The organism is Cohaesibacter celericrescens (genome assembly GCF_002866925.1).
In the GTDB taxonomy this organism is placed as follows: domain Bacteria; phylum Pseudomonadota; class Alphaproteobacteria; order Rhizobiales; family Cohaesibacteraceae; genus Cohaesibacter; species Cohaesibacter celericrescens.
In genome coordinates this window covers 1-57,671 of sequence record NZ_PKUQ01000015.1, presented here as the reverse complement: position 1 = coordinate 57,671, position 57,671 = coordinate 1, and the positions used below count along the sequence as shown (strand labels likewise).

46 protein-coding genes and 1 tRNA gene (1 of these 47 running past the window's edge) are annotated in these 57,671 nt (G+C 50.9%); 15 read left to right on the top strand and 32 right to left on the bottom strand.

Annotated elements, in window-relative coordinates; genetic code table 11:
- The 4 genes from uxuA to C0081_RS07885 form a co-directional block, all read right to left on the bottom strand.
- Positions 1 to 212: the start of a mannonate dehydratase gene (uxuA, locus tag C0081_RS07900; RefSeq protein WP_101533289.1), read on the bottom strand. 946 nt of this gene lie to the left of the window's left edge; 212 of the gene's 1,158 nt are visible here — the first part of the coding sequence; the start codon lies at positions 210 to 212; its stop codon lies off the left edge, out of view.
- Positions 213 to 332: 120 nt separating this feature from the next.
- Entirely contained in the window at positions 333 to 1,088 is a 756-nt protein-coding gene (locus tag C0081_RS07895; protein WP_101533273.1) for an FCD domain-containing protein, read from the bottom strand.
- Between the two features lie 43 nt (positions 1,089 to 1,131).
- Positions 1,132 to 2,943, bottom strand: a complete 1,812-nt coding sequence (locus C0081_RS07890; RefSeq protein ID WP_101533272.1) for a glycoside hydrolase family 2 protein — start codon at positions 2,941 to 2,943, stop codon at positions 1,132 to 1,134.
- Positions 2,944 to 3,108: 165 nt separating this feature from the next.
- A complete protein-coding gene (locus C0081_RS07885) occupies positions 3,109 to 4,092 on the bottom strand; it encodes a TRAP transporter substrate-binding protein (protein ID WP_101533271.1) in 984 nt (327 codons plus the stop codon).
- A 512-nt stretch (positions 4,093 to 4,604) separates the two neighbouring features.
- Between C0081_RS07885 and C0081_RS07880 the strand changes: the two genes are divergently transcribed.
- The 7 genes from C0081_RS07880 to C0081_RS07850 all read left to right on the top strand — a co-directional run bounded on the left by C0081_RS07880 (position 4,605) and on the right by C0081_RS07850 (position 14,157).
- Complete coding sequence (locus C0081_RS07880) at positions 4,605 to 5,156, top strand: TRAP transporter small permease (protein WP_101533270.1); 552 nt, start codon at positions 4,605 to 4,607, stop codon at positions 5,154 to 5,156.
- A gap of 23 nt (positions 5,157 to 5,179) precedes the next feature.
- Positions 5,180 to 6,490 (top strand): TRAP transporter large permease, encoded by a 1,311-nt coding sequence (locus tag C0081_RS07875; protein WP_101533269.1) that lies wholly within the window; start codon positions 5,180 to 5,182, stop codon positions 6,488 to 6,490.
- A 115-nt stretch (positions 6,491 to 6,605) separates the two neighbouring features.
- Positions 6,606 to 8,990, top strand: coding sequence for a glycoside hydrolase family 31 protein (locus C0081_RS07870; RefSeq protein WP_101533268.1), 2,385 nt, complete (start codon positions 6,606 to 6,608; stop codon positions 8,988 to 8,990).
- Between the two features lie 14 nt (positions 8,991 to 9,004).
- On the top strand, positions 9,005 to 10,477 hold the full coding sequence (locus tag C0081_RS07865; protein WP_210200440.1) for a mannitol dehydrogenase family protein: 1,473 nt from the start codon (positions 9,005 to 9,007) through the stop codon (positions 10,475 to 10,477).
- A gap of 83 nt (positions 10,478 to 10,560) precedes the next feature.
- Positions 10,561 to 11,979 carry a glucuronate isomerase gene (uxaC, locus tag C0081_RS07860; protein ID WP_101533267.1) on the top strand — a complete coding sequence of 473 codons (1,419 nt, stop codon included), beginning with the start codon at positions 10,561 to 10,563 and terminating at the stop codon, positions 11,977 to 11,979.
- Positions 11,980 to 12,259: 280 nt separating this feature from the next.
- Positions 12,260 to 12,889: a bifunctional 4-hydroxy-2-oxoglutarate aldolase/2-dehydro-3-deoxy-phosphogluconate aldolase gene (gene eda, locus C0081_RS07855; protein WP_101533266.1), complete on the top strand. Its 630-nt coding sequence runs from the start codon at positions 12,260 to 12,262 to the stop codon at positions 12,887 to 12,889.
- Between the two features lie 185 nt (positions 12,890 to 13,074).
- Positions 13,075 to 14,157 carry a hypothetical protein gene (locus C0081_RS07850; RefSeq protein WP_101533265.1) on the top strand — a complete coding sequence of 361 codons (1,083 nt, stop codon included), beginning with the start codon at positions 13,075 to 13,077 and terminating at the stop codon, positions 14,155 to 14,157.
- Between the two features lie 70 nt (positions 14,158 to 14,227).
- On the opposite strand, the gene C0081_RS07845 is transcribed toward C0081_RS07850, so the two are convergent.
- From C0081_RS07845 to C0081_RS07820, 6 genes are all read right to left on the bottom strand, one after another.
- Complete coding sequence (locus tag C0081_RS07845) at positions 14,228 to 15,112, bottom strand: lysophospholipid acyltransferase family protein (RefSeq protein ID WP_101533264.1); 885 nt, start codon at positions 15,110 to 15,112, stop codon at positions 14,228 to 14,230.
- A 212-nt stretch (positions 15,113 to 15,324) separates the two neighbouring features.
- On the bottom strand, positions 15,325 to 16,668 hold the full coding sequence (locus tag C0081_RS07840) for a sodium-dependent transporter (protein WP_180966804.1): 1,344 nt from the start codon (positions 16,666 to 16,668) through the stop codon (positions 15,325 to 15,327).
- Between the two features lie 454 nt (positions 16,669 to 17,122).
- A complete protein-coding gene (locus C0081_RS07835; RefSeq protein ID WP_425349455.1) occupies positions 17,123 to 18,931 on the bottom strand; it encodes a TRAP transporter permease in 1,809 nt (602 codons plus the stop codon).
- A 78-nt stretch (positions 18,932 to 19,009) separates the two neighbouring features.
- Positions 19,010 to 19,963: a TAXI family TRAP transporter solute-binding subunit gene (locus C0081_RS07830; protein WP_101533263.1), complete on the bottom strand. Its 954-nt coding sequence runs from the start codon at positions 19,961 to 19,963 to the stop codon at positions 19,010 to 19,012.
- A 130-nt stretch (positions 19,964 to 20,093) separates the two neighbouring features.
- Complete coding sequence (locus C0081_RS07825; protein WP_210200439.1) at positions 20,094 to 21,308, bottom strand: MFS transporter; 1,215 nt, start codon at positions 21,306 to 21,308, stop codon at positions 20,094 to 20,096.
- A complete protein-coding gene (locus C0081_RS07820) occupies positions 21,301 to 22,065 on the bottom strand; it encodes a DeoR/GlpR family DNA-binding transcription regulator (RefSeq protein WP_101533262.1) in 765 nt (254 codons plus the stop codon). Before C0081_RS07820 ends, C0081_RS07825 begins: the two co-directional genes overlap by 8 nt.
- A 297-nt stretch (positions 22,066 to 22,362) precedes the next feature.
- Here C0081_RS07820 and C0081_RS07810 point away from each other — a divergent pair, with 297 nt between their 5' ends.
- From C0081_RS07810 to C0081_RS07780, 6 genes are all read left to right on the top strand, one after another.
- Positions 22,363 to 23,349, top strand: coding sequence for a Gfo/Idh/MocA family protein (locus C0081_RS07810; protein WP_101533260.1), 987 nt, complete (start codon positions 22,363 to 22,365; stop codon positions 23,347 to 23,349).
- A gap of 548 nt (positions 23,350 to 23,897) precedes the next feature.
- Entirely contained in the window at positions 23,898 to 24,461 is a 564-nt protein-coding gene (gene rfbC / locus C0081_RS07800) for a dTDP-4-dehydrorhamnose 3,5-epimerase (protein WP_101533258.1), read from the top strand.
- Between the two features lie 4 nt (positions 24,462 to 24,465).
- Positions 24,466 to 25,503 (top strand): dTDP-glucose 4,6-dehydratase, encoded by a 1,038-nt coding sequence (rfbB, locus tag C0081_RS07795; protein ID WP_101533257.1) that lies wholly within the window; start codon positions 24,466 to 24,468, stop codon positions 25,501 to 25,503.
- Positions 25,503 to 26,363 carry a dTDP-4-dehydrorhamnose reductase gene (gene rfbD, locus C0081_RS07790; RefSeq protein ID WP_101533256.1) on the top strand — a complete coding sequence of 287 codons (861 nt, stop codon included), beginning with the start codon at positions 25,503 to 25,505 and terminating at the stop codon, positions 26,361 to 26,363. Before rfbB ends, rfbD begins: the two co-directional genes overlap by 1 nt.
- Positions 26,360 to 27,235: a glucose-1-phosphate thymidylyltransferase RfbA gene (gene rfbA, locus C0081_RS07785; protein ID WP_101533255.1), complete on the top strand. Its 876-nt coding sequence runs from the start codon at positions 26,360 to 26,362 to the stop codon at positions 27,233 to 27,235. The genes rfbD and rfbA overlap by 4 nt, the downstream gene beginning before the upstream one ends.
- A gap of 92 nt (positions 27,236 to 27,327) precedes the next feature.
- Positions 27,328 to 27,828 carry a DNA adenine methylase gene (locus C0081_RS07780; protein WP_210200438.1) on the top strand — a complete coding sequence of 167 codons (501 nt, stop codon included), beginning with the start codon at positions 27,328 to 27,330 and terminating at the stop codon, positions 27,826 to 27,828.
- Positions 27,829 to 27,943: 115 nt separating this feature from the next.
- Here C0081_RS07780 and C0081_RS07775 read toward each other — a convergent pair whose 3' ends face one another.
- The 3 genes from C0081_RS07775 to C0081_RS07765 form a co-directional block, all read right to left on the bottom strand.
- A complete protein-coding gene (locus C0081_RS07775) occupies positions 27,944 to 28,576 on the bottom strand; it encodes a hypothetical protein (RefSeq protein ID WP_101533254.1) in 633 nt (210 codons plus the stop codon).
- A gap of 389 nt (positions 28,577 to 28,965) precedes the next feature.
- Positions 28,966 to 30,507 carry a hypothetical protein gene (locus C0081_RS07770; protein ID WP_101533253.1) on the bottom strand — a complete coding sequence of 514 codons (1,542 nt, stop codon included), beginning with the start codon at positions 30,505 to 30,507 and terminating at the stop codon, positions 28,966 to 28,968.
- Positions 30,508 to 31,612: 1,105 nt separating this feature from the next.
- Complete coding sequence (locus C0081_RS07765) at positions 31,613 to 32,509, bottom strand: LysR family transcriptional regulator (protein WP_101533284.1); 897 nt, start codon at positions 32,507 to 32,509, stop codon at positions 31,613 to 31,615.
- 84 nt (positions 32,510 to 32,593) lie between these two features.
- On the opposite strand from C0081_RS07765, the gene C0081_RS07760 reads away from it, so the two are divergent.
- Together C0081_RS07760 and C0081_RS23385 are read left to right on the top strand one after the other, a co-directional pair.
- On the top strand, positions 32,594 to 33,775 hold the full coding sequence (locus tag C0081_RS07760; protein ID WP_101533252.1) for an MFS transporter: 1,182 nt from the start codon (positions 32,594 to 32,596) through the stop codon (positions 33,773 to 33,775).
- Positions 33,776 to 33,837: 62 nt separating this feature from the next.
- Positions 33,838 to 34,170, top strand: coding sequence for a hypothetical protein (locus C0081_RS23385; protein ID WP_210200437.1), 333 nt, complete (start codon positions 33,838 to 33,840; stop codon positions 34,168 to 34,170).
- Here C0081_RS23385 and C0081_RS07750 read toward each other — a convergent pair.
- The 19 genes from C0081_RS07750 to C0081_RS07660 form a co-directional block, all read right to left on the bottom strand.
- Positions 34,151 to 35,764 (bottom strand): L-cysteine desulfidase family protein, encoded by a 1,614-nt coding sequence (locus tag C0081_RS07750; RefSeq protein WP_210200436.1) that lies wholly within the window; start codon positions 35,762 to 35,764, stop codon positions 34,151 to 34,153. The genes C0081_RS23385 and C0081_RS07750 overlap by 20 nt on opposite strands.
- Before the next feature lie 200 nt (positions 35,765 to 35,964).
- Positions 35,965 to 36,041, bottom strand: a tRNA-Arg gene (locus tag C0081_RS07745).
- A 190-nt stretch (positions 36,042 to 36,231) separates the two neighbouring features.
- Positions 36,232 to 37,104 (bottom strand): SDR family oxidoreductase, encoded by an 873-nt coding sequence (locus tag C0081_RS07740; RefSeq protein WP_101533250.1) that lies wholly within the window; start codon positions 37,102 to 37,104, stop codon positions 36,232 to 36,234.
- Positions 37,101 to 38,270 carry a tRNA epoxyqueuosine(34) reductase QueG gene (gene queG, locus C0081_RS07735; RefSeq protein ID WP_101533283.1) on the bottom strand — a complete coding sequence of 390 codons (1,170 nt, stop codon included), beginning with the start codon at positions 38,268 to 38,270 and terminating at the stop codon, positions 37,101 to 37,103. Before queG ends, C0081_RS07740 begins: the two co-directional genes overlap by 4 nt.
- An 8-nt stretch (positions 38,271 to 38,278) precedes the next feature.
- Positions 38,279 to 38,971: a glutathione S-transferase family protein gene (locus C0081_RS07730; RefSeq protein WP_101533249.1), complete on the bottom strand. Its 693-nt coding sequence runs from the start codon at positions 38,969 to 38,971 to the stop codon at positions 38,279 to 38,281.
- Positions 38,972 to 39,287: 316 nt separating this feature from the next.
- Positions 39,288 to 40,112 carry an undecaprenyl-diphosphate phosphatase gene (locus tag C0081_RS07725; RefSeq protein ID WP_101533248.1) on the bottom strand — a complete coding sequence of 275 codons (825 nt, stop codon included), beginning with the start codon at positions 40,110 to 40,112 and terminating at the stop codon, positions 39,288 to 39,290.
- Positions 40,113 to 40,284: 172 nt separating this feature from the next.
- Positions 40,285 to 40,926, bottom strand: coding sequence for a DsbA family oxidoreductase (locus C0081_RS07720; RefSeq protein WP_101533247.1), 642 nt, complete (start codon positions 40,924 to 40,926; stop codon positions 40,285 to 40,287).
- A gap of 65 nt (positions 40,927 to 40,991) precedes the next feature.
- Positions 40,992 to 41,837, bottom strand: coding sequence for a TrmH family RNA methyltransferase (locus C0081_RS07715; RefSeq protein ID WP_101533246.1), 846 nt, complete (start codon positions 41,835 to 41,837; stop codon positions 40,992 to 40,994).
- A complete protein-coding gene (locus tag C0081_RS07710; RefSeq protein ID WP_101533245.1) occupies positions 41,830 to 43,035 on the bottom strand; it encodes a class I SAM-dependent methyltransferase in 1,206 nt (401 codons plus the stop codon). The genes C0081_RS07715 and C0081_RS07710 overlap by 8 nt, the downstream gene beginning before the upstream one ends.
- A gap of 149 nt (positions 43,036 to 43,184) precedes the next feature.
- A complete protein-coding gene (locus C0081_RS07705; RefSeq protein ID WP_101533244.1) occupies positions 43,185 to 44,861 on the bottom strand; it encodes a methyl-accepting chemotaxis protein in 1,677 nt (558 codons plus the stop codon).
- A gap of 299 nt (positions 44,862 to 45,160) precedes the next feature.
- Complete coding sequence (locus tag C0081_RS07700; protein ID WP_342587668.1) at positions 45,161 to 46,483, bottom strand: malonyl-CoA decarboxylase; 1,323 nt, start codon at positions 46,481 to 46,483, stop codon at positions 45,161 to 45,163.
- Between the two features lie 225 nt (positions 46,484 to 46,708).
- The gene (locus C0081_RS07695) at positions 46,709 to 47,722 is read right to left on the bottom strand and encodes an NAD-dependent epimerase/dehydratase family protein (RefSeq protein ID WP_101533281.1); all 1,014 of its coding nucleotides are present in this window, start codon (positions 47,720 to 47,722) and stop codon (positions 46,709 to 46,711) included.
- A gap of 54 nt (positions 47,723 to 47,776) precedes the next feature.
- Positions 47,777 to 49,198 (bottom strand): mannose-1-phosphate guanylyltransferase/mannose-6-phosphate isomerase, encoded by a 1,422-nt coding sequence (locus C0081_RS07690; RefSeq protein ID WP_101533243.1) that lies wholly within the window; start codon positions 49,196 to 49,198, stop codon positions 47,777 to 47,779.
- 48 nt (positions 49,199 to 49,246) lie between these two features.
- On the bottom strand, positions 49,247 to 49,381 hold the full coding sequence (locus C0081_RS23670) for a hypothetical protein (protein WP_280952861.1): 135 nt from the start codon (positions 49,379 to 49,381) through the stop codon (positions 49,247 to 49,249).
- A gap of 113 nt (positions 49,382 to 49,494) precedes the next feature.
- Positions 49,495 to 50,616: a GDP-mannose 4,6-dehydratase gene (gene gmd / locus C0081_RS07685; protein ID WP_101533242.1), complete on the bottom strand. Its 1,122-nt coding sequence runs from the start codon at positions 50,614 to 50,616 to the stop codon at positions 49,495 to 49,497.
- Positions 50,617 to 50,993: 377 nt separating this feature from the next.
- A complete protein-coding gene (cysN, locus tag C0081_RS07680) occupies positions 50,994 to 52,922 on the bottom strand; it encodes a sulfate adenylyltransferase subunit CysN (RefSeq protein ID WP_101533241.1) in 1,929 nt (642 codons plus the stop codon).
- On the bottom strand, positions 52,922 to 53,845 hold the full coding sequence (gene cysD / locus C0081_RS07675) for a sulfate adenylyltransferase subunit CysD (RefSeq protein WP_425349454.1): 924 nt from the start codon (positions 53,843 to 53,845) through the stop codon (positions 52,922 to 52,924). Before cysD ends, cysN begins: the two co-directional genes overlap by 1 nt.
- Before the next feature lie 262 nt (positions 53,846 to 54,107).
- Entirely contained in the window at positions 54,108 to 55,112 is a 1,005-nt protein-coding gene (gene galE, locus C0081_RS07670) for a UDP-glucose 4-epimerase GalE (RefSeq protein ID WP_101533240.1), read from the bottom strand.
- 608 nt (positions 55,113 to 55,720) lie between these two features.
- Complete coding sequence (locus C0081_RS07660; RefSeq protein ID WP_245417880.1) at positions 55,721 to 56,929, bottom strand: acetate/propionate family kinase; 1,209 nt, start codon at positions 56,927 to 56,929, stop codon at positions 55,721 to 55,723.
- Positions 56,930 to 57,671: the final 742 nt, after the last annotated feature.

The following is a 57,671-nucleotide window of genomic DNA, read 5'->3' as shown; positions in this document are numbered from 1 at the left end:
ATGTCTTCATGGATGGGGATGGATTCAACCACTGACCATACCAGACCGGCATCCTCAATCAGTTTCTTGTGTTCTGCAATTGCCTCACGGCTCCAGACCACACCATTGGGGATGCTATGCAGGGCGGATACAATGCCGCTTGCTCCTGCCTGACGGATGTCTTTGAGAGTAACCGGATCATCCGGCCCGAACCAGCGCCAGGTCTGTTTCATCGCTTTGCCCTTTTTGTTTCTGTTATCGAACTCGGGAACAAAATTGCCTTGTTCGAGAGCTCTCATTTGTAAATGGACGCGCATTCATGGGTCCAAGCATTCTGGACCAAACGGAGTGCGCTATTTGTTGATCTTCACCACTTTGGGTGCCTTGAACAGTTCGCCATCAAACTTGGGATCTTCCACGTCGGAAAGGGTCAGCAGCGTATTGCGTACATTTTCCAAGTGGTTCCACATCGCATCGCGTGCTTTGCCGGGATCTTTGCGATTCACCGCGGTCAAAATTTTCTGGTGGTCATCCAACCAGTCTTGACGATAGCTTTCATCAAAGATGCGAGCATGCAAGCCATCCCAAATCTGGTTGCCTTTACGCAACCGCCACATTTCGGAAACCATATCGACGAGCACACCATTCTGGGTTGCTTCTGCGAGAAGGCGGTGGAACAACTCATCGCCGTTATAATCGCTTTTTCCCATCTCGATGGCTTGGATTTCCATATCAAGCGCTTCCTGCATGCGCATGATATCGGCTTTTGTCACCATGGTTGCGGCAAATGCGGCGATGTTGCTTTCGAGCAGTTGGCGTGCTTGCAACAATTCAAACGGGCCTATATCGGTGCGAGCAACGCCACTTTTCTCTGCTTGGTCGGGTTTGCGAGCAATATAGGTACCCGAGCCCTTGCGTACCGAAACAAGGCCTTCAATCTCGAGCATGATAATCGCCTCGCGCACGACCGAGCGCGCGACATCAAAATCTTCTGCTATTTGACGTTCCGTTCGTAGACGCGTACCGACAGAAAGATCTTGGTCGATCATTTCCATTTTCAGCGATTCCGCAACTTCTTGATAGCGTCTTTTGCCTACGTCCGGGATCATCGAAACCCCTCACTTTTCATTTTTTTCTGCACTGACGGCATTTTCAATCAGCTTCAATTTCGTGGCGCTTGCTTGCATAAAAGGCCGCCAATTTGTGGAAGGCTTCCTTTTTGGTCTGTTTGTCACCAGCAATCAAACCTTTTTTGTTGGTCCCCTGCTGGAAAACATTCTGGCGTCTTTCGACGCGGAAATCATACAGAATCCAAGGAGAAATCCCTTTGACATAGTCCAATGTGCGCAGCGTCTCAATCTGACGTTCATAAACATGCGTCTGATAGGCCTCGCTGAACAGACCCTTCTTTGGTCCTGTGGCACTAATGTCAGCATCGGCACCTGTTTCAGAAATCACCACCGGTTTTTCCGGTGAAGAATTCAATCCGATCTCGATCAGGTCCTCAAAATTTTCTTCATACCAACCGTAATATTCATTGATCCCGATCACATCAATATAGTCGGATAGCCGATCTTCGATTTTGTTTTTGGCGTGGTTGATCAAACAGGCTGCCGAAGTCAGACGCGTCGGATCGAATTGCTTGGCTGTTTCGACCAAAGATCGCATGAAATTCAAGCGAGGATCGGAATCCGGATTTTCGTTGCCCACTGACCAGATAACAACGCTGGCACGGTTGCGATCGCGCTTGATCAACTCAATCAATTGGTTTTCGGCATCACGCAATGTAGCAGGATTTTCAAAATCAATGGCCCAGTAAACTGGGATTTCTTCCCAAAGCAAGAAGCCCATTTCATCAGCGATTTGCGATGCTAGCTCATGATGCGGATAATGCGCCAGTCGCAAGAAATTGCAATTGAGTTCGCGAGCATGCGAAAAACGACGCCGGATATCTGCCTCACTGGTTACTTTTCCGGTTTCAGCATCATCTTCGTGTACAGATATTCCACGCAAAAAGAGCGGCTTACCATTGAGGAAAAGGTCTGCACCGGTCTGCTCGATCTGACGGAAGCCAACACGGTCAGTGACTTGATCATCACCCACAGTTGCTGTGATGTCATAAAGACGAGGGTTTTCAGGACTCCAAAGTTCAGGGCTGGCGTCGATGATGATCTTGGCCAGACCCTCTGCATCTGGTGTGATCGAAGCCTGAATGCCAAGATCAGGGATCGAAATCGACACATCACCAACAGCCGGACCATCGACTTGTGCTTCGATTGAAATTTTATTGTAGGCACTATCTGGCACCAGCGCGACAAACAGATCGCGCAGAATGGTTTTTGGCGTTGTATAAAGCGCAACCTCGCGATAGACGCCTCCATAGTTGAACCAATCTGTGTTGCGCATCGGCACTCGGTCTGTGGTGCGTGTGTTGTTGACACACAGCATCAACCAGTTTTCGCCCTCCTGGAGCTTGTCTGTCAGTTCGACAAAGAAGGGGGTTGAACCACCATAATGATTACCCAAAAACGCGCCATTGAGGAACACTTTACAGTCATATTGTGCAGCGCCGATACGCAAAAACTTGCGCTCGTCAGCTGACACTTTATCCACCGCCAAAGGACGAGTATACCAAGCGCTGCCTTCAAAGAAGTACCACTTCTCCTTGAGCATCTGCCAATTGGAAGGAATGGTTACTTGTTCCCCCAGATAAGGATCGTAGTCATAGGGTTCGAGGCGATCTTCTGCCGCTTGTGGCAGCATCGAAAACCACTTCTGCCGAAGGCCTGTGTCGAGCAGATCAACACAGAAATTCCATTTCCCGTCAAGGCTTTCTGCATCGCGTCCTTGCACAAACACCATAGTCTGGTGGTTCAGAGACTGGGTGTTATACGGCGCGTCATAGCCCTCATCATGTAGGCACTGAAGTGCGTTATCAGCCAATTCAGAACGTTCAAGTGCCATCGGTCTTTATCCTGTTTTCAAACTTGCTGGATCGTCTGGATGCGACCCACGAGAGATCTGTCAATAAACATGGCGGGCACCCCGCCCGCCATGTTGTCACTTGTTTATTCCTGAACAGAAGCGGTGACTGTTCGAGGCAGCAATCGAGCTTTGGTATCGAGCAGCTTATTTGGCAGCCGCTTTGATGCGTTCAACCAAATCAGCGATACGAGCAGATTTTTTGGAAGCTTCTTCATGCATTGGCATAACAGCTTCAATGAACGGACCTTTTTCGACTTCGATGAATTTCACATCGAGTTCTTTTTTGGCTTGTTCAATGTCTTTACGTGTCTGTTCGTTCCAAGCTTCGCGATGGAAGAGCATGGAGTCTTTAGCAGCCTGTTTCAGTGCTTTCTGCTGATTTTCATCCAAGCTGTCCCAGACTTTGGTAGACATGACCACAACAGAAGGGATCATGGTGTGGCCATCGTTGGAATAGAATTTGGATACTTCACCGTGACGAGCTGAAGTCAAAGCAGATGGGTTGTTTTCAGCACCATCAACAACACCCTGTTTCAAAGCGCTGTAAAGCTCACCCCAAGAAATCGGTGTTGGGTTGCCACCAAGCAACTCAACCATACGAATGGCTGATTCTGAAGGCTGAACACGGATTTTCATGCCTTTCAGATCGGCAGGGGTGTGAATTTCTTTGTTGGCGTAGAAGGAACGAGCGCCTTCAACATAATAGGTCAGGCCGATGAAGCCTTTGTCCTTGGACGCCATCAGAATGTCGTCGCCAATTTCGCCAGACAAAACATTGTAATAATGGTCTTCGGAAACGAAAATGTAAGGCAGGTTCATTGCAGAATAGGATTCTTCAAAAGCTTCCAGTTCAGAAGCATTTGACTTGGCCATTGCCAAGGTGCCGTTTTGAACAAGCTCCAATGACTCGCGTTGAGTGCCGAGCTGAGCGTTGGCATAAACGCGAATCTTCACATCGCCGTTGGTCAGCTCTTTTACGCGCTCTGCCATGAATTCCATGGATTTGTGCAGCTGATGGTCTTTTGGGTTGTTGTGGTTGAGCTTTAAGGTCACAGCGCTAGCAGCAGTAGCGGTCAGTGCGAAAGCGGCACCAGCAACGGCACCAATAAGAGCAAGATTGCGTTTCATCATTTCCCTCCCGATTGAAAAATTCAGTCGGTGTTAGTTTGTATCGAGCATAAACCACTCACATGAGTGCGGCATGCCCTTGCATGATCTGACCAATTTCATCATTGGTCGACCAGACAATTGGATATTTTCAGATTTTTGTCAATAATTTTTCATTTTGGTTGACCAATTTTGTTTTTTTTGCGATGACTGTGGGCAAATAAGGTGTCTTTACAGGACAACCAAACGATATCGGTCATTCAGAGCAACGCAAAAGTCTGACGATTCCGAACAAAGACAGCATTTGCCCCGACGTGGCATGGTCTGCCAATTGGCAATCTGTCGGCATTTGAAGACAAATTTCTGTCTGCGCTGCTACCAATTTGACGTTACTGACTGGTTGTCGAATCGGTTTACTGTCGAATGGAAAGGGAAGGACTACAATTGGACAACCAATTACCTTTCTTTCGATCGACAAAACATCACGCCCGACACAAGTCGGGATTTAAATACTCAATTGGAAGGGTGAGACCATGAAGCAAGCCGTGCGCTTGGTCAACGGGTTGCTTGGCAGTCTGGTGGTCCTGATTTTTACAATTCTTGTCGTCTGCGTCGTTTGGCAGGTTTTTTCGCGCTATGTTCTGGGTACGCCCAGTACAACAACCGATGAAATCGCCCGATTCCTCTTTATGTGGATCGCTTTTACCGGCGCTGCCTACACTTTGGGGCAAAAGCGCCACTTGGCCATCGATGTCATCAGCCTATGGATGGGCGGCCGCTCTCTGCGCAACATCAGGGTTCTTGTGTTGGTCATTATCGGAGCCTTCGTCTCTGTCGTCATGCTGTATGGCGGATGGCAATTGATGGCTGAGACTCTCAAGACCGGCCAGATGACCCCCGCGCTCCGCATACCAATGGGGTATGTTTATGGCGCAATTCCCTTTTCAGGTTTGACCATGCTGTTCTACTGCGTGGTTCTGATCATCGAACTTCTCGACCCCAACACTCCTTTTGAGGACGAGATTGTGGACACATCGACCCCGATGTCGCCCTCATCCTCCTCCCCTGCTGGGCAGCATAAATAGATCGAAGTGAGGCAAGTTACGTTATGGAATGGCAAGCAACAATCACGCTATTTTCGATCTTTATCGTTTTGATGGCGCTCAGTGTTCCGATTTCTTTTGCAATCGGTATCGCGACCGTGTTCACCTTCATGGTCATTAACATGTCATTTGACCAGTCGATATTTATTGTCGCACAGCAAATGGCATCCGGTCTCGACAGCTTCACGCTGTTGGCGATCCCTTTCTTTATTTTGGCTGGCAATATCATGAACCGCGGCGGTATCGCTATGCGGCTTATTGAATTTGCCAAGATCCTCGGTGGTCGTCTACCCGGCTCACTGGCCCATTGTAACGTTCTGGCCAATATGATGTTTGGAGCCATCTCTGGCTCGGCAGTCGCATCTGCGGCAGCTGTTGGCGGCGTTATGGCGCCCATTCAGAAAAAAGAAGGATATGATCCTGCTTTTTCCGCAGCGGTTAATATCGCCTCCTGCCCAACAGGATTGCTGATCCCACCCTCCACCACCTTTATCGTCTATTCCCTGATCACCAACGGCACGTCGATCGCAGCCTTGTTCGTGGCCGGTTATGTCCCTGGCATTCTGATGGGTTTGGGTCTTATGACGGTGGCTGGGGTCATCGCCAAGAAACGCGGTTATCCTCTGGCTCCAAAGCCGTCCTGGAACGAGGTGATGCAAAAATCTTGCGATGCCGTCCTTCCGCTTGGTCTGATTTTCATTATCATGGGTGGCATTATCGGCGGTATCTTCACTGCGACCGAAGCGTCGGCCGTGGCGGTGGTTTACACGTTGTTTTTGGCGCTGGTCTGGTATCGCGAAATCACCATCCGCGATCTACCCAAGATCATTCTCGAGTCAGCGGTCACTACATCCATCGTGCTTTTGATGATTGGTTGCTCCATTGCAATGTCCAAGGCAATGGCTTTCTCAGACATTCCATTCACCATTTCTGATGCCCTGTTGTCTTTGTCCGAGAACCCACTTGTCATCCTTTTGGCGATCAATCTGGCATTGCTGGTCATAGGAACCTTCATGGACATGACACCTGCCCTTTTGATCTTCACTCCGATTTTCCTGCCTGTTGTTCAGGATTTGGGTATGGATCCAGTGCATTTTGGTGTGATGATGACCTTCAACCTGTGCATCGGCATTTGCACACCGCCAGTCGGCTCCGCATTGTTCGTTGGTTGTTCGGTCGGCAAGGTGGCAATCAGCAAAGTGCTTAAACCTCTGCTGCCCTTCTATGCCGTGCTGGTGGTGCTATTGCTCGCGGTAACCTATATCCCGCAGCTGTCTCTGTTCCTGCCAAGCTTCTTCCTTGGATATGGCGGCTGAACCAAAAATTCAAAAAGCCGCCCAGTGATGGGCGGTTTTTCTTTGAGCATCCCATAAAACCCAAAAGACACGAAGGGCTTCATTGCCCTTTTGCTCCAAGTCGGAAGTTTTCATCATGTATCAACTGAAAAACTGGATCTTCAAAAGCCAAACGGAAACCGGTGTCATTCTTGAAGTCGAAGGACGGCATCATCTGCACATTGATGTTCTTGAAGAACGGATGATACGGGTGCAGCTGCTGAAAGACGGCGTCTATCGTCTGGATCGCAGCTGGTGTGTTGCGCCCAAGGGCGACGCTCCGATCGAAGGCCGCAAACGCACATCGTTGGAGGGCTTTGCCTGTCCAGCTTTTGAAAGCCAGCTGGAAGATGACAGCATCACTTTGTCGACCCACCATTTATGCGTTACCATAAACAAGCCTCTTGGTCTTGTTTGGCATGGGCGGGAAGGTGTTGACGAGCAATGGCAACAAATTGCACAAGATCGCCCAACCGGCGCGTATATGCTGGGGCGCAAGGACCATGCGCACAGCCATTTTCTGAGGCGCGATGCATCGGATCGTTTCTTCGGGCTTGGTGAAAAAGCAGGCGAATTGGAACGCTCCGGCCGCCGTTATGAAATGCGCAATCTGGACGCCATGGGCTACGATGCCGGCGCTACCGATCCTCTCTACAAACACATACCCTTCACCATTACGCGGCTAGCCAACGGGCTGGCTTATGGGCTTTTCTATGACAATCTGTCCCCGTGTTGGTTTGATCTGGGCAATGAGCTGGACAATTATCACCAGCCCTATCGCTCCTATCGCGCACAAGACGGAGATCTGGACTATTACTTTACCCTTGGGCCATCCATTGCGGATGTCACCAAAGCCCATACCCGCCTGACCGGCGGCACCGCCTTTTTGCCACGTTGGTCGCTGGGCTATTCAGGCTCCACCATGTCCTATACGGATGCCGACAACGCGCAAGAACAATTGCAAGGCTTTGTCAAACTGCTCGAGAAGCACGATATTCCGTGCGATAGTTTCCAACTGTCTTCGGGCTACACCTCGATCGGGCCTAAGCGGTATGTGTTTAACTGGAATACAGCCAAGGTACCCGACGCCAAAGGCATGTCCAAATGCTTTGCCGACGCAGGTATCGAGCTGATCGCCAACATCAAACCTTGCTTGCTTCAGGACCACCCACGCTACTCGGAAGCCGATGCTCTGGGGTTGTATGTTCAGGATAGTGATACCGGTGTCGCAGAGCGCTCGGTCTTTTGGGATGATGAAGGCAGCCATCTGGACTTCACCAATCCAGCGACGCAAAGCTGGTGGCGGGCAAATGTGAAAACTGCCTTGTTGGACTATGGCATCAACAGCACATGGAATGACAATAACGAATATGAAATCTGGGACAGACAAGCCCGATGCAACGGCTTTGGTGATCCCATTGAAATCGACCTTATCCGCCCGGTTCAGCCATTGCTGATGACACGCGCATCAACGGAAGCGCAAAAAGATTTTGCACCGGAAAAACGCCCCTATCTGATTTCGCGTTCCGGCTGCCCCGGCATCCAACGGTATGCCCAGACCTGGTCTGGCGACAATCGCACCAATTGGAAGAGCCTCAAATATAATATCCCGATGGGTTTGGGCATGAGCCTGTCCGGCCTATACAATGTCGGCCACGATGTTGGCGGCTTTGCCGGGCCACGTCCTGAACCGGAGCTGTTTGTGCGCTGGGTGCAAAATGGCATTTTCCATCCCCGCTTCACGATTCACAGCTGGAATGACGATGCGACAGTCAACGAAGCATGGATGTTCCCGCAAGTCACCAACCACATCCGAAACGCAATCAAACTGCGTTACAGCTTGCTGCCTTACCTCTACACCTTGCTCTATAAATCTGTTGTCGATGACGAACCGATGATCCGGCCAACGTTCCTTGACCATGATCATGATGCACAGTGTTTTGAACCAACCGATGATTTCTTCCTTGGGCGTGATTTGCTGGTGGCCAACGTGGTGGAAGAAGGCGCGACATCACGACGGGTTTATTTACCCGACAATGGCGTTGGTTATTATGATTTTTGGACAGGAAGCTATTACAAGGGTGGACAACATACCACCATACCGGTAACGATTGAATCGATTCCGCTGTTCGTTCGCGCCGGCACAGTTTTACCATTGTCACCAGAGGCCAAGCGGTCAGCATCGGTTAAAGGACAAACACGCCAGCTCGTCATTTATCCTATGCCCGGGGCTGGAAGCTGCGAATATACAGCGCATGTTTACGATGACAAAGGTGACAATGTTGATGCAATGGACGGAGAGCACCGCCTGACCACTCTGACTGTTACACAAACAGCGAGCACGCTGGATCTAAGATGGGCCCACAAGGGCCGTTTTAACCCCGCACTGGCTGGCTGCGAAATCAGCACCTGCAATGATGATAGTCGCCTCCTGTCTGTCCTCAATCGTCCTTATGACAGTGGCACATTGTTGCCCTTCTGATCTGGAGAAAATTTATGACTATTTCTGATCTGATGAAAGCACCGGGCAATGTTCAGTTGCCAAATTACGATCGCTCAGCCCTAAAACCTCGACTCATTCATCTGGGTTTTGGTGCATTCGCCCGTGCCCACTGGATGGGCTATCATCAGGATTTGCTGCTCAAGCACCCCAAAAGCGACTGGGGCGTAGTGGTAAGCGACATTCTATTTGGTGCTGAACGTTTTGGCCAGCTCGAAGAAAATGACCATCTTTACAGCGTTCTGGAACATAGTGATACGGTTAGCAATCTGCGTGTGATCGGCTCAATTGTCAAAACAGCCCATCCCGAGCGAGGGGGCGTTGATGCCTTTTTTGCACCATACCTAGAGCCTGATCTGGCAATTGTTTCTATGACAGTGACGGAAAAAGGCTATTGTCTGGCTGGTGGCAAACTGGACGAAGCCAATCCTGCCATCGTGCATGACCTTGAAAACCCGCACACACCAAAATCTGCCATTGGTGCGCTGGTGGAGGCCTTGCGTCGCCGCCGTGAGGCGGGTCTTGATGGTTTCACGATCTTGTCCCTCGACAATTTGCCCACCAATGGCAAACTGTGCGAATTGGCGGTAATGTCCTATGCCCGCAAGCTGGATGCCGATCTGGCCGCATGGATCGAGGCGCATGTGACTTTCCCTTGCTCAATGGTAGATCGCATCGTTCCAGCCCTGACAGACGAAAGCCGCGCCCTGATTAAAACAAGGCTTGGTGGCATGGAAGACCCCAATGGCATTGTCTGCGAGCCGTTCCGCCAGTGGGTGATTGAAGACCGTTTCATCAAAGGCCGTCCCGCTTGGGAAGAAGTGGGCGCCCAGTTTGTCTCCAATGTAGAACCCTTTGAAGACATGAAACTGCGCACCCTGAATGGCGCGCATTCTTTCCTTGCCTACCTTGGTTATCTGGCTGGGTATGAAACCATCGATGCCTGTATGGCAGATGAAGACTATCGCAAAGTCGCGCACGAATTAATGGTCAAAGAACAGCAGCCAACCCTGTCTGTGCCCGGAGATGTGGATTTGGACGCCTATGCGGATGCCCTTATCGAGCGTTTCTCCAATAGTCAACTGAAGCATAAAACCGCGCAGATTGCCTCCGATGGCAGCCAGAAACTACCCCAGAGAATGCTGGCATCCATTGCTTGGCACATTGAGCATGGGTCTGATTGGTCCCGGCTAGCACTGGGTGTTGCCGGTTGGTTGCGCTTTATGGCAGGAACCGATGAAAAAGGTGCTCCTACGCCAATTAACGACCCATTGGCGGCCGATCTGATCGCAGAAAAAGCAGCGCTGCTGCCTGATCAAGACGCCTATATCGATGCCGTGCTCGCCATCGACAGTATTTTCCCTGCTAAACTTGCGAACAATCCTAAATTCGTGACGAAAATCAAGGCAAATTATGCAACTTTAGTCCAGACAGGAGCCAAAGCTAGCGTGGCTTCCTTGGCTTCTTAAAGTCATGCCGTCGGCCTTTTCCGCTAACCGGCCTGAAGGCCGACGGCAGCAATAGTCAATGATGCACAAATGGAGAGTATAAGATGCAACCTTTTCTAGGCCCAGACTTTTTGCTGGATACAGCAGCAGCGCGCCATCTCTATCATGACGTTGCAGAAAGTTTGCCCATTGTTGATTATCACAATCACTTGGGACCAGATGTTATCGCATCCGATAAAAAATGGGACGATATCGGAGCAATCTGGCTAGAAGGGGACCACTATAAATGGCGCGCGATGCGTTGGGCCGGTATCAACGAAGAACGTGTTTCGGGCGCCGCTGATTTCCGCGAAAAATTCAATGCCTTTGCCGAGGTGATGCCGCGTTTTCTCGGCAACCCCCTATATCACTGGACCCATCTTGAACTGCAGCGTTATTTTGGCATTCGCGATTTGTTGTCTCCTGCAACGGCAGACGCAATCTGGGAGAAAGCCAACAGCAAACTGGCAGAAGACAGCCACTCTGCTCGCGGGTTGCTGCGTCAGATGAAGGTTGAATTTGTCGGCACAACAGACATGCCCTGCGACAGTCTCGAGCATCACAAAGCCATAGCTCAGGACGACAGCATCAATGACATGATTGTCGCGCCAAGCTTCCGTCCGGATCAGGCCTACAAAATCGAAATGCCGGGCTTTATGGACTTCATAGCAGATTTGTCCAAAGTGGTAGGCCGCTCCATTGAGAGCTATGAAGAGCTGATGGATGCCCTGATCGAGCGTCTTGACCACTTTGTTGCCAATGGCTGTAAAGCCACCGATCACGGCATTGACGTGTTGCGCTTTGCTCCTCCGGTTAACACTGCCGCGCTCAATGTAATTTTTGAAAAGCGGATGACGAATCAGGCTCTTGAAGAGCTCGAAATTGCTCAATTCCAAACCAATATGCTGGTTGATCTGTCCCGTGCCTATTATCAACGCGGCTTGGTAATGCAAATGCATATCGGCGCAATCCGCAACAACAATCACCGCTTCTATGGCAGTCTGGGTGCCGACGTTGGTGGCGATTCCATCAACGACCTGCCTGTGGCGGGCCCGTTGAACGGATTGCTTGGAGAAATGGATCGAGATGGCCATTTGCCCAAAACCGTGCTCTATCATCTCAATCCAAATATGAATGAAGTCATTGTATCCACCGCTGGTAATTTTCAGGATGGCACCATTCCGGGCAAGATTCAGGCGGGCTCAGGCTGGTGGTTCAATGACCAGCTGGACGGCATGGAACGACAAATGACCCAATTGGCACAAATGGGGCTCTTCTCCCACTTCATCGGCATGTTGACCGACAGTCGCTCCTTTTTGTCCTTCCCACGGCATGAGTATTTTCGCCGTCTGGTTTGCCAAATGATTGGGCGCTGGACTGAAGCAGGTCACATTCCGAATGATCGCCAGTTGCTAGACAAGCTGGTACGCGATGTTTGCTATCAAAACGCAGCGGACTGGTTTCTGGACCAACCAGAGGCATAAGCCAAACCCGATGCAGTTTGGTGCACCGGGTCACATATAGTGCTGATAACCAACCGTCTGGTACGATGATGCGTACCAGACGGTTTCTCTTTTTTTGCTGGCAACAGCAGCGTTACTTAAAAATAATCTATTTCCTTTATTGTGATCAGACTTCTTACATCGTGTATGGCATGCGCAGCGATGGCCTGATATGGTCCCGCGCTAATGCTATAGAGTATGGGTTTGAAAATTTGCGGCCAAAACGAGAGGTTCTTGTGACCTCATCGACAAAAGGAACATTATGCATCCATCCATCACAACATTACTGAATGGACCCAAAGTGATTCCGGTCTTGGTGATCGAAGATCCCGAAGATGCGCTGCCTTTGGCTCGCTCTCTGGTAGACAATGGTCTCTCTATTCTGGAAATAACACTGCGCAGCGATGCGGCGCTAAACGCTATTGAAACGATTGCCAATCAAGTCGAGGGCGCCGTTGTTGGTGTTGGTTCGATTTTGACCGAAGCACAATTAAATGCGGCCCAATCAGCGGGTGGTCAGTTTGGTGTTTCCCCTGGCGTTTCCTTCAAATTGCTGCAAGCGCTGGAAATGAGCGATTGGCCTTTCCTGCCCGGTGCAGGCTCCTTGTCTGAAATGCTAACCTTGCGCGACGCAGGTTTCAGCCAGCAAAAATTATTTCCCGCGGCAGTGCTCGGCGGCATTTCCATGCTCAAGGCTGTGGCGGGACCCGTCGGCGACATTTCATTCTGCCCAACCGGCGGTATAAATCCAGACAATGCGCGTGATTATCTCTCTCAATCCAATGTCTTCGCCATCGGCGGGACGTGGATCGCGCCCCTTGATTTGGTGCGCGCTAAAGACTGGGATGAGATCGGTCGCCGAGCTGCGGAGGCAGCCATGCTTGGCTCTTGATGCAAGCATAATTTATCGCCAGATTTCAAGGCTGGACTGTCAGATGGCAGCCAGCCTTTTTCTCATATTCAAGCCCGGTTTCATTGGCAGAACCTTGCGAAACTGTCTGGACGTTGCGTGTGTTCTCCCCTAGGCTAATTTTGCTAATTGCAAAAGACTCACTGTAGCCACCGGACGAAAACCCCATGCCTCTGATCGCTCTTCGTGTATTCCGAAACCCGACACACCAAATCCAGCGCGGTTTGGCTTTTCTGCTTGTCTTGTTTTCCCTAACAGGCATGCTCTCATCGGCATGGGCTGCAGACGAGGACAAGAGCATCGATCTACGCCTGTTTGGACAGAATGTGGTTGGCGACTATGACGGTTGCCATTTGGCTTTTTGGCAACACAACAAGACTCCTGGTTCGGATAAGTTTTCTTACGTTTTTTATGCGCCCTATAATGATGGTGAAGAACTTCCTGCATGGATGAAGGTGGGCAAAACGGTGTATGAACTGACCCGTCAGGATGGGGTTCAAACAGATCAGCCAGAGCTTGAAGAGCTGCGCCTTTATCGCGACCCCGATGCCACCTTTACTGTGTTGGTTGAGGTAAAAGAGCAACATGTTGCTGACAACAATATCTTTGTCGACAAAGCCAAGTTGACCATCACACAGTCCAAGCATTTTCCATTTGTGATTTCTGTCAAGGGCGGGGTTGTTTGTCCGCAACTAGAGGACACACAGGACAACAGCGCGGACGCTGGATCTGGTCTCTATGGCGACGCTATCCAACTGGGAGAAGCGTTAGAATTTGATGCATTGGCAGCCGTGCCAGCTGGGGTCTTGCAGAGCGTAAAACGTGATGCCCCTGATTGCCAACCAGCCAATACAACGGGGTTCGGAAGACGCTTTGCAATCACCGATGAGATGACCTTGTGGGAAGTCCCCTGCAATCTCTATGCAAGAACCGGTTCGTCCGTATTTGTCACGGCGCTGAACAGCAACCCTGCTTATTCCAATGTGCTGATATTCCCTGCGGTTCCCGACCATGGCGATGGCGACGATTTCTATGAGATCCGTGCGCCACAGGTTACCCCTCAAACTGCGATGGTACGCTCGGAATATTATGATGGAGATGGGTCCTGTGGCAGCTATTCAAGCTATCAATTGCGCGTTGTAGAAGGCGAGGCGCTTGAGTTTTTCCTGATCGAATATCGCGAAAAACCTACTTGTGATGGTGTACAGGGTGAAGCCCGAAACTTCCCGCTGATCTACTCGGCACAATAGGCTGATATCAGGGTTCGCAAAACGAGATCAGGATGCGAGTGCTCTGACGTCTTTGATTGGGCAAATTGGATTAAGCACGGACCCTGTGCTTTTCTTCAAATTCAAAGCCATATTCATCGGAATTGACAGGCGTGGGGGACAGAGCATAGGTCGCCTGACGTAAATAATCCATCATGGCGCGGCTGTCTTTTGCCAACGGATCAAGGACAGCGCGGCTGATTGGCTCACCAATCACCACTTTAACCGGCGTATCCATGCGCTTCTTAAATTCCTTCAGCAGCAGTCCCATGCGCAATGTGGAATGGAGATGGCTCGCGACCTGAAACAGACGCGAGGTATGGCCGTCAAAGAAAACCGGTACGACCGTGGCGTTTGACTTACCCACCATGCGCGCGGTAAATCCACGCCACCCTGGATCCATCGGATGGGAGAATGGTTTTGCACCGGTGCTGACCGTACCACCGGGGAAAATACCAATCGCACCGCCATCCGCTAAATAGCTCAGCGCATTTTTACGGGTTTCGATATTCTGCCGCACGGCTTCTTTGCTTGCCTCAAACGAGATCGGCAGGATGATGCGATTGATATCATCGGCCTTGTGAAAGACTTGGTTGGCCAAGATGCGGAAATCGCCCCGCGCCTCGGACAAGATGTGCCCCATCATCAAACCATCGAGGATACCATAAGGGTGATTGGCAATCAGGATCAGCGGCCCTTCCTTGGGAATATTTGCCAGCTGGCCGGCCATCACCTCCAGAGACAGTCCATAGCGCTCAACAATAACAGACCAAAAATCCCGCCCGGCAGCCACTTCATGTTCATAGCCATCCGCGCGCTTGATCAGTTGCAAGCGGCCTGTCGTATTCTCTAAAAGCCGGATCACCGCGCGCCCTGGTTTGGTGTCAGCAGAATGGGCATAAGATATGTCACGCGCAACCTGATGGCGAGATAGCATTGATGAACTCCGGTCTTTATCGCCCCGATAGGGCAGCAACAAACTGTTGCATAGCCCATATGACACCGATGTGAAGGTTATGTGTCACACGACATCCAAAGCGTGGATCTCAAACAGAACAGGCAGCACAGGAGTGGCATTGACTATAGGATCAATAAAAAGGCGGGCCAAATGGCCCGCCTTTTTATTGAAGCTTCGTTTTTTTACCGATCTTACAATGTAACGATTTCCAGACCGGTCAGCAAAATCATGACGATCGCAATCGGAGCGATAAAGCGCAGAATAAAGATCCACGCTTTGACCAAAGCACTCGGTTCACCCTCGCCTGACACTTCCCTGATGGCAATTGGCGTTATTACCCAACCAACGAATAGGCAAATAAGAAGGCCTCCAACAGGAAGTAGGATCTTGTCTGTTAGCCAACTGGCTGAATCGAGGAATCCTTGCCCCTTGATGATGTGAATATCGCTCCAGGCCCCCAAAGACAGGGAAGACGGGATGCCGATTAGGAACGCAAGCACCCCGGCACCGATGGTTGCCTGTGTCCGTGTGAAACCCTTCGTGGAGAAGAAGGACACAATCGGCTCAAGCAACGAGATCGACGAGGTCAAAGCAGCGATGGTCAGCAAAACAAAGAAGATGATCGAGAAGAAGTAGCCACCAGGCATCGCCTCGAAAACAGCTGGTAGCGTGACAAAGGTCAAGCCAGGACCCGCAGCAGGATCCATGTTGAAGGCAAACACAGCGGGCAGAATGGCAAGACCGGCAAGAATGGCAACCATTGTATCCAGCAAAGCGATCTGCCAGGCAGACCGTCCAATGTTGGCTTCTTTACCCAAATAAGAACCGTAAGTCAGGATAACACCCATGCCGAGAGACAGGGAGAAAAAGGCCTGTCCAAGTGCGGCCATAACTGTGCTAGCCGTAATCTTAGAGAAATCGGGTGAGAGGAAAAACTCCAACCCTTTTTCAGCTCCAGGTAATGTGACGCCGCGAACAACGAGAGCAATCAGGATGAGAAACAGCACCGGCATCAGGATTTTGCTGGCGCGTTCAATACCACCAGAAACCCCACCAAGTACGACCAATACGGTCAGGGCTGCGAAAATTCCGTGATAAACAATGGGTTGAACCGTGGAACTGACAAACCCACCAAAGGTATCACCAATTGCAGCCGCATCCATTCCAGAGAAGGCACCCGTTGCAGACTTGACGACATAGGCAATCGTCCAGCCAGCCACGACACTATAGAAGGAAAAGATCACGAAAGCAGTGACGATGCCCAAAATACCAATAAAAGACCATGCCGGTCTGTTGAACTTTTTGAATGCATTGATGGCATCGGATTGGGTGTGGCGACCGATGGTGATTTCCGCCAGCATCAGCGATAGCCCGATGGTGAAAACAATGCCTAGATAAATGATAATGAAGGCCGCGCCGCCATTCTCACCGGCCATATAAGGGAATTTCCAGATGTTACCAAGGCCGATTGCAGAACCTGCAGCCGCCATGATGAAACCAAGGCGTGAGCCCCAGTGTTCGCGTTTAATACTCATTATCTTATCTATCCCAACGAATTTTATTGTTTGAGCACCGCCGACCCTTTTGGGTCTGCCCCCTGCCCAATTTGCATGTCCTGCGTCAGTTCCCCGAAGCAAACACTGCCAATAGCAACATCATGTTGCCCAACTGGCTGCCCTGCACGCTGCGCCTCTCAATGTTCCGGCCCGTCAGAAACGCTGATTTCCCGGCTGTCGGAGGCAGCAACCAAATGCTTCGGTCCTTCTCAACGAGAAGATCCTTAAGACCTGATTAACAGTGCCAATGTTTTTGCGAAATTTTCGTATAAGAGTCGACCTATGAATTACGCATTTAGTTCAAAATCGCAAGTAAGCCACAACTTTCATTGCTCAAGGCATAAGCAATCGCCTAAAATTTGATCTATCTCAAATTCCTTAGTGATCATAATGGGTTGCAAGCGTCCCCATTCCCGCGAAGCATCGATCTTATTTAGGCATCAATAAATACACGTATGAATATCACGGCCAAACCTGCGGCAATCAGAAGCACCCTGACGGGTGACCGGAAGGCTGCAATCATGCCGTAGGAAATAAGAGCAAGCCCGAGCCCCACCTGCAACGCCGAAGCGACGGCCCCGAAAGGGCGTTCGCCCAATGCGATCAGGTCGGGATTGGCGATCATGCCCAAGGGGATGATATAAAGCCCGATACCAAGCGCCATGGCCGTGACAGCAACTTTGAGCCAATCCTCGCCGATCATGCCTGCCGCGATGAATACCGCCCCGCAGACCGGGGGCGTGATGGTAGAAATGAGGGCAAACCAAAAGACGAAGAGATGGGCCTGCAGAGGCTCCAACCCTGACTGGATCAGCGCTGGGCCTGCCACCGAAACACAAATCACATATGCGGCAGTGGTTGGCACTTCCATACCCAACACCAGACAGGCCAATGCGGTGAGCAGCAACGAGGGCCACAGCAAACCACCAGAGCCGGACAGGATCAGCGAGGTGATTTTAACCCCCAACCCCGTGATAGACAACACACCGATGATGATGGAGGCACACAGAATGATGGAGGCAATCATCGAAACCTGTGTCGCGGCGGTATTAAGTGCCTTTTCCAACCGGACAACGATCTGGCTTGGTTTTATGCTAAACTGGCGATTGACCAACAACAGCAGACCGCCTGCCAAAATCGCCAAACTTGCGGCATATTGCGGCGTGAAGCTGGCAATGAACATGCCCCACAGCAAAACCGAAAAAGGAATAAGAAAGAAAGCGGAGGTGACCAATACATCTTTTGCCGGTGGCCGGTCTTCTTTGGCAATGCCCGAGAGATCAAATTTGGTGGCATAGGCATCAATGCCGATCCAGACTGCGAAAAAATACAACAGGGCTGGCAGCAACGCGGCGGTGATGATGGCCGTGTAAGGCGTGCCAGTCAGCTCAACCATGACAAAGGCCCCTGCCCCCATCAAGGGCGGCATGATCTGACCACCAGACGACGCGACGGCCTCAACCGCTGCGGCAAGTCGTTTGGGGTAGCCCAGACGGGTCATAGCGGGCAAGGTGATGGCACCGGTCGAGGCGACGTTGGCGCTCGCAGACCCCGAGATAGAACCAAACAACGCCGAAGAGATCACAGACACTTTGGCCCCGCCCCCTTTGAGACGCCCGGCAGCAGCGGCGGCGACATTCATAAAGCCCTGCCCTGCTTCACCTGCATTGAGCACAGCACCAAAAATAACAAAGATAGCAACCACAGACACCGACACGCCGGTCAGACTGCCCCAGAGACCGCCCTCTGCGATGGTTAAGGTGCCCAGAAAGGAAGTGAGCGGCGTACCGGAATGGCCAAATTCACCGGGGATATATTGACCGAACAATCCGTAAAGCAGCGCCAGAAAAGCAACAATGGGCAAAGGCCAACCGATAGCACGACGGGCCGCCTCAAGCACCACAGTGAGCAGCGTCATCGCCACCGCAATCTGGAACGTGCCTTCGAGCGATCCATATTGATCCCCCAAGACGGATTGATTGTAAGCAATATAGAAGCAAGCCCCCATACCCAACGCGCACAGAAGCCAACCGGCGGATCTATACAGCAGACTCCCAGCTTGCGCTTTGGCGCCGATGATCAGGATCCACGGCAGTGCCAACGCCATATGAATGGGGCGAGAGACCAGATTGGGCGTCAGGCCAGAAAATATCAAACCCAAGTGAAAGGCGACAAGCAGACTTGCAAGCGAGACCAAAAGGAGTCGGACGGGCAGGTTATTTTGCACGGGCGCTTGCATCATGGATAGACACTCTGTGTTTAAAACGAGAAAACCGTGGCCACTTATGACCACGGCATATTTATTGACAATAGCAGAAGCTTACATTTGGTTTTCTGTCAACTCAAAGCCAGCTTCTTTGTAGTATTTTACGGCACCTGCGTGCAGTTTACCGGGGATGTTGCTCATCAGCTCTTTATTCACACCGTTCCACCATGGAGCACCTGCACCCATCTTGGCTTTCTGTTCCCAGAACGTCTTGGTCAGTGTGTAAGCGGTGGCTTCATCCATAGCAGTGGTCGTGAAGGCAACCACTGGCAACGACGTGGTGTTGACAGCGGTATCCTGACCAGCATAGGTGCCAGCCGGAATCACCAGCTTTGTGCGTTTGGTTTGTTTGATTTGATCGTCAGACAGCGACAAAATATGCACGTCGGTAGAAGCGGCAGCTTCAACAACGTTGGGAGCAGGCCAGGAGCCGGATGTCACAAACCCGTCAATCTGGCCATTTTTCAAAGCGGGCACCGCATTGGAGATCTCGACTTCTGCCAGTTTTATTTTGTCTTCCAAACCGAACAATTTGAGATATTTCGCGCCTTCTCTTGCACCAAATGAGCCTTTGCCGAGCAGAACGGATTTGCCCTCCATACCAGCAAAATCGGTCACGCCGCTTTTGCTAGACATCACAAAATGCATGGTCAGACTGGGAATAGGGAACAACGCACGAATGTCTGCAAATTTGACATGCCCTTTGTCTTTGAACATCGCTTTGCCACCTTGGGCAAGCGAAACCAATGACGGAGGCGTGGTGAAGACATAGTCAGCACCGCGACCCTTGACTTCCATCACATTCTGGACAGACCCTTGGCTTTCTTCGACCGTGACGATGATATCACCATTGGTGCCAGCTTTCATCGCTTCGGCAATCTGCACACCCATCTGATAATAGGATGAAGTGGATTTTGCTGACTTATACGTCACACGGGTCTCGGCCTGCGCCAGGCAGCTGGTTGCCAAAAGCGCGGTTGTGGCCAACAGGGTTTTACCAAATTTCATTTTGTTTCCTCCCAAAAGCGGATTGCCAGAAGTAAAGTGCCAAGTCTGGTGATATGGTTGTTAGCCACAACACTAACCAAAATTCGACCCGCTTCAAGCAAAAGCAACTGCTCCTTGGCAAACTGTCGCATCACTCGGGTTTTGCAGGCATGTCAGAGTGGCGGTTTTCTGAGACTGGCGCCAAATAGGGTGCCAAAATCACGATCGCCAGCGCAAGTGTTGACAAAACCAGAAAAGCCAAGCGAATGGTTAAAAGCTCCGCGAGAAAGCCAATAAGGACCGGCCCCAAGAGCCCCCCGCCATAGCCCAATGTGGCCACAGATGCGATGGCAGCCCCCGGTGAGAGCTGATCATCATTGGCAGCACGGGAGAACATGAGGGGAAACACAAGCGCATATCCCAAGCCCATGAGAGCAAAACCAATAAGGATCGCGGGCAAATTCGCAACCGCTACAGCCAACAGTGAACCAGATGCAGCCAGAACGCCGCTGATGCGGGCCGCACGAACAGCCCCCAGCCGCGCGATAATCTTATCCCCGATCAAGCGCATAATCACCATGGTTGCGGAGAAGGCAGCAAACCCGAGCGCCGCAATGGCTTCATTTGCCTGGGCGACCTGTACCAGAAACACCGCGCTCCAGTCGCCCATACCGCCCTCTCCCATAGACGAGCAGAAACCGATGATACCAACAAAGGCCAGCGCACCCTTCGGAATTGCCAGCAAGGGGGCTTTTTTCTTTGTGCTGGAGGGGGCAACCGTCGGCGATACCCATCGTATCAAGCCAAAGGGTAAGGTGAGTGCCAGACAAATCACAGCGCCGGTTAGAAAATGGGTCATGGGCACCGCACCCAGTTTCACGGCCAAATAGCCAGATGCCGCGCCTAGGCCTGCACCAAAGCTCCACATGGCATGGAATGATGCCATAATCGGCTTACCTTCATGGCGCTCAACCTCTCCGGCCCAAGCATTCATGCTGACATCCATAGCCCCGTGAGCGGCACCAAAAGCAACCAAAGCCAACCCCAGCATCCAGACGTTGGGGACCAATGCCAATGCAGCTAGAGACGCTCCATACAGGAGGGCGATCCGCTTTGTCACCTGTGCACTGCCATATTTGTCGACCATACGGCCGGTCACAGGGAAAGACACAATTGCGCCGGCACACATACACAACAACAGCACTCCCAATAAGGCTTCCCCCAAATTATGCTGTTGGGCTATGGCAGGAACGCGAGACGCCCAGATGCCATAATAGGCGCCATTGAGCACGAACATGGCTGCAACCGCGCGCCGGGGTGTGCGGATTTTTGAATGCGGTGTTTGAACCACTTGAAAATCAGACATGAAGTATCTCCGCTCCAGCCTCTTTAAAAGGCTGCATAGTTGCGACGTCTGCATCAGTGATAATGATGGATAATTGCTCGGGTGATAAAACCTGATGCCGCGCCCGTTGTCCGATTTTTTCTTTGGAACATACCAGCACCGTGTCGTCGGCGGACGTTGCCATCGCACGCATGAGATCGGCTTCATCGGCATAATCTGATGCCAGACCAAACTGTGCATGCAGGCCGCATATACCAATGAAAGCAAGATCGGCGGCGAGCTTGCCCAAGGCATGCACGGCATCACCGCCAACGGCAACACCGCCCCAAGGGCTGATGCGGCCACCGATCAAATGGGTTGCTATGTTTTTTTGCAACAAAATGGATGCAATGACTGGCGATGGCGTGATCACCAGCAGGTTTGGCAATGCAGGCAGCAATTCAGCCAAATGGGCCAAGGTCGTGCCACCATCCAGAATAATTGTCATGCCTTCCTTGATCAAGGGAATGGCGGCCGGAACAATCTTGCTACAGTCATTGGGTGGTTCAGATAAGCGTTCGGTAAAGGTGGCCGCTGGCTTGCGCACCGCAACAGCGCCACCACGCACCCTTTGCACCAAACCCTGATCTTCCAGTGCCAATAAATCACGTCGTATCGTATCGAGTGAAATATCAAACTCACGGGCCAAATCGGAGGCAATCAGCTGCTTTCCTTCTTGCAATCGTTGGCTCAACAGGTCCTGCCGAACCAGAGGGTTATTCAATGCCAATTCTTTCATAGACCGGTCCTGTTTTGGCGGGATCAAGCACGCCACAATGCATTATCATGCTATTTAATGCAAAATTATGCAATAATTTGCATTTTTATGCAATTCTTTATTGCTTTTATGATTGAGATTTTTCCGCGGGTGTAAAAAATAAAGCCGTATTCTCAAGGATTTTGATGGGCCATGGACAGCCAGCCCATCATCGGCGCGCAACTCAGTCGCGCGCATTGGCTGCATTTGCCAGTTTAACCAATTGAATCCCATCGCGGGGTGCTGCTAAACTGGCATCACATAGTGAGGAGAAAGACCATGATCCGCTGGGGAATTCTGAGCACGGCAAAAATTGCACGTGAACATCTTGTGCCTGCCATACAGGCCGCCAACAATGGCAACATACAGGCGGTCGCCAGCCGCAGCCAAGACAGCGCGGATGCCTTTGCTAAGCATTTTGGCATTCCAACCGCTTATGGCAGTTATGATGCATTGCTGGCGAGCGACGAAGTGGATGCCGTTTATATCCCACTGCCGACGTCGCAACATGTTGACTGGACGATCAAGGCCCTGGAAGCAGGCAAGCATGTTTTGTGTGAAAAGCCCATTTCCTTGCATGCCAAAGAAATAGACCGCGTAATCGCCGCAAGAGACAAAAGCGGGCTCGTTGCCACAGAGGCCTTCATGGTCACGTATCATCCACAGTGGCAAAAGGTGCGCGATCTGTTGGCGGAAGGTGCCATCGGTACATTGCGGCACATTCAGGGCGTCTTTTCCTATTACAATGTCGACCCGACCAACATGCGTAACCAGCTTGACCTTGGTGGCGGAGGACTGCCCGATATTGGCGTTTACCCCACGGTTACAGCACGCTTTGCTACGGGTAAAGAGCCGGTTCGTGCCCGAGCCTCCATTGTTAGAGACCCCGATTTTGGCACCGACATCTATGCCAATTGCCAGTATGATTTTGGCAGTTTTGACATGACATTCTATTGCTCTACTCAACTGGCACAACGCCAATCCATGGTCTTTCATGGTGACGAAGGCTTCATTGAAATTACAGCCCCGTTTAATGCGCAGCTTTATGAAGCAGTGGATGTGGTCTTGCACAATCGCGGCCATAGCAATGTTGAAAAATGGGCTTTCAGAGGCGTCAATCAATATCAAATGGAAGTAGAAGCCATCGGAAACCGTCTTGCAGGCAAAGATGTCACTCTCTTCAGTCTTGAAAGCTCCCGCGCCAATCAGGCAGCGATTGATGCCCTGTATGCTGCAGATCTAAGCGACGGATGGGCGGCGGTTTAACCGTCTCCAGCGCCCCACTAATGTCAGGAAACCGGTATTGGAACCAGTTTTCAGCCGTTAATGGATAGATTGAATGCACTCTTGATGCACCACAGAAAAAGGCCCGTGCGATCCGCCGGGCCTTTTGTTGTATAGGGATTGGCGTTTCAAAAGCGGGAGAACTCTTCGTAATCAAGGGGCCAAGCAATATATTTTGCCAGCTTTTTCCATTGAGCAACGAAGGGAAATATGGCCCGACGAAGCAAATCTGCGATCAAAAAAACCAGCTCTGGAGACCCTGACCGGCCTAGACAACAAAGCACAACCGAACACAGCTCTTGATAAATGCACGCCAGCCAGAGCATACTTGATCTGTGTGATGTGCAGATAGAGACGTGAATACGAAACTGCTGCATTTTGGTTCAGTCGCACAGCTGTCATAAAAAACAGGACTATTTTAAAAGAATTTATTTTTGCTTTGCCATCGACCCAACAAACAAGATGAGAGACGTGTCTTGTTTGTTGGATGTGTCTAATGAAATATAGGCACCATATTGTTGGAGATATGTATGATTATTGAAGAAACGCCCCTTTCGGGTGTCGTTGTTTTGACCCCACGCAGATTTTCAGACGACCGCGGGTTCTTCTCAGAAAGCTGGAACAGACGCACCCTATCGGAATGCGGGCTGGACGTGGATTTTGTTCAAGACAATCATTCCTTATCAAAAGAAAAAGGCACGGTGCGCGGGCTACATTTTCAGGCTCCTCCTCACGCGCAGGCAAAGCTTGTTCGGTGTGGTCGTGGCAGCCTGTATGACGTTGCAGTGGATATTCGCGTTGGTTCACCGAGCTATGGCCAATGGGTTGGCATTGAGCTGAGCTTTGAAAACGGCAAACAGCTATATATTCCAGAAGGCTTTCTGCATGGCTTTGTAACACTCGAACCTGAAACAGAGATTGTCTACAAATGCACTGACTATTATTCGGCCTCAGCCGACGGTGCCGTACGATTTGATGATCCGGATTTGGCTATAGACTGGGGTATCGAAACGTCCGAGGCCATTCTGTCCGAGAAAGACACCAAAGCGCCGTTTCTTGCCGCCTTCGTTTCTCCCTTCGTGTTTGAAAGTTGATTTGATGAGAATTCTGGTAACTGGGGGCGCGGGCTTCATCGGCTCGGCAGTGGTGCGACTGGCGGTGTCTCGTGGCCATCATGTGATCAATATGGACGCCCTAACCTATGCTGCATGCCAAGACAATGTAGCCAGTGTTGCGGACAGTCCGCTCTATGCTTTTGAGCATGCAGACATTCGGGATCGTGTTGCTCTGGATCGCGTTTTCACAAAACATAACCCCGATGTCGTGATGCATTTGGCTGCTGAAAGCCATGTTGATCGGTCCATCGACGGTCCGGGCGATTTTATAGAAACAAACATCACCGGCACCTACAATATGCTTGAGGCTGCCCGCTCTTATTGGATGGGGGCAGGCAAACCAGAAACATTCCGCTTTCATCATATTTCGACTGACGAGGTCTTTGGTTCCTTGGGGGAAACAGGCCTGTTTACCGAAGACACCCCCTATGATCCCCGCAGCCCCTATTCTGCTTCCAAGGCGTCATCGGATCATCTGGTTCGGGCTTGGCATGAGACCTATGGTTTGCCTGTAGTCCTGACCAATTGCTCAAATAATTACGGACCTTTTCATTTCCCCGAAAAGCTCGTCCCCGTGGTCATTCTGCGCGCCCTTGCGGGAGAGGAAATCCCTGTTTATGGCAAAGGCGAAAATATTCGCGACTGGCTCTATGTCGAAGACCATGCAGACGCTTTGTTGTTGGTTGTCGAAAAGGGCACGCTTGGCCGCTGCTATAATATTGGCGGTGAGAATGAAGCGCGTAACATTGATCTGGTGCGTACAATCTGCTCGGTGCTTGATAAAAAACGCCCCAAAGACACCCCTTATGCAGATTTGATCACCTTTGTCTCCGACCGCCCGGGACATGACATGCGGTATGCCATCGATCCGACCCGCATCCGTGATGAGCTCGGATGGCGGCCTTCTGTTACAGTCGAACAGGGGCTTGAGAAAACAGTTCAGTGGTATCTGGACAATGAAAAATGGTGGCGCGCGTTGCAAAACCGAGATGGTGTCGGCAAAAGATTGGGCGCGGGTTGATGAAAATTCTTGTTATTGGAAAAGGCGGTCAGGTCGCCACTGAGCTGGCCCTTTTGCCGGATACCGAAAGTGTTGGAAGAGACAGGGCTGATTTAACAGACCCTGAGGCGTGTGCCGCAGTCATTTTGAATTCCGACTGTGATGCCGTTATCAATGCTGCAGCTTATACCGCCGTCGACAAAGCGGAAGAAGAAGAAGCGCTTGCAGTCTTGATCAATGCGGAGGCCCCCGGCGCGATGGCTCGGGCCTGCGCGCAAAAGAATATTCCCTTCATCCATATCTCCACCGATTATGTATTTGCAGGCGAAGGAACAACGGCTTTTTGTCCCGAAGATCCAACCGGTCCATTGGGTGCTTATGGCCGAACGAAACTGGCTGGCGAGGAAAAAATCAAACAGGCTGGTGGTTCTTTCGCCATCATCCGCACCTCTTGGGTGGTCTCCAGTCATGGCAATAATTTTATCAAAACCATGCTCCGCCTTGGGCAAAGCAGGGATGCTCTTTCCATTGTCGGTGACCAGATCGGGGGCCCCACCCCCGCAGCAGCACTTGCAAAAGCCACCTGGATGGTGGCGCAATGCCTCATCACGTCCCCCGAGAAAAGCGGGATTTACCACCTGTCCGGTACACCGGATACAAGTTGGGCCGATTTCGCCAAAGAAATATTCAGGCAAGCAGAATTGACTGTTGCCGTCACGGACATTCCAACACGTGATTACCCAACACCAGCCAAACGACCAGGCAACTCACGCATGAATTGCGATAGCATCAAAGCACAGTTCAATATTGATCGACCGGACTGGCGTGCAGACCTTACCCATATACTCAATGCATTGAAAAAACAGGAATTGATAACATGACGACGCGCAAGGGAATAATTCTCGCAGGGGGCACGGGGACACGCCTGTTTCCGATTACGATGGCAGTATCCAAGCAACTGCTGCCTATCTATGACAAACCCATGATTTACTATCCCTTGTCAGTGCTCATGTTGACCGGAATTCGAGACATCGCGATTATCACAACACCGGAAGATCAACACCAGTTCATACGTTTGCTCGGTGATGGCTCTCAATGGGGCCTGTCTCTGACGTATATCGTGCAGGACGCGCCGGACGGTCTGGCTCAGGCCTATGTGCTAGCAGAGGATTTTCTTGCAGGTATGCCATCGGCGATGGTTCTGGGAGATAATATCTTCTTTGGCCACGGCTTGAGCGAATTGTTGCTGGCTGCAGACCTCCGCACAGAAGGTGGGACCATCTTTGGTTATCGCGTCAATGACCCCCAACGCTATGGGGTTGTGGGGTTTGATGAGAATGGCCAAGTCAATAAAATCATTGAAAAGCCGGACACTCCCCCTTCTGATTACGCCGTAACCGGACTGTATTTTCTCGATGGCGACGCCCCCCAACGCGCCAAAGAGGTCCAACCATCAGATCGAGGCGAGTTGGAAATTACGTCCCTTCTGGAAATGTATCTCAATGATGGAAGCCTGCAGGTTGAGCAGATGGGACGCGGGTTTGCATGGCTGGATACTGGTACCCACGGCAGCCTGCGCGATGCCAGCAATTTTGTCGGCACATTGATCGAGCGCCAAGGCTTGCAAGTCGGTTGTCCTGAGGAAATTTCCTTCAGGATGGGGCTGATATCAAAAGAGCAATTTCTCGAAGCAGCTCATCTTTACAAGAAATCCAACTATGGGAAATACTTGCTGAAGATAGCTGACCAATAAAGCCGTCCAGCTTCTTTCCCACCAGCCCCTTGCCTCCAAGGCTCTATATTTTCGAGCCTTGGAACACCTTGGCCAAAAGCCTTGCATGAGAGGTGGCCTCTAACGGGCGTCTCACAGTTTGCAACCTACCCATAGAACAGCCCAGCACGCTTTCTCTATCTCCAGCGCACGAGTTTTGCAGGCAAGGTTGGCAGCCGACCTATGGAGTTGCATCGCGCGGTGCCCGGTTTGACCTCACCAAGATCATCCCGCTATTAGAAGATGTTCATGAGCGCCTGTCTGGCGTCACCATTGAATGTCTGTCCTATGCGGACTGCATCAAACGCTACGACCGGCCCGAGACGTTATTCTATCTCGACCCGCCCTGTTGGAACTGTGAAGACTATTACGGCAAAGGCGTCTTCAGCTCGGAAGACTTCCAGAAATTGGCAGATCAACTGGCAGGTATCAAAGGACGCTTTCTCTTCTCGATCAATGATGTGCCGGAGATCAGGGAGATCTGTAAGGGCTTTGAGATTGAGGAAGTTACGCTCAATTACACCGCCAGCAGCAAAGGGCAGACGAAGGCCAAGGAGTTGGTGATCGGGAACTGAGGAGAACCCATCTACTCTGAGCAGACGTTCGTACCAACTGCAGCGAAGGTCGATTCAGAGCCCAAGCTGGACATTTAAAACTCTGATTAAATCCATGAGCATAAAATTGTAAGGATCAATGCTTCATTGAGAAATCATCAAGGTTTAAAAAAATGCTCTCAACTATTAAGTATGTGAGCGACGCAACATGCCAGTTGGGCAACATATTCTTCAGTCCCTGCATCGCAGGCGAATCTACTTCTTGTAAATAATCAATACATTCTTGCTTGGTTGAAAATGGATTTGCTCCCAAATCCGATTTTATATCTTTTCCAATTTTCCCCATTTTTTGCATAAACATCTCTAGTGCAGTTTCGGTGGATGTCAAAACAAAGCCTTCACCAAATAGGTTCATGGCTTGGCTTAATTTCTCTTCGTATTGAAAAATACGAAATTCTGTAGATGAATGTGCTGCTTTATTTCTAATTTCTCGAATGACTTTTATTGCCGAATTTGTTTGGGTTGATAACACGCCGATAACGTACAAGGCCTCTGTTTTAGATGCGAGTGAGCTAAATGGTCCTCCTCTTCCGGTCGCCTTTTTAAATGCCGCTTCAGACACGGAATTAGGTTTCAGATCTTTTAGGATTTCCTTTAGTGCGTCATCGATTATCTGACACGCCAGCAAGACACTACCTCGATCACTTTCAAACAAAATGACATCATAAATTTCGTTTATACGATGCTGCTGCGTCATCCATTTATGCATCGCAAGTGCCCTTTATTGATTGGCAATCATCGCCTACAATTCTTCAATCCTTGCAATTTATCTCTCAGGATGCAACCAAAAAAAGAGAGGAATACGAGACGGTTGCGGTGAATTCAATGGCAGCTTTGTCCGCTCACTTACCATCAAGTCGCTGAAGATGCTGCGCTTCGCTCGAATGTCAGGAATGAGGAAGCGGCTGTGCGGCATTTCATAATTGGCGAACGGCAGGAGTGGGCCGTGACTGCCATTTTCGACCTTGGATGAGCGATTTCGAGCGATGTGGCTCTGCACCAGTCTGCTGTTAGCCCAAGGTGGACATTCCCTGTATGAGCGCCTTCGCATCACAACACGAGTGAACGTAAAGATCTTGCCTTAAGAGATGTGCCAGATCAAACAACCAGCTCTGCAATTCCTGCGACTAGCCCCGCCTTAATGCTCTGTGACACGAGAGCGGAACGTTTTGCCTTTTTTTCGGGATCGCTTGTAAGAATAATGTTCACATTGCGTGCCAAAGTGACGAGGCCAGCAATCGCCATGCTATCGGTGATCTCGATACTATCGGTGGATGCAAGCTCTTCCATTGTCGAACCAATGTCGGCTGATAGCTGCTCATTTGAAATGCCTGTTGTCTCGACGTCCAAAGCTTCTGAGACCTCCGTGGTTGCCAACACGTCGATGTCTGGATATTTGGCAAAATGTTCTTCGACATATTTGCCATAGGAAGTGGCTTTCAGCTGTAGTTCTCGAATTTCGCCTGTTTCAATGTTTATCAGTTTGATATCTGCACCAGGATGATTGGTGGCTTCAAATAACTCGACCTCAAACATGTCGCCATCACTATTTTCTTCACGTGCATATCGAAGCTCGTGTGTGATACCTTTGATGTTGTTCCTAAAACCTTGCAATTGCTCGGGCGTCATATCCCGAATATGAACTTCAATTTTTTCTTTGAACTCTAGTAACTCTTCTGGATCCATATCTTGAACGTGAATCGCAATTTCATCGTTGTTTGCACCATTCAATGCGGTGCCAGATCGCCTTATTGCTTCGAGTACATCAAGTTCTTCTTCCGAGAAGGAGCGTTCGCCTTCGGAAAGAAGATTGAGGATCAGTGACGTAGCGAAGCCCACAACGATAGGTTCTCGGTTTGCCGTTAAGTCATTGGCAAACCCCTTGGATTGACCAAGCAACAGATAGGCATTGTTGAACTTTCGGCGCTGTAACAGGGGCCATTGGCGTGATGTCCAAAGTATGTCGGCAGATTTGTCGATCAGTGGCTTGAGCGCATCATTAAGCAAGGCAGTCGCTTTTCGGCTATTTAACAGATCACCATCTTTCGCAGCTTCTCTGAGGCCGATGGCAAGTGCGCAGCAAGCATTCACCAGATCGTGCTCGGTTCTTGACAGCTCGTTCGGATTTCGCGCTTGACCTGTCAGATATTTCTCAGAAAGCGGTTTCACCAGCAATGGAGCGGCTATCATCCCCCCGACTCCAGCTGTTGTCACGATGGCGGTTCCCATGGCTACGCTTCCTCCGAGCCATGCCAGTGCTGCGGATGTTGAAGCAGCGCCACTGAGGGTTCCTATGGCGGTTCCTGTCGATGCTGTACCGACAAGAGCTGCGACTGAAACCAAAGATGCTGGAGCTGCCATAGCTCCTAACTTAGAAGAGGCGACCGAGACCAATTTGTTGGTCCATCCTGAGCTTCCCATAATGGCATCGGACATGGATTCGCATGCTTCAGCCGTTCGCTCGAACCAGTTTTCTGCAGAAAGAGGTTTTTGGTTTTCGGCAAATTGATGGATGGATTCGGCTGATTTGGACTTGGCGGTATCAAGCGCTTTCTCTGATGCGTCTAACGCAGCATCGACGGCTTTTCCCGAAATATCCCGAGCAATTCTGCCCATCGACCAATCTTTGCTTTTTTTCATAATCGAACCTCTTGGCTCTTCGCAAATTGCAGATATTCTAATGGAACCAAACCGAAAGGAGGACCTATGTTGGGCCCTAGTCCGTAATTTTAGGTGGGCTGAGTTGCCCGTAAAACAACTGCCAAAACTGTACGCTTAGAACTGCCATGTAACAACTTGAAAACGCTCCTTCTAACAGTGCAAAAGCTAAGCCCCCCCTTTAGAAAAAACTTTCAAACGAGTTTTACTAAAGCCCGCTTTGTCCGCTGAGATGCAGCCCCTTGCACCCAAATGCTGCATAGTGCACGAACGACAGCTTCCAGAAAACTCCAATGCAGCAGATGACCGCAGGCCAACGGCAGCTCAGGGCCGTAAATTCATGTGGCGGCACCCACAGTCGGCCACATCTGTATCGCGTTGCACTAGGCCGCAATGAGCCCATTGTGATAGTTGCTGCAGGATGCATCAACGGCAGCTTTCAGCGTCAAATGAGAAAAAACGAGCTTTATCATGGGTTTTTAATTGCAATAGACTCTTGGCGTAACTGAGGAAATGTGCTGCTATTTATACCTAATTGGATTTAACTGCTCCCCAATACCAAGATCGGAAATCGATTGAAAAAAGCTTTGTATTTTGTCGGTTCAGCGGTGGTTCTATTTCTTTGTTACTGCTTTGATTTGTATGTAGAGTATCAACGCGGAAGTTTTGCGTTCTACGCTCATTCCGTCACTACTATGATCAGTATTTTCTCTTTGTTCATCTGTTTCTCAAGCTTGGTAATTTCATTTTCAAGATATTTGCCAAGAGATGGGCGAAATCCTATTCAGAACATGGATGCTGAGTTCTATGAAGAAATAAATAGAAACAATGCTCAAAAGCAGCCATCAGCTAAAAATCGACAATGACAACTCTGTCCGCTCACTTGCCATCTGCAGTGGGAAAATGCTGCGGCTTGCACGAATGGCAGGAATGCGAAAGCTGCAATGCTGCAGATGATCGTTACCGAACGGCGGCTCTGGGCCGTTCTTTCCAAACTATGCGGGCTAAAAACGGTGTCGGTTGTTGCACTGCATTAGGCTGCTGTTTGCAAGAGATTTTTTGCATGCTGAAAGGGCGCTCGCATAACTCAGTCTCCACTAATGTTCCTCACCCAATCAAGAAAGACCCCCAGTCGCCGAAGGCCCGAGATGCGGGTTAGGTAGACCGCTGAGATATTCAAAGGGGCGGCGTCGAGTTGGCCGGGAAACAGCTCAATCAAACGCCCGGCTTGGATGTCGTCTGCGATCATGAAATCGGAAAACCGCGCGATGCCCAGACCGCCTAATACCATCTGGCGCACGGCCTCTCCATTGCCCGCGGTCAGGGCGGGGGGCACCGTCACGGGGGTGGACAGACCGGAAAAGCGCAGGGTGTTGATATGATCTGGCACCGCGAACCGAACTTGCTCCAGCTGTGCGAGGTCAGCTGGCGTTTTTGGCCAGCCATTGCGATCGAGATATTCCGGCGTAGCCACCAATTTCCAAGCCGTACGCCCCAAGGGGCGGTGCAACATGTTGCTATCAGGCAGCAGGCCCAGCCGAATGGCAACATCCGCGTGACTGCCGATCAGATCCACCAGCGTGTCTGTCATGTCGATAGACAACTGGATGCCGGGGTATTGCGCGTGAAACTCAGCCAGGCGCGGGGCGAGAACATGCAGGACGTAAGGAACCGGTGCGTTTACACGCAGCGGTCCGGCGGGGGCCTGTCCGCTTGTTGCGATCTCTTGCAGGGCTTCGCTGCGGTCCAGAATTTCGCGCGCTTCTGCCACAACGGCGGCGCCTTCGGGGGTGATCTCGATGGATCGCGTGGTGCGGCGCAGCAATGTGACCTTCAACTGCTCTTCCAGCCGTGTGACAGACCGGCTGAGCGTAGAGGCAGACACCCCCCTGCGCCGTGCGGATTCAGCAAAGCCCCCATCATCGACGATCCCGACAAAGGCGGCCAAGTCTCCCATGCGCAGTAATTCGTGCAGTTTTTGCAATGATCCATTCCAAACTTGCCTGTTCTTGCAATAGATAGCGACTGGCATATATGGCGTCAACATCAAACTTATTGGAGAAAACCGATGCCACTTGCCCTTTGGGCGCTGACCATCAGCGCTTTCGCCGTCGGAACGACCGAGTTCGTTATCGTCGGCTTGCTTCCGACCATCGCCGCCAATCTTGGCGTTTCAATTCCTTCTGCTGGCCTTTTGGTCAGTCTTTACGCCCTTGGCGTGACCATCGGAGCGCCGGTGCTTACGGCCATGGCCGACCGCGTGCCTCGCAAGACATTGCTGCTGCTCCTGCTGGCGCTGTTCACGCTTGGCAATGCCTATGCTGCCTTTGCGCCAGATTATGGCAGCCTTGTCGTGGCGCGTTTCATTACCGGCCTCGCACACGGTGTGTTCTTTGCAATCGCGTCGACCATTGCAACTGACCTGGTCGAACCCGAAAAGGAAAGTTCTGCCATTGCGCTGGTGTTCCTTGGTCTAACAGTCGCTCTGGTAACCGGTGTTCCCTTGGGGACGTTCATCGGCCAAAACTTCGGCTGGCAGTCAACTTTTCTTGGTGTTGTCGCGCTTGGCGTGATCGGTTTCATCGCTTCTGCCATCTTGGTGCCCGCCAATCTGACCAAGACCGCATCAGCGGGGGTCAAAGCCCAATTACAGGTGCTGACTTCGCCGCGCCTTCTGCTAGTCTATCTGATCACGGCTGTCGGCTATGGCGGCAACTTCATCGCCTTTACCTTCCTTGCGCCGATGCTGAACGAAGTCACAGGTCTGTCTGCAAGCGCGGTTAGTCTGGTGCTATTGCTCTACGGTGCATCTGTCGCCGTGGGGAACATCGCGGGCGGTCAGCTGGCCGACCGTATCGGTGCCGTGGCGTCCTTGACCGTAATCTTTGCTGGCCTTGCCATATCACTGGTCGCACTCGGCGCGCTCCTCACCAGCCCGATTGCAGCCATCGCTGTTGCGGCCTTCTGGGGCGGCTTTGCCTTCGCCAACGTGCCGCCGCTGCAGTCTTACGTCGTGCAAATCGCACGCGAAGTATCACCGGGTGCGGTTGATGTGGCATCCGGCCTGAACATCGGTGCGTTCAACCTTGGCATTGCCGGGGGGGCATGGGCCGGGGGGCTCGTGGTGGAAGGCATAGGCCTTGCCGCTGCGCCTTACATCGCTGCCGGAGTGGTGGTTGTCGGGATCGTTCTAGCGCGCCTGTCAGGTCGGCTGAACGCGACAATGCCCCAAGCCGTCGCTGCCGAATAACCTCGCTTGCCTCGCCGCATCTTGGTGCGGCGAGGCAAACCAATGAACTGGAGGTGCGTATCATGTCTGCCCTAAAACTGATTTACAAAGACCGCATGACCTTTGGCATTGTATTGCCGTTGGACTGCGACTGGTCTGATGCAGGGCAACGCCGTGCCCGTATCGCGGGGCGCCCATTTGGTGTGCCAGACAAACTTGAAATTGACCAAAGTGGGCCAGCATCTTCGAATGTTACGTCGCACAAAGAACCCTCCACTCTGCGAGAGCGTTGCCTAATTCCTTCATCGCGGCACTGTAGGGTCGTTGTTAGTTCAAATAAACTCTTGCAAAACCGGGGCCGTCTACACATGTCTGCACCGGTCGGTTTGATACAGCCTAACGTCCATCTGACATGATATCTATAATGACATCATTTGTTGAGGACATGCCGCAAGATACCATCTGGCCCACGTTCTTGATCGCGTCTTCAACATCAACTCCGATAATGCCTTGCCTCTGCGGAGCATTGCCTTTCATGGCTACCATCACAGCTTTGACTGCTGCTGAAGAAGAACTGCCAACCTTCATGGCACAGGTCGCTTTTGCTCCGTCACACACCATTCCCGACGTGTCGCTTAGCACATTCATAATGGCGTGATAGCTTTGTTCCTTAGAACCTCCCATCAAGTAAACTATTGCCATAGCGGCTGCGGCACTCGTTGCGGTGTTTCCACAAAATGCGGAAAGAGAGGGATAGTAAGACTTAATATAAATCGCTCCGAGATGTGACAGAATGAGCGCACGTGCAAGCTGTTCATCACTTGCACTTACGTGATCGGCCGTAATGCAAACCGGTATGGTTGCCGCAATGCCCTGATTTCCACTGCCATAGTTGCTCATAGCGGGCAGGGTTGCGCCCCCCATCCGCGCGTCTGAGGCTGCAGACGTTAACATCACGATCTTGTCGCTCAAGGAGTTGCCGTACAAACCACTTTCAATGTTTGCCTGCATTGAGCGCCCGACCTGCAACCCGTATTTGTTTGTCATACCCTCATCAGAAAGCGCAATATTCAAGTTTCGGGCTTCCAGAATGAATTCGATTTCTTCATATGGTACATTCTCAGCAAACTCATAAATTTTTTGGACGGAGAGGTTCGCGTCGTTGACAAGACTGGATGCACCTGGTTTTGATGCATCCTCTGTGTTCAAGCTAATAAGCACGTCTCCGTTAAGTTCTTTGTGAACAATCTGGCTGTGATTTCCGCTTATGATAACAGTAGCTTGATTTTGACCAACAATTGCTTTTGCCTTGCAGTAAATGGGCTGGTCTGCAGTTGCGCGTTTTACCGAAACCTTGTTTTCATCAATCAATGATTGCGCTTTGGCAACATGATCTGGTGTGAGTTGGGCAAGAACGTTTAATTCAGCTTCGCTATCGCCGCCGATAAAACCGCAAGCAGCAGCAATAGGAACACCAATCTTGCCGGTACCTGGTACGAAAACGCCCATGGAGTTTTTGTAAAGATTGTCAGAAATCTCCAGCTCCAAGCAATCGAGCTCACCCAGACCCTCTAGCATGTTTGCTAGAACAGAGGAAGCGTAGGCAGCCGCTATCGGTTCAGTACACCCTAAGGCTGGTTTAACCATCGACCTGACAATGTCGATATATTGCTGCCAATTCTTAGACACGTGACATACTCCGATTGATCGACAATTTTTTCTCAAAGTGGGAAGCCCAGAACGGCAATGCAACTGGGAACTTGAAACTCTTGATTGGAAGTCTAACAGACGCTCTGTCAGACAAATTTGACTTGGCTCACCAGGACCATGATCACTGTCTTTTATGCCGCACAAAAACTGTGCCATTTGATAAATGAAGAAATTGTCCAAAAACTTCTCCTTTTGGGACCACCTCTCAGGCGTGATTAAATTCCCCGCGATGCGGCAAACGGCAACTTCGTCCGCATAGTTTGAGTTCGTTGATTGCGCAGGGAACAGCTGCTTTTTCATTCTCACAATGCATCTTTATGGGGGATAAAAATGTCCCCAATAAGCAAGCGTTAAACAGATACAAAAACACCCGCAAAAAGCGGGCTATCAATTAAATGAATTGTCCAGAAGATTTCGCCCACCTGTCCAGAAAATCGCGCCGAGCCACAGAATACCATGACGATGACCAAGAAAAAGAGTATTGATTTTAAAAGAGAAAGTGGTGCGCTGGGGAGGATTCGAACCCCCGACCCCCAGATTCGTAGTCTGGTGCTCTATCCAACTGAGCTACCAGCGCAACCTGATGCCGTGCGCTTTACAGCGCGGCAATGAGGCTGTTGTCTAATGCCTATTTGCCTGTAAGGCAAGGGCATTTTTGCTTTTAAGTCACTTTTTTAACAGGGCTGAATTTGCCTGTGTACAGGCCAGCCAAGCGAGATCTGTTTATGGAGCTGCTGTCATGGTGCACTGAGGCAAACAATCGGGCCCTAGCCGCGCCAAATATCCTTGCTCCACATATGGGTAAAAGCATCACGGTAAGTGGGATATCGCATCGTGCCACCGATTAGGCCATGAAGTTTTTCATTGGAGCAACGCTTGTTTTCTCCATAGAAAGACCGGCCCATGGGCGACATAACAGCTTGTTCGAACGACGTCTCTATCGGGGGCTTCAGGCCCATCAAATCGGCGCAGTAGGCAATCACCTGCTGAGGGGGCGCAGGCTCATCGTCGCAGACATTGAGAATACCCGCATGGGCTTGCATGGCAGCCATGGAGACCGCCAGTGCAATATCATCAACATGAATGCGGTTGAAGACCTGCCCCGGTTTGTTGATAGAACGGCAAGTACCGGCGTCCAACTTAATCATCTGGTTGCGGCCCGGACCATAAATGCCAGCAAGACGATATATACCAAGCGGCGTATTCCTGTGGTGCGCAAATTTCTGCCAGCTTTGCTCAGCTGCCACCCGCTGCACAGAGCGTCTGGACATAGGCTTGCACTCGGTCTCTTCATTGACCCACGCCCCGTCATGATTGCCATAAACGCCAACGGTGGACAGATACCCCAGCCATTCAAGGGCTTTGGATTGTTTAATGTCCTCGCCGTGGCAGCGCATGGCAGGATCTCCATCAGCATCTGGGGCAATGGAGATCAGAATGTGTGTTGCCCCGCGAATCGCCTCTGCGCAATCGGGGTTTGGGTGCAGGCCGTCGAATTGATAGGCCCGCAGACCCTGCGCTTCAATTTGCGCCAGTTTACCCTCGGATCGCGATGTCCCCGCAATCCACTCACAATGAGGCATCAGCTCGCGAGCGATGGCTTGAGCGCTGTATCCATAGCCAAAAATGAACAATTTCATGCTTTGTCTCCTTGGGTGGCACGGAGCCATTCATCCTGCACGGTAAGGTCTTGCTCACTGGGGCTGAGCGTTGCGGCGAGGGTTTGAAATTCGGGAACAGGCAACAACTGCGACAGTGCCCAGATGGCCGCACCGCGCACCACAGGATCATCATCGTGCAAATGAGCCTGCGCGGGCACTATCAAAGCTGCATCGCCAGAATTTCCTACAGCGATCAACACATTGCGTAAAAAACGATTGCGTCCGATGCGTTTAATGGGGGAGCCGGAAAAATGGAGACGGAAGGCAGCATCATCCAACTGCAATAACGCGCTGAGGGGCGGCGCCAAAAGATCGTCACGCGCCTTGAGCTTGGCTTCGCTCGCTTGCTGGGCAAATTTATTCCACGGGCAGGCAGCCAGACAATCATCACAGCCATAGATGCGGTTGCCCATAGCCGGCCGAAAAACGTGCGGTATGGGGTCTTTATGCTCGATCGTGAGATAAGAAATGCAGCGACTGGCATCGATTCGGTAGGGCGCGGGGAAAGCATCGGTCGGGCATGCGTCCAGACACGCCCTACAGGAGCCACAATGATCAATCTCGGGTGCGTCGGGGGAAAGGTCCAGATTGGTAAAGATCGCCCCTAAAAACAACCATGAGCCATATTCACGACTGACCAGATTGGTGTGTTTGCCCTGCCAGCCCAGCCCGGCCAGCTCGGCCAGAGGTTTTTCCATCACGGGGGCAGTATCGACAAAGACCTTGATTTCGCCATTCGGGTGGCTATCGCGGACACGGCTGAGCAGCTTGGCCGACAGCTGCTTCAATCGGCCTTTGATCAGGTCATGATAATCGCGATGGCGGGCATAAACCGAGATGTTGGCTTTGTCGCTTTGCTGCAGCAGCGGGCGGGGATCTTCATCGGGACCATAGTTAAACCCCAGCATAATGACCGAGCGCACATCGTCCCAGAGATTGTTAGGGTGGGCGCGGCGCTTGAGCGTCTCTTCCATCCACTGCATGGAGCCATGATAGCCCTTGGCGACAAAGACGCGCAGCATCTCTTCGCGGCTTTGCGCATCACCGGCTTTGCAAATGCGAATTTCGGCAAAACCCAGTTTTTCCGCTTCCTGTTCTAAAAAGCGCCTCAGCTTTGCTTGTGGGTCAGGTTTGATCGCGGCCATATCAGGCACTAAAAGTCCAAATCCATATAATGGTTCGCGGCTGGAATGCCCTTGATGCTATCGGCCAAGATGGGACGGAAGGCAGGACGGGATTTGATGCGCTGATACCAGTCCTTGACGACCGGCTCTTTGTCCCAAGGCACTTCGCCCAAATAGTCGATTGTCGACAGAAAAGCCCCAGCAGCGAGATCGGCATAAGAAAATTGCTCCCCTGCCAACCAATTGCGTCGTTCGGCCAGATAGGCAATATATTTGAGATGGATTTTCAGGTTGCCGCGGGCGGCACGCAAGGTAGTCGAATCAGGTGGTCCCCCCCCTTCGCCAGGGCGGCGCATGCGCTTGTAGATTTTTTCTTCAATAAAGAATTGGCCACTCTCATCAACCGCTTTTTCCAAGAACCATTGCATAAGGCGGCGCACTTCGGCGCGTCCATTGGGATGATCAGGCAGTAGACGTCGAGTGCCCAGCGAATAGCCACGCGTTTCGTCAAGATATTCCGCGATCACACTGGCACTGCAGACGGGCGGGCCATCATTCTCGCGCAAAACAGGGACAGATCCAGCCGGATTGACCAGAAGAAAGTCTTCTTTTCGATCCCAAGGCAGGATTTCGGTCAGCTCTGCACCGGCTTTGCACTCAGCCAAAACAAGCCGCACAAAACGGGACGGAACTGACATCAAATTGTGATAGAGCAGCAACATGCTTGTGTAGCCTCTTTCAACCCGCGCTTATTGAACCGGTAGCTGACAAACCCTCAGCACCAGTCTATTCAATAACAATATGATTATCAGCAATTTAATGGACATACTTTAAGAGCATACCAATATTGCGTCTTGGCCCAATTTTCCTGATCAGGCGGAAGGCGACCATAAAGGCAGTTGCGCCGATCTTCCAGAGTAGAATTGAACAAGGTGACAACATTATCACCACCTTGTTCCATAAGTCTGATGCTTACAGTGAAATCGCTTACGGCTTTCCCACTACCAAATCAATTCAGGCAATCTCCACGAGCGCCCATTACAGGGTTACAAATCCGTAGGCGATTGACAGCAAAAACAGTCCTAGTGCAAAGCGGTAAATGGCAAACGGCAGGAAGCTCATTCGCTTTACGAGCGCCATCAAAAAAGCAATGGCTGCAAAGGACGCAAGAAACGAGATGCCTGCTGCCAGCCAAATATCGGAAGAAATGGTTGTGCCTGTGTCGATGGCCTCTTTCACAGTCAACAGACCAGCTCCGGCAATGGCTGGCATGCCAAGCAAGAAAGAAAACCGCGCTGCTTCAGGCCGTGAAAAACCGAGAAAGCGCGCCGCAGTCATTGTAATGCCCGAACGGCTGGTGCCGGGAATCAGTGCCAGCATTTGGGCCAAGCCGATGATTAGCGCCGGCGGCAATTTCATGTCTTCCATCGACTTCAGATTTGGACTGATGCGATCCGCGATATAAAGCAATGTGCCATAAACAATGGCGGTCCAGCCAATCACTTGCAGTTTTAAAACATCATCCGCCCGTAGCGCGTCGATGTAGCCCATCTTTTTCAAGAACAGACCAAAAATAACGGCGGGGATGGTGGCCAGAACGATATAGATGGCAAGGCGCCCATGATCGGTTAGGCGACCACGTAGCAATGCAAACACGCCCTGTACAAGGCCGAGCACATCGCGCCAGAAATACGTGATGATGGCAAACAGTGAGCCGACATGCACCATAACGTCCATGGCAAGGCCCTGATCGGCCCAACCGGTTATATCCGATATAATGGCCAGATGGCCTGAAGAGGAAATGGGAAGAAACTCGGTAATGCCTTGGATGATCGCAATAACAATAATTTGCTCGATAGGCATGCGCTAGCCTTTCTCTCTGACTGGCAGGAAGTGGATCGTATCTTCAATATTTGCTTATAGACAGGCTTTATAAACAAACTCCGCCCGCAGAGGAAAGCGCGAAATAGGATGCGAGGGGAATATGACGAAGTATTCTCTCTCTTCTCATCAGGTAGGAAGGCTCGCTCAGCCTTCACCCATCAACAACCGCGCCATTGATGGCTTGTTTGAATTGTTCGACGCCTGCGGCACCATTGACCAGAAATTTGGAATTGATCACAACAGCGGGAACGCCGGTGATGCCTTGGTCTCTCCAGAAATTCATATGCTCGCGCACAAGCGCTTCATATTTGTTCGATTCCAAAATGTGCCGTGCCACGTCGCCATCAAGCCCCACCGAAATCGCAGCCTCGACCAGAATATCAAGATCGCTGACATTTTTGCCGTCGGTGAAATAGCTTTCGAGCAGCGCCAGTTTCATTGCGTGCTCTTTGCCAAACTCGTTCGCCCAATGAATCAACTGATGCGCATGCAGGGTGTTATAGGTGCAGGTCTCCGACGTGAAATTGAAAGTGAAACCGACATCGGCACCAAGCTGGGTGATGCGCCCGCGATTGGCGATGCTTTGTTCAGGCGTGATGCCATATTTTCCGGCCAAATGGACAGCCAGATTTTTGCCCTGTGGCGGAATTTCCGGATTGAGCTGATATGGATGCCAATGGATATCGGCTTCCAACTTCATTTCCTCAAGCGCTGTGCGCAGCTGATTGTAGCCGATGGCGCACCACGGGCAAACAACGTCAGAAATGATATCAATGCGAAGTGGCTGGCTCATAAGTGGCCCCTTTTGAGTCGGAGGTATTTGTAAAGTCACCCTTTGAAGAGGCGCACTAAGGGATTTTACAGACCCAACTTGCCTTCACGCAAACGAAAAAGTGTGATTCCGGTGGAAACGGCCAGATTGAGACTTTCGGCACGGCCGTCCATGGGGATTTTGACCAAGTGATCACACGCGTTGGCAAATGCGTCATTGAGACCGGATTTTTCATTGCCCATCAGAACCAACACAGGATCTCTGGGTTTGACCTTGCGATAGTCGACCGCGCCCTTGAGGTGTGTACCCACCATCTCGCCTGGCCAGCTTGATCGCCAGGTCAAAAATTCTTCGCTTGTGGCGCGATAAAGCGGGATGTGAAAAACCGAGCCCATCGTGGCGCGCACCGCTTCCAGACTGAAAGGATCTGTGGTTTCGCCAATCAACACCAAAGCGCTGGCACCCACCGCATCAGCTGTACGGATCGTAGTGCCCAAATTGCCGGGGTCTTTGACACCTTCCATGGCGACCACCATGTCTCCGCCAGCAGTCGCGATATCAGTGGCCAGATCAGATAATGTGCCATAACGCTGGCGAAAGACGCCAATCACATGCTGTGGATTGTCCCTGTGGGTCAGCTTGGACAGCACCTGTTCGGAGACCTCCAGTATGAGCCCGCCTTTGGCATAGACCTTGGAAGCCACTTTCTCCACCAATTCATGGGTCTTGATGTTTTTGGCATAGACCAGCGTTTCGGCTTCCCATCCAGCGTCTAGCGCGAAGGCCACCAGCTGCAACCCCTCGGCCATAAACAGGCCCGTTTGGTTGCGCACCTTGCGGCGCTCCAGCGCGCGGATATCCTTGATATGTTGATTGGAAACAGCGGTGATTTCTTTAATCAGGCCATTTTTTTGTGCACGGCTCTCACTCATCACCAGTCTCCTGTTCGTCTTTATTAAGGGGCCGCCAACGGGTATAGAGCGAGGTATTGAGGTTCCGCGCACCGCCTTCCTCGGCGATCATCAACTCACCCGATTCCACAATACCGCCCTGCCCGGTCATCACTTCAATCATCAATTCATCAAAAGCTGCGTAAGAAGCGCGCATGGCATAGGCGGTCAGAGTGTAGAATAACGCTTTATCTGATAGAATCTGGCGGCAGGCATCGAGCATTTCGGGCAGCATTTCAAACAACTGCCAAACCTCGCCCTTGGGACCGCGGCCAAATTTGGGCGGATCAAGCAAAATGCCGTCATAGACGTTACCGCGACGGATTTCGCGCTGAACAAATTTCATAGCGTCATCAACAATCCAGCGGATGGGCTTGTCGTCCAAGCCGGCCAGCATCTGGTTTTCCTTACCATAGGCGACGGCCTTTTTGGAGGCGTCCACATGGGTGACTTCAGCCCCTGCGCGGGCGGCGACCAGAGAGGCAACACCGGAATAGCCAAACAGATTGAGCACCTTGGGTGGGCGCCCCAAATAGGCCGAGCGCAACTGTTTGTCCATCCATTGCCAATGGGCGGCCTGTTCGGGGAAAAACCCGACATGACGAAAGGCAGTGAAGCGACCATAGAAACGAATGTCATCCCAATGGGTTTGCCATGTTTCTCCCAGCGGCTGAAGGTAGCGCCAGCGGCCCGGGCCTTCTTCTTCCAGATCACCGGAAAACACGGCATCGGCAGCATCCCAAACGCTTTTATCAAGGCGAGGACTGCCCATGGCTTGCGGTTCGGGCCGCACAATGCTGTAAGCACCATAGCGCTCCAGCTTTTGACCATGCCCCATATCCAGTAAGGCATAGTGATCCCATGGCTGGGTGACCATTAGCTCAAAAGGCGCACGGCGCGGTACGGGTCCTTGTGGTCGTGGCGGTAGAATAAAGGGCGCACGCTCCTCATGCTGAGGGCGTTCGGACACGCGATCCTGCGCCTTGGCTTGCGTCTGCTCTTTATTATGTTTGACAACGCGGCCCGGTCTGAAGGCAGGCTTTTGCGAAGATAGAGCACCACGTCCCTTCGTTTCGCCTGTCTTATTGGCGGAATGCTGTCGGGTCTTATCTCGACTGCTCTTGTTGTCAGACCGTCTAGAAGGGGTGTTGGATGGCTTGTTGCCGCGCCTGTTCGCCATAATCGTCCTTTGGCCATCGTCGGTTAGAATGAGGCAATGCCTCGTATAAAGCTTGGGTGCCTTCTATAGCTTCTGAACGATTGTGGCGCAAATAAAAAGGGCGGGAGGCCCGCCCTTCAGTCTTAATCTATTGCCGGAAAGCCGATCTCTTAGGCCGCAGCAACCTTTGTGAGGAAGCGATCCACGGTGTCTGAGAGACCTGATGCGCATTGCGTCACGTCTGTTGACACCGCGTTGACCTCGTCAACGGCTTTGTTGGTTTGTGTCACCGCACCGGAGACAACTTCGATATCCTGACTAACAGCCGATGTGCCGACAGCTGCTTCCTGAATGGAACTGGCGATCTCGGACGTGGCAAGATTTTGTTGCTGCACCGCTTCAGAGATGGAGGCAGTATAATTGTTGACCTGCTCAATCGTCGTACCAATTTCCTCGATCGCATGAACCGCTTCCTGCGTTTCATTCTGGATCGTGGTGATCTGATTGGAAATCTGCTCTGTGGCTTTGGAGGTCTGGGTGGCTAGTTCTTTCACTTCAGAGGCAACAACGGCGAACCCCTTGCCCATCTCACCGGCCCGAGCCGCCTCGATGGTGGCATTGAGAGCCAAGAGATTGGTCTGTTCGGCAATATCACGAATAAGGCTTACCACTTCGCCGATTTGTTGAGCAGCGTTGGCAAGACTGCCAACACGTTCATTCGCCGCTCCCGTGGTGACCATCGCGGTATTGACTGCATTGGTGGCTTGATCGACCTGACGTCCAATCTCGGAAATTGATGCAGCAAATTCTTCACTGGCGGCTGCAACGGTCTGAACGTTGGACGAGGCCTGAGAGGCTGCATTTTGAGCCTGTGACGAACGATCCGCGGTGGACTGCGATAGCGATGTCAAACTGCCCGCGGTGGACTGCAAACGGGCCATTTGTTCGGACACCACTTTTAGCTCAGTCGCAGCATCCGACCGGAACGCTTCAATCAACTGATCAACCTGTGCCTGCTTTTTGACCTGCGTAGCCTGATCCGTATTTTGCTGTTCTGACAATCGTTTGCGCTCATCATTCATTTCCTTGAATGTGGCCACCGCTTTTGCCATCTCACCCAGTTCATCTTGGCGCCCTTCGGCTGGCACAGTTTTGATAGGTTCATTGGCAGCCAATCGGATCATCGCGCGTTTGAGGGACCCCATTGGCGTCAGAATCGACCGCAATGTGAACCAAGCGAAAGCCAGACAAATTGAAAGGATGATCGCGACCCCGATCAACAGCATTTGTGTGTTGCTCCATAGAACGGCCTGAAGATCATCTATGTAGACACCCGTGCCGACGATCCACCCCCAAGGAGCAAAGCCTTTGACATAGGAGAGTTTGTCTATGGGTTTTTCTGAACCGGCTTTGGGCCACGTATACTCAACGAACCCGGCACCATCGGCTTTGACCACTTCAAGAAAGGCAGGAAAGATTGCGACACCATTGGTATCTTTCAGGGTCGAGAAATTTTTGCCATCCATTGATGGCTTGGCCGCATGCATGACCATGACATTGTTCATATCATTGATCCAGAAATACTCACTTCCGCGATAACGCATGGCACGAATGGCATTGACGGTCGCCAGTTTGGCATCTTCTTCGCTCATTGCACCGGCTTCAGCGGCTTCATGGTTAGCCTTGGCAATATTCACTGCAGAATCGACAAGACTTTGCAGCTCCATTGCCTTTTGTTCGGTCAAGTCATTTGCTGACTGAACATTCATAGAAAAGGCCAAAATCGCGAGCCCAAGAAAGAATACACCCACAAGTAGATAAAGACGTTTTGCAATAGTCAGATGCATAGTTTTTCCAGTTCACATATTGTTTATTGCTGTCTATTTTGTACTCATGCAAAGTCTTGTGATCTGACACAAAACGAACAAAACAGCTTCTCTGGAAAGACTATGTAAATTTGGTGGAGACTTGGTTAATATTCGATATTATGTACAATTCCCCATATAACATAACTGTTTAATACTAAAGATTAGTGGCAAACAGGCCTCTGCTGTCAAACGCAGAATAAGAAATTCACAAACAGAAAGGGCGGAAAATCCGCCCTATTCATCGCTCATCTAATGCCACCGTCAACTATCGCGTCAAATCAGGCTGGCGCGACAGCAGAAGCTTTGGTTTTTGCATTGGCAAGGGATTTTACTTCCGACGAGGAAGCAACCGAGCTGTCCGTTGCATAGGCCTGATGGTGCTCTTCAATTTTGGCTTCATTGTAGAGATAGTTGACCATCACGCCCCAACTGATTTTCTTGCCACGCTCTGACAAGTCTGCTGCAGCATGCACCTTATGCAATATTGCGCCATTGCCAAGATGGAAATTGGCGACCGGATCAAACGCCGTGCCCTTCTTGCTGCGGGCATTCAGCAAATAGCGAGCAGCCAAACGCGCCGTGAGATCGGCTGGTGGCATGGCATCATCTTCCAATGCTGCCAACAAGGTCCGCTCTTCAGGCCGTAGCAATGGATCTTCACTGATTAACGCCAGATCAATCCATCGACGCAATCCTGGTACCGGCGAGAGCGTTACAAAAGTATTGAGCGACGGGAGCTCTCGCTGCAACTCAGTGACAACCTGTTTGATAAGGAAGTTGCCAAAGGAAATGCCGCGCAACCCGCGTTGACAGTTGGAAATGGAATAGAAAACAGCAGCTGTCGCTTGATTGGGATCAATCGTTTCGCGCTCATGTTCGAGAATCCCCGCAATTGCACCCGGTATCTCACGGGTCAAAGCAACTTCCACAAAAATCAATGGATCCTTGGGCATGGCAGGGTGGAAAAAGGCGAACAAGCGGCGGTCTGCTTCGGCCACCCTCTGGCGCAAATCATCCCAACCGTCGATTTCATGAACGGCTTCATAGGTAATGATTTTTTCCAGAATAGAAGCAGGCGTTGACCAATTGATCTGGGCGATTTCCAAAAATCCTCGGTTGAACCATGCAAAGAACAAGTGCCGGAAGTCGACGTCGAGGCCTTTCAGTTCGGGATTTTCTTTTAAGTAGCCCAGCAAATTGGCGCGCATATTCACCAGCCGTGCAGTGGCACCGGGCACCCGGTTCAGGCGACGAATAAGCTCTTGGCTTTTGGGTTCGGCAGCAAAATAAACATCGCGCGCGGAAGCATTGTCGCCAGATTGCCAATTATCAATCGCATCCTGCAGAACTTGGTGATCGACACCAAATTGCTCAACGACATCAAGAAAGAAAAGACGCTGTTCCTCTGGCGTGGCTGCTTCATAAACATCCAGAATTTTAAGTGCCGTTTTGAGCCCAGACGCTTCCCCTTTGTCACTGATCAGCTCTTTGCAGAGCGGAATCAAATCGCTAGAAGAAATTGGACTCTTTGAGGACAAAAATGGTCCAGCGCGCGCGATGCGCTTGAGTATATCGCTAAGAAAGCTTTTATCCGCCATCATATAGCTACCTTGATACTTGCGGATCTCTGACACGAACCCAATAGGTCGACATTGGCCCGTTCAGCCAATTTTCGCGCCAGCGGTCCTGGGAATCGTTGCCTTGGGACTGGCATAGTACAGCGCTAGAATAAGGCGATTTGCCGGTCTGGAACAAGTGCTCTCTTTGCATGGCTCATAGTTAGAAGGAGGTCGCAAAATCACTTATTTGCCGGCAGTTGTGCAGAGCTATTTGTCGTAATAATCCCGAAACCAACGCACAAATGCTTCGATACCCTCGTTTATGCCCGTTTTTGGGCGATAGCCCGTCATCGCATGAAGCAGGCTGGAATCGGCCCAAGTGGCGGGAACATCCCCCTGCTGCATATCCATCAAATTGCGGATCGCCTTTTTGCCCAATGACTGTTCAATCGCTTCGATAAAATCGAGTAGGCGGACCTTGTTGGAATTGCCGATATTGACGATCCGAAAGGGTGCAACCGGAGACAGTGAATCGCCTTCAATTATGGAGCCCCGACCAGCAGGCAGCGCAGGCACTACATCCATCAACAAACGAATCCCTCTGACCAGATCGATAACATAGGTAAAATCGCGCCACATTTTGCCGTGATTATAGATATCGATCGGCCGCCCATCCAAAATGGCATCGGTAAATTTGAACAGAGCCATATCTGGCCTCCCCCAAGGGCCATAGACGGTAAAAAAGCGAAACATGGTAACCGGCAGGTCATGAATATGCGCAAAGGAATGGGCCATCGCTTCCGTGGCCTTCTTGCTCGCCGCATAGAAGGACATTTGCGTATCGGCCTTGTCTGTTTCCTTGTAGGGCATTTCTTCGTTGGCCCCATACACAGATGAGGTGGACGCCATCAACAAATGCTCAACACCTTGCTTTTGTGCGCACTCCATCACGTTGAAGCTGCCGACAATGTTGGCTTGCAAATAGGAACGCGGGTTATCAATGCTATAGCGGACACCGGCTTGGGCTGCCAAATGCACAATAATATCAGGTGAAAAACGTTTCACCACTTCTGCCAATGTCTCTTCTTCTTCCAGTCTTGCTTCGGTTGAGGAAAAATTCTGATGCTGCTTGAGTATTGCATGGCGCTGTCGCTTTAACTCCACATCATAATAGTCGGTCATACCATCGTAACCATGCACCACAAGGCCTTCTTGCAAAAGCAATTCGGCCAAGTGGAAGCCAATGAAGCCGGCCGTTCCGGTTATAAAGACGCGTTTCATATTATTTTTTTCTGTCATCTATAAGCATATAAGGGGGAATAGGCCGATTGTATTTCAGTCTCTGGCATAGACATCTTCATATCGAATGATGTCATCTTCACCCAGATAAGAACCGGTTTGAACTTCTATCAGGACCATCGGCACTTTTCCGGGGTTTTCCATACGGTGGACAGCACCCAGCGGGATATAGACCGATTGGTTTTCGGTGATCAAACGGACATCTTCGTCGACAGTGACCTTGGCGGTGCCTTCCACCACGATCCAGTGTTCGGAGCGATGGTGATGAGATTGCAGCGACAAGGCTGCTCCGGGATGCACAACGATACGCTTGACCTGAAAACGCTGGCCAATCACAAGGCTTTCAAACCATCCCCATGGGCGATGATCAAGAGGGAAGGACTCTGCCTGATGCGCCTTTTTGGCTTTCAGGGCTTCAACCGCTTTGCGCACATCCTGCGCACGACTTACATCAGCGACAAGTACGGCGTCCGGCATCGCAACCGTGATGATATTCTTGAGGCCAATCCCGACCACTTCCAGACTATCATCTTCGGAGCGCAGCAAAGAATTGGTGCATTCAATGGATGTCGCGCGCCCCGAAGTGGCAACGCCCAGTTCGTCACGGGCGCTTTCACGCCAGACCGCATCCCAGCCGCCCAAATCGGACCAGCCAGCGGAAAATGGCACAACGGCCAAATTGTCAGCGCGTTCCATCACCGCATAATCAATGGAGATATCTTGCGCTTTGGCCCAACTTTCCGGATCGAGGCGCAGAAATCCCAGATCAGCACGGGCTTGTTTAACCGAGGCTTCGACCGGTGCAATCAGGTTTGGCGCATGGGCACGAAACGCCTCTATGATAGTTTTGACTGAAAACAGGAAGATACCGGCATTCCAGAGAAACCGTCCGGATGAAACCATCGTTTCGGCATCTTCACTATTAGGTTTCTCGACAAAGCGCTCAAGACCAATGACGCGAGTTTCGGCGGCGCCAATATCCTCGGTCAATTCCAAATAGCCATAACCAGTTTCGGCATGAGTCGGCTTGATGCCAAAGGTTACCAGCTTGCCATCTCTTGCTGCCTGACAGCCAACCTCGACAGCGGCGCGGAAAGCGTGCGCATCAGGTACCACATGATCTGAAGGTGCAACCAACATCAGGGCATTCGGATCTGTTTGTGCTTGCCAAAGCGCTGCGGCAAGCACAGCCGGTGCCGTATTTCGGGCAGTTGGCTCAATTAGAATTGCGCCGGGGTCGATCCCTTCATCGATAAGCTGTTCCGTCACAATGAAGCGAAAATCAGAATTGGTAACAATAATCGGAGGAGCGTAATCGGGACCAGTCAATCGCTTGGCCGACGCCTGAAACAAGGTTTCATCACCAACCAGGGGCACAAATTGCTTTGGGTAGCTTTTGCGAGACAAAGGCCAAAGCCGGGTTCCAGAACCGCCACACAACAAAACAGGGGTAATCATGCCGTTTAACTTTCTTCGCTTATTCGCTCCACCGGATGGGGCTGCCAATCAGGCCCCCAACGCACTATCAAATCCGGCACCAAAATCAAAGCCGAAGGCGCGCCCGGCTTGCCTATAGTTCCAAGCTTGAGGTTGCGCCAAAAGGGTCAAGTCGCACCATGTCCAAGCCTTAATACCAACCATTCATAAGTCGCCTTGATATCTTTGTCCAATGCGTTCAACACTTTGCGAACTATGGTTCCAAAGCGGTTGATATCCATAGTCTTGCGCAGGATGGCAATGGTTTATTCTACCCGCTAATTCTCAAGGCTGACTGGCAAATCCAATCCATGCTGTTTGAGAAGGGCATGGCGTTTGGCTTCTTTGAGATCTTCCACGACCATTTCAGAACACATTTGCTGTGCTGTGATCTGTGGCACCCAACCAAGCTTTTCCTTGGCCTTGGTTGGGTCACCGAGCAAGGTCTCCACTTCAGCGGGGCGGAAATAACGCGGATCAATACGCAAAATCACATCTCCCACGGTCAACGCGGGCGCATCATCGCCTTCAACTGCCTCGACAATACCAACCTCGTCCAGCCCCTCGCCTTCAAAGCGCAGCGTGACGCCTAGCTCTTTGGCTGACCAGCCGATGAACTCACGCACCGAATATTGCTTGCCTGTCGCGATGACGAAGTCGTCTGGCGTATCCTGTTGCAGCATCATCCACTGCATACGGACATAGTCTTTGGCGTGGCCCCAATCGCGCAGTGCGTCGATGTTGCCCATATGTAGGCAGCTTTCCAACCCTTGCGCAATATTGGCCAGACCACGGGTTATCTTGCGTGTCACAAAGGTTTCCCCGCGACGTGGGCTCTCATGATTAAACAGAATACCATTGCAGGCATACATCCCGTAGGCTTCACGATAATTGACCGTTATCCAATAAGCATAGAGTTTGGCAACCGCATAGGGAGAGCGGGGATGAAAGGGGGTCGTTTCGGTCTGGGGTGTCTCTTGTACCAGACCATATAACTCGGATGTCGAAGCCTGATAAAAGCGGGTTTTCTTTTCCATCCCCAGAAAACGGATCGCTTCCAGCAAGCGCAAAGTCCCCATCGCGTCAACATCCGCAGTATATTCCGGCGACGCAAAACTGACAGCAACATGCGACTGCGCGCCGAGGTTATAGACCTCGTCGGGTTGAACCTCTTGCAATATGCGTGTCAGGTTAGAACTATCGGTCAAGTCGCCGTAATATAATTTGAGTTTCGGATTGGGTGTATGCGGATCCTGATAAATATGATCAATCCGCTGGGTATTGAAGCTGGATGCACGCCGCTTGATGCCATGAACTTCATATCCCTGCTCAAGGAGCAACTCGGCCAAATAGGATCCGTCCTGGCCGGTAATACCTGTAATCAGGGCAACTTTCGTCATGTATCATCTCTTTGATTGATCGGGTTAGCCAAATCAGCGCTCTTTATGAACGCTGGAATGAATCACCAATTCTGGTGTCGCGCACAAGGGTTACACTATCCTGTGCTTTCAGTTTGCAATCTGCCCGATGGCCGACCTGCAAACAATTATCGTTCATGTTTGACCTTATGTAACAGCTTTTGCAAGTCCCTCCTTTGGCATTGTAAACAATGCAGTCCCCGGCAAAGCTCCGGCGGGACCTTTCTGGCTCGTTTCAAGACCAGTCCCCAATAAAAAGGCCGCCATTCAAGGCGGCCTTTTATGGAAGCGTTCGGGCCCCCATTGAGGGAGTGTTCATTTAGACCCTGGCCAATTTGGCGACAGTGCGGATGCCTTTGCTAGATAGACCAATCATAAACGTCATCTCTGCTCAAAAGATCGACAATTCTCTCGGCGGCGTCTTGAGCTGTCATAGTTGATGTATTGACGTGGATTTCGGGGTTGAGGGGTGCTTCATAGGGGGCGTCGATGCCGGTGAAGTTTTTGATCTTGCCCTGCCGCGCTTTGGCATAAAGCCCTTTGACGTCGCGCTGCTCGCAGATCTCAAGCGGGGTATCAACGAAGACTTCGATAAACTCGCCCTCTTCCAACATTTCCCGTGCCAAACGGCGTTCGGAGGCGTAAGGCGAGATGAACGCGGTGAGTACGATCAAACCAGCATCCACCATCAATCGTGAGACCTCACCAATGCGGCGGATATTCTCCACACGATCCACATCGGTGAAACCCAAATCCTTGTTGAGACCATGGCGAACATTGTCGCCATCGAGCAAATAGGTGTGACGGCCATCACCATGCAGCTTCTTTTCAACCAGATTGGCGATGGTGGATTTACCCGAGCCGGAAAGACCGGTGAACCAAAGCACTTTGGGTTTCTGATGCTTTTGCTCGGCCCGGGCACCCTTGTCAACGTCCACCGCCTGCCAATGGATGTTTTCTGCCCGGCGCAAACCAAACCAAACCAAACCCGCAGCAACGGTCTGGTTGGTGAAGCGATCAATCAAAATGAAGGAACCGGTTTTCTGGTTCTCTTCATAGGTATCCATCGCCAAAGGTTCGGCAAAGGCCATATTGCAGAAGCCGATTTCATTCAGCTCCAACGTCTTGCCTGCTGTCAGATGCGACGCATCATTGACGTCTAACTTGTGCTTGAGGCTGGTGACCGTGGTTTGAACCTGTTGACTCCCCATTTTAATGATATAAGGACGCCCCAACAGCAAATGCGTGCTATCCATCCAGATCAAATGGGCCGAGATCTGGTCGGTCACCAGTGGGCGGTGGGCGCTTGGGGCCAGCAGATCGCCTCGAGAAATATCGATCTCATCCTCAAGCGTGATGGTGACGGCCTCGCCTGCTTCGGTATCCTCCTGATCCCCATCCATGGTGACAATCGATTTGATACGGCTGGTTTTGCCGGATTTGGCAACCACGAGCTCATCGCCAACGCGGGCCAAGCCAGAGGCCACAGTGCCGGAAAACCCTCGAAAGTTGAGATTGGGACGATTCACCCACTGGACGGGAAAGCGAAATGGCAGCGCCAGATCGGCGCTTTCGACATCGATTTCTTCCAGATAGCCAAGCAGGGTGGGGCCATCATACCAAGGGGTGTTGTCGCTTCTGGTCACCACATTGTCGCCAAAACGGGCAGACAACGGCACAGCTGCGATGGTCTCAAATTCAAAACTTTGGGCAAAATCCTTATAGTCAGCGACGATTGTGTCAAAGACCTCTTGGTCGAAGTCCATCAGATCCATTTTATTGATGGCAAGCACCACATGGCGTACGCCGATCAATGAGTTTATAAAGCTGTGGCGGCGGGTCTGGGTAAGAATGCCTTTGCGGGCATCGACCAGAATGACGGCCAGATCACAGTTGGAGGCGCCGGTCGCCATGTTGCGGGTATATTGCTCATGGCCGGGGGTGTCGGCGACAATGAATTTGCGTTTCTCCGAGGCAAAAAAGCGGTAAGCAACATCGATGGTGATGCCCTGCTCCTGCTCGGCCTGAAGCCCGTCGAGCAACAAAGCCAGATCGACCTCATCGCCGACTGTACCGTGCTTTTTACTGACTGCTTCAAGCGCTGTCATCTGGTCTTCAAAAATGGTCTTGCTGTCATACAGCAGACGGCCAATCAGGGTCGATTTGCCATCGTCCACACTGCCACAGGTCAGAAAACGCAAGAGATCACGGCTTTGCTCGTGGCCAAAACTGTCGCCCTTGGTGGCAACGGCGGAAGAAACCTGCTTGGGCTCGGTTACAATCGTCATCAGAAATATCCCTCGCGCTTCTTCTTCTCCATCGACGCAGCATCGTCATGGTCGATCATCCGCCCTTCCCGCTCCGAGGTGCGGGCAACAAGCATTTCTTCAAAAATCTCTTCAAGGTTGGCAGCTGGGCTTTCCACTGCACCGGTCAGCGGATAACAGCCCAGAGTGCGGAAGCGGATGAGCTTATTCTGCACCACCTCGCCCTCAGACAACGGCAGGCGCTCGTCATCGACCATAATCCACGCACCATCGCGCTTGACCACAGGGCGCTCTTTGGCCAAATACAACGGCACGATGGGAATGTTTTCCAGCATGATATATTGCCAGATGTCTTGTTCGGTCCAGTTGGACAGCGGGAAGACACGAATGCTCTCGCCGGGCTTGATACGCGTGTTAAAGATATTCCAAAGCTCGGGGCGCTGGTTCTTTGGGTCCCAACTGTGGTTTTCAGACCGGAAGGAAAAAATCCGCTCTTTGGCGCGCGACTTTTCTTCATCGCGCCGTGCGCCGCCAAAAGCGGCATCAAATTTATGGTCCGTCAGGGCTTGCTTCAAGGCATCGGTCTTCATCACTTGCGTATAAAGCGACGAGCCATGATCAAACGGATTGACATTGTTTGCACGGCCTTCTTCATTGGTATGCACAATCAGATCAAGATCATATTCCTTGGCGATGCGATCGCGGAACGCAATCATCTCACGGAATTTCCACGTCGTATCCACATGCAACAACGGGAAAGGCAAGCGCGAGGGAAAGAAGGCCTTGCGTGCCAAATGCAACATCACGGCACTGTCTTTACCGATCGAATAGAGCATCACAGGGTTCTTGAACTCGGCCGCAACCTCACGAATGATATGGAGACTCTCATGCTCAAGACGTTTGAGATGGGATGTGGTTTTCTGGTGCATCGTGTTTTTTCTCATACTCATCTCATGGGTCCAACAGTCTGCCAATTCCTAAAAGACAATGGTCTTGGCCAAGATAAGGAAATCCAAATCGAGATACACTCTCCCAGACGCATCTGTAAGAAATATCCCGCCCCAGCGACAGACAAAGCTGTAGCGTTAACGTCCGAACAGATGAACTGTACCGGTCGAAGCAAAATCTCGTCCTAAGGTTGCTCAAATTTTGCGAACAAGCTTCCTTGTGCTGCCTGTTCGTGCTTAGTGACATCCAACCCTTGGCCTATAAGGCCCGATTGTGTCCTTTTTCAATCAACCGCTTTTCCCAATCAAGAGCGGTTTTGACAATCAAATCTAGGTCGTCATGTTGAGGTGCCCAGCCGGTGATGCCACGCAGCCGCGTTGAGTCTGCAACCAACGCAGCAGGATCACCATCGCGGCGGTCTGTGACTTTTGCAGCAAAATCAACATTTGAAACACGGCGCACCGCTTCCACAACTTCCAACACGGAATAGCCTTTGCCATAACCACAGTTGGCGACAAATGACTCATGCCCGTTCAACAAGCTTTCCAGCGCCAAAGCGTGAGCGGCAACCAGATCACTTACATGGATATAATCCCTGATACAAGTGCCATCGGCAGTTGGGTAATCATCGCCAAAGATGGCAAGAGAATCCCGCTGCCCCAACGCCACCTGATTGGCCACTTTAATAAGGTGGGTTGCGGTAGGAGTGGATTGCCCCGTGCGTCCTTCGGGGTCGGCACCGGCCACATTGAAGTAACGGAGCGCAGCATAAGTGAAGTCATAGGCAACAGCACTGTCACGCAGCATCCATTCGGTCATCAGTTTGGATGTGCCATAGGGAGAAATGGGCTCAAGTGCCAAGTCTTCCTTCAATGGTTCATCGGCTTCGTCCGGATTGCCGTAAACCGCGGCAGTCGAAGAGAAAATAAAAGCTTTGACCTTTGCGTTGACGGCATTTTCAATCAGCGAGCGGGATTTGACTGTATTGTTATAATAATAGCCGAGGGGATCGGTTACTGAGTCCGGCACCACAATGGAGCCAGCGAAATGAATCACGGCTTCGACATTATGTTCCTTCATGACGCGTGCAACCAAATCACTGTCGCCAATATCCCCTTCAATCACCGGTACAGAGTCAGGTACCAACCAGGAAAAACCCGTTGACAGATTGTCGATGATCACGACGTCTTTCCCTGCATCATGCAAGTTCCACGTCATGTGGCTACCGATATAACCACAGCCACCTGTTACCAGAATGCTCATTTTTTGCTCCGACTTCACTTGAACAATCCCAATTAACCAATGCGTGTTTCAGAATAGGATTGTTGCCTGCGTAAAGGCATTGTCGGCCGACAATGTCGTTCAGTTTTTGCGGCACTATTGGCGAGAGTTCAACCCCTAACCAACGATGCGCGCGCAAATAAGAGGCAGATTCGAACTTATGCCACTTTTGGTACAGTCAGGTTCCAACAATGAGCTAAAATTTAAAAGCAATTTTCGCGGCATGTTGAGCAACAGATACTTTTTGGAGAGGTTTTCCCCAAAGCCTAAGCAAATATTTTCTGCGTATTTGAGAAATAGCGCGCAAGAATGCTTATCGTTTTCACTTATCGGCTTCTAGATCCGCTTTTGTTTGTCGCGACATTTTGCTTTTTGCACTCAAAAACGCCTATCAGATACTGGGACAAGATCACCGATAGCTGCAAAAGCTTTGGTGCAGCAGCACTCCGCACCGACAACCAGAATGTTCAGATGAGTGATGTGATAGGCCACCTTCTGACTATGTCTTGTTGTTCGCTACAGAGTATGCCTTTTGTGCTTCCCCTAGATCCTGCTCCCTTTAATCGGGCAAGATCTAGGGGAAAATCCATCTAAGCAGATAACACATTGACTGTGTGTCGCGCGATCATAAGTTCTTCATCCGTTGGTATGATGTAGACTGGAATTGAACTCTCCGTGGAGATCAATTCTTCGTTGGCGTCGTTTGCTGCGACATCCAATTCAAATCCAATCCAAGCCAAATAATCACATATCTTTTTGCGAATAATAGGACCGTGTTCGCCAATACCTGCAGTGAAGATCAATCCATCAATTCCACCAAGAGTGATAGCGAGCGATGCAATTTGCTTGGCAACTTTGATGCTGAACAGGTCTACTGCCAGCTGTGCATTTGGATCACTATTTTCTTCCAGCTCTCGCATGTCATTGGAGATGTTTGAGACCCCAAGAAGACCACACTGATGGTATAGCAGTTTTTCCAAATCATCAGCATCCATATCATAGGTGCGCATAAGATGGATTAAGATGCCCGCATCCAAGCTGCCCGGACGCGTCCCCATGGGCACACCATCCAATGCAGAAAATCCCATCGATGTTTCAACGCTGACTCCATTATCCAGCGCGGTAAGGCTGGCGCCATTACCCAAATGAGCAACCACAACACGGCCCTTGGCTAAGTCTGGTTTATTCTCACGTAAGTTATGCGCAATATATTCATAAGACAGACCATGGAAACCATAACGACGCACACCCTCATCAGTATAACGTTTGGGGATAGCATAGGTTGTCGACAATGGTGGCTGTGTCTGATGGAAAGCTGTATCAAAACATGCAACTTGCGGCAACTCTGGTCGACTGTTCGCCAACGCTTCAATCGCCGCCAAATTTTGTGGTTGATGCAACGGTGCCAATGGACTCAAGTCGGCAAGCTTTTTGAAAACATCTCCTTGCACCAAAACGGGCTTATCGTAGGTTTCACCACCATGCACCACACGATGCCCCGCAGCTTTTAAAGGCAAATCTGCTGGCAGGTTTGTTTCAATCCACTCAAGCAAGTGAGGAAGGATCGCGGGAACGGACCCTCTGTCCTTATCAGCCCATGATTCATTAGTAATCAACTTACCCTCAGACGTTTTGGCCTTGAGGTTTGCATCTGTACCAATGCCTGTCAATTGCCCCGCAAAGAGAGGAGAAACCTGATCCTGTGCCTTTGATCCCACCTGAAAAATGGTAAATTTAACACTTGAAGACCCACTATTTAGAACAAGTAGTGCCCCTTTTGTCATTTCACTTTGTGTCATATCTATTCTTTCAAACGTTACATATTTCAAATTTTAGCCGCTCTGCGTCTAGAACCATCAAAAAACAAGTGACGGTGAACAGGCGATAGCTGTTTGATGTTTGGGTCACAAAAGCAGGCCTTCGCCGTAGAGATGCTTCCAATATGAGTTGATCACTCAAATTGGTATAGGGAGGAAGTCGGAACATGCCAAAATACAATTCAAGACAGTAGGATGCCGTAGATACAAACGAGCCATATAATACCGAATTTAGAAATTAGGACCGATTAATTGGGCATCAAGTAAAATAGACGACGTCGTATGTGAAAAGTCATTTCAACCAATTCACCAGTCGCTTACTCACTTACTCGACTTTCGTATAACACTTGCTTGGAATTTTTGTCCAGATTGACATCTATTCCAATTATGCATTGCAGCTCCCCAAAATATCATTCTCCAAACTTATTCGGCTTAAGAAATCACCCAAATAGATCGCTATATCTTTGACATAACTCATGTAAGCTGGACAGATTGGCTAATTTAGTAAATTTATTTGGGTTAGAAACAACACTTTTGACATGCGTATTAAAAATTGCGAAACATAGGTTATCGCTCATTTTCTACCAATAATAAGGAGGATATGAGGAGCACGCACCAGAAAACACGGTCTAAAAACACATCTTATGTTTCGTATCTGACCAATAATTGACCCACGAAGGATTCAGCCCGGATTTGTTTTCTATTTTTTCTGATTCTATTTTTG

Bases quoted from the DNA above. Each gene is read 5' to 3' on its own strand.
- C0081_RS07895 (WP_101533273.1), bottom strand. From the start codon at position 1,088: ATGATCCCGGACGTAGGCAAAAGACGCTATCAAGAAGTTGCGGAATCG.
- C0081_RS07890 (WP_101533272.1), bottom strand. From the start codon at position 2,943: ATGGCACTTGAACGTTCTGAATTGGCTGATAACGCACTTCAGTGCCTA.
- C0081_RS07885 (WP_101533271.1), bottom strand. From the start codon at position 4,092: ATGAAACGCAATCTTGCTCTTATTGGTGCCGTTGCTGGTGCCGCTTTC.
- C0081_RS07880 (WP_101533270.1), top strand. From the start codon at position 4,605: ATGAAGCAAGCCGTGCGCTTGGTCAACGGGTTGCTTGGCAGTCTGGTG.
- C0081_RS07875 (WP_101533269.1), top strand. From the start codon at position 5,180: ATGGAATGGCAAGCAACAATCACGCTATTTTCGATCTTTATCGTTTTG.
- C0081_RS07870 (WP_101533268.1), top strand. From the start codon at position 6,606: ATGTATCAACTGAAAAACTGGATCTTCAAAAGCCAAACGGAAACCGGT.
- C0081_RS07865 (WP_210200440.1), top strand. From the start codon at position 9,005: ATGACTATTTCTGATCTGATGAAAGCACCGGGCAATGTTCAGTTGCCA.
- uxaC (WP_101533267.1), top strand. From the start codon at position 10,561: ATGCAACCTTTTCTAGGCCCAGACTTTTTGCTGGATACAGCAGCAGCG.
- eda (WP_101533266.1), top strand. From the start codon at position 12,260: ATGCATCCATCCATCACAACATTACTGAATGGACCCAAAGTGATTCCG.
- C0081_RS07850 (WP_101533265.1), top strand. From the start codon at position 13,075: ATGCCTCTGATCGCTCTTCGTGTATTCCGAAACCCGACACACCAAATC.
- C0081_RS07845 (WP_101533264.1), bottom strand. From the start codon at position 15,112: ATGCTATCTCGCCATCAGGTTGCGCGTGACATATCTTATGCCCATTCT.
- C0081_RS07840 (WP_180966804.1), bottom strand. From the start codon at position 16,668: ATGAGTATTAAACGCGAACACTGGGGCTCACGCCTTGGTTTCATCATG.
- C0081_RS07835 (WP_425349455.1), bottom strand. From the start codon at position 18,931: ATGATGCAAGCGCCCGTGCAAAATAACCTGCCCGTCCGACTCCTTTTG.
- C0081_RS07830 (WP_101533263.1), bottom strand. From the start codon at position 19,963: ATGAAATTTGGTAAAACCCTGTTGGCCACAACCGCGCTTTTGGCAACC.
- C0081_RS07825 (WP_210200439.1), bottom strand. From the start codon at position 21,308: ATGTCTGATTTTCAAGTGGTTCAAACACCGCATTCAAAAATCCGCACA.
- C0081_RS07820 (WP_101533262.1), bottom strand. From the start codon at position 22,065: ATGAAAGAATTGGCATTGAATAACCCTCTGGTTCGGCAGGACCTGTTG.
- C0081_RS07810 (WP_101533260.1), top strand. From the start codon at position 22,363: ATGATCCGCTGGGGAATTCTGAGCACGGCAAAAATTGCACGTGAACAT.
- rfbC (WP_101533258.1), top strand. From the start codon at position 23,898: ATGATTATTGAAGAAACGCCCCTTTCGGGTGTCGTTGTTTTGACCCCA.
- rfbB (WP_101533257.1), top strand. From the start codon at position 24,466: ATGAGAATTCTGGTAACTGGGGGCGCGGGCTTCATCGGCTCGGCAGTG.
- rfbD (WP_101533256.1), top strand. From the start codon at position 25,503: ATGAAAATTCTTGTTATTGGAAAAGGCGGTCAGGTCGCCACTGAGCTG.
- rfbA (WP_101533255.1), top strand. From the start codon at position 26,360: ATGACGACGCGCAAGGGAATAATTCTCGCAGGGGGCACGGGGACACGC.
- C0081_RS07775 (WP_101533254.1), bottom strand. From the start codon at position 28,576: ATGCATAAATGGATGACGCAGCAGCATCGTATAAACGAAATTTATGAT.
- C0081_RS07770 (WP_101533253.1), bottom strand. From the start codon at position 30,507: ATGAAAAAAAGCAAAGATTGGTCGATGGGCAGAATTGCTCGGGATATT.
- C0081_RS07760 (WP_101533252.1), top strand. From the start codon at position 32,594: ATGCCACTTGCCCTTTGGGCGCTGACCATCAGCGCTTTCGCCGTCGGA.
- C0081_RS23385 (WP_210200437.1), top strand. From the start codon at position 33,838: ATGTCTGCCCTAAAACTGATTTACAAAGACCGCATGACCTTTGGCATT.
- C0081_RS07750 (WP_210200436.1), bottom strand. From the start codon at position 35,764: ATGAAAAAGCAGCTGTTCCCTGCGCAATCAACGAACTCAAACTATGCG.
- C0081_RS07740 (WP_101533250.1), bottom strand. From the start codon at position 37,104: ATGAAATTGTTCATTTTTGGCTATGGATACAGCGCTCAAGCCATCGCT.
- queG (WP_101533283.1), bottom strand. From the start codon at position 38,270: ATGGCCGCGATCAAACCTGACCCACAAGCAAAGCTGAGGCGCTTTTTA.
- C0081_RS07730 (WP_101533249.1), bottom strand. From the start codon at position 38,971: ATGTTGCTGCTCTATCACAATTTGATGTCAGTTCCGTCCCGTTTTGTG.
- C0081_RS07725 (WP_101533248.1), bottom strand. From the start codon at position 40,112: ATGCCTATCGAGCAAATTATTGTTATTGCGATCATCCAAGGCATTACC.
- C0081_RS07720 (WP_101533247.1), bottom strand. From the start codon at position 40,926: ATGAGCCAGCCACTTCGCATTGATATCATTTCTGACGTTGTTTGCCCG.
- C0081_RS07715 (WP_101533246.1), bottom strand. From the start codon at position 41,837: ATGAGTGAGAGCCGTGCACAAAAAAATGGCCTGATTAAAGAAATCACC.
- C0081_RS07710 (WP_101533245.1), bottom strand. From the start codon at position 43,035: ATGGCGAACAGGCGCGGCAACAAGCCATCCAACACCCCTTCTAGACGG.
- C0081_RS07705 (WP_101533244.1), bottom strand. From the start codon at position 44,861: ATGCATCTGACTATTGCAAAACGTCTTTATCTACTTGTGGGTGTATTC.
- C0081_RS07700 (WP_342587668.1), bottom strand. From the start codon at position 46,483: ATGATGGCGGATAAAAGCTTTCTTAGCGATATACTCAAGCGCATCGCG.
- C0081_RS07695 (WP_101533281.1), bottom strand. From the start codon at position 47,722: ATGAAACGCGTCTTTATAACCGGAACGGCCGGCTTCATTGGCTTCCAC.
- C0081_RS07690 (WP_101533243.1), bottom strand. From the start codon at position 49,198: ATGATTACCCCTGTTTTGTTGTGTGGCGGTTCTGGAACCCGGCTTTGG.
- C0081_RS23670 (WP_280952861.1), bottom strand. From the start codon at position 49,381: ATGGTTGGTATTAAGGCTTGGACATGGTGCGACTTGACCCTTTTGGCG.
- gmd (WP_101533242.1), bottom strand. From the start codon at position 50,616: ATGACGAAAGTTGCCCTGATTACAGGTATTACCGGCCAGGACGGATCC.
- cysN (WP_101533241.1), bottom strand. From the start codon at position 52,922: ATGACGATTGTAACCGAGCCCAAGCAGGTTTCTTCCGCCGTTGCCACC.
- cysD (WP_425349454.1), bottom strand. From the start codon at position 53,845: ATGAGAAAAAACACGATGCACCAGAAAACCACATCCCATCTCAAACGT.
- galE (WP_101533240.1), bottom strand. From the start codon at position 55,112: ATGAGCATTCTGGTAACAGGTGGCTGTGGTTATATCGGTAGCCACATG.
- C0081_RS07660 (WP_245417880.1), bottom strand. From the start codon at position 56,929: ATGACACAAAGTGAAATGACAAAAGGGGCACTACTTGTTCTAAATAGT.